Here is a 56,709-nt window from a genome sequence, read left to right as displayed (position 1 = left end):
GCTCGGCGCCGTGATCCTCCTCGACGAAGGCGAGGGTGAGGTCCAGGGCGCTGGTGACCCCGGCCGCCGTGTAGGTGTTACCGTCACGAACGAAGATCGGGGCGGGGTCGACGGCGACCTTCGGGTGACGGGCGGCGAGGGCCTTCGCCGACTGCCAGTGGGTGGTGGCGCGCCGCCCGTCGAGCAGGCCCGCGGCGGCCAGCACGGCGGCGCCCGTGCACACCGACGCGACGCGGCGGCTCTCCCGCGCCAGGCGACGGACATGAGCGAGGATCGACCGGTTGCCGGCCGCCGCCTCGTGTCCGATGCCTCCCGACACGACGAGCGTGTCGAGTGGCCCGGCGATCCGTTCGAGCGCTTCCTGGGCCTGGAGTGTCAGGCCGGTACCGCAGGTGATGGGACTTCCCCCGGGAGTGGCCAGGCGCACGCGGTAGACGGGAGCGGCACCCTGCAGGTTCGCGTTCTCCAGGGTCGTGGTCACACAGGCGATGTCGAGCAACTCCGCCGCGTCGTACCCGATGACGGCGACACGGCGTTCGACCATGAGGGGACCCTATGCCAGAACGGACAGGAGTCCCAGATTTCCGGACCTGTTCGACCGCCTTCCTTGGTGCGTGATCGGTGCGGCGACAGAGTTGGGCCATGACACAGACAGCACCGCCCGCCCGCCGATGGGGCCGCTTCGCCTGGCACTACGTTGAGATGATCATCGCGATGTTCGTCGGAATGGTCGTTCTCGGAATGCTCCTGTCCGCGGTGGGGCTCGGCTTCTCCCACGACCGGCAGCCCGAACTCGCCTACCTGTTGATGGCGTTCGACATGTCCGTCGGCATGGCCGCCTGGATGCGTTACCGGGGCCACGGCTGGGCCTCCACCCTGGAGATGTGCGCCGCCATGTTCGTCCCCGTCGTACCGCTCTTCCCGCTGCTCTGGCTGGGGCTCATCGACGGCGGGTCGCTCATGACGATCGCCCACGTGGCGATGTTCCCGCTGATGCTGGCCGTCATGTTCCGGCGCCTCGACGAGTACGCGGGTTGCGTGTCCTGAGATCTCGCGGCCGGTGTCCGAGGAGATCACCGAGGCGCGCGGTGAGGTGTCGGCACCGTCAGGACGGGGTTTCCGCGGACGTCCGGGTCCTGCGGGGTGGCCCGGCGCCGGGCTCGGCCGGGGGAAGCGGCCCGTCGCCCTCGCGTAACACGTCGTCGGCCATCTGGTCGTACTCGGCCACCCGGCTCCTGCCCGCCTCGCCGAGCTGCTCGACCACGGCGGCGACCAGCGTTTCGAGCAGCGCCACCGCCGGGGTCAGCGAGTCGAACGGCGAGGGCGAGCGGACCTGGGCGGGCAGCACGACGTCCGCCACCGCGGCGGCGGGCGACAGCCACGGGTCGGTCAGCAGCACGATCTTCACGTTGCGCGCCGCCGCGGCGCGGGCGAAGGCGATCGTCTCGCGCTGGTAGCGCCGGTAGTCGAAGAGCACCAGCACGTCGCGGCGGCCCATGTCGAGCAGGTGGGCGGCGTGGTCGGCGGTGGACCCGGTGATGTAGGTCGCGTTGGGCCGCAACTGGTGCAGGTGGGCGATGAGGTACTGGGCCAGGATGGTGCTGAACCGGCCCCCGGCCGCCGAGATGCGGCGGCCGGGGTCGGCGAGCAGTTCCGCGGCCTTGACCAGCTCCCCTTCGGGAAGCTGGTCGAAGGTCATGGCGGTGGCGTCCAGCAGCACCCGGCGGGACCGGCTCAGCACCCGGCCGGTGTCCTCCTCGGCGCTGCCGTACTGGGCCAGGGGAGAGGAGTAGCGCTGCTGGGTCTCACGCTTGAGCGCCTGCTGCAACTCCGGATAGCCCTCGAAACCCAGCCGGTAGGCCAGCCGCAGCACGGTGGCCGGACTGGTCTGGGCCTGGCTCGCGACGGTCGCCAGCGGCTCCAGGCCGGCGGTCGGGTAGCCGGCGAGCAGGGTGCGGGCGACCCGCTGCTCCGCACGGGGCAGCTTGGGCAGCACATCGCGGAGCTGGGCCGCGACGGTGCGCGGCTCAGGGGTGCCGGACATGGTGCCTCCTCCGAAACGGCCGCCGGCTCGCGCGGCACGTCGGCAGGTAGGGATCATGCCACGAACCGTGCGAAATGAGAACGTCGCCCCCGGGTCGCGCACCGACCGCCCGGGGCCGGCTACCGCTCACCGCTCACCGCTCATCCGCGAGCCCGCACCAGTCGATCGCGGTCAGCGCGTAGGTCTTCGCCGACTGCACCAACTGGGCGATCTCCACGTACTCGTTCTCCGCGTGCGCGGTGTACCCGACACCGGGGCCGTACACCAGGCCGCCGATGCCCTTGCGGTCCATCCAGGTCAGGTCGCACACGCCCATGAAGCCGGTGGTGAGCGGCGGCTGCCCGCCGGTCGCCGTGGTGTGCGCGCCGACCAGTGCCGCGCTCAGCGGGGCGTCGTCGGGCAGCGAGTACGGCGGCCAGAGCAGCTTCCACTCGAACACCGGCGGGTGCTCGCGCAGCCACGGGTCGGTGCGGCAGGCGTCCATCACCCGGGACTCGATCTCGGCCATGACCTCCTCGTTGGACCGGTCGGGGTGGTGGTAGACGCAGTACTCCACGACCAGCTCGTCGGCGAGGAAGAAGGGCACCAGGATGCCCGAGGGGTTGGCCCGCAGCACACCGGGCAGCAGGTTGAAGTAGCCGGGCGGGAAGAGCGGGTGCCGGTTGTGCCGGGCCCAGTCGTCCTCCAGGGCGCGCAACGCCTGGTAGACCACCCAGAACTTGTCGACGGTGTTGACGCCGAGCGCGTCGCCCTCCAGCGTCGGGTGCACGGTCATGCCCCGCAGCCCGGAGTGCGCGGTCTTGCCCTCCAGGGAGACGCTGAACCAGAGCAGGCCCGGCGTCACCGGCACCGACGCGGGCAGGGTGCCGGCCTGTCCGGACGGCTCGCAGACGATGGCCGCGTCCGCGCCGAACCCGGCCTCCAGCACCGCGGTGGTGCCGGCCTCGTGGTCGCCGACCTCCTCGCCGACGACGCCCTGCAGGACCAGGTCACCGGCGAGGCGCACGCCGGCCCCGCGCAGCGCGAGGGCCGCGTAGGCCGCGGCGACCAGACCGCCCTTCATGTCCGTCGCGCCGCGCCCGATCACCGCGTCGTCGGTGACCTGGGCACGGAACGGGTCGCCGCGCCACCGGTCGAGGCGGCCCGGCGGGACCACGTCGACGTGCCCGTTGAGCAGCAGCGACCGGCCGCCACCGGCGCCGGAGACGACACCGCAGGCGTTGTCGCGGCCCCGCTCCACGGTGACCTTGGTGACCTCGGCCCCGGCCTCGGCGTACAGGTCGCCGAGCAGCGCGCTCACGTCGCCCTCCGCCCCGACGATCTTGTCGTACTCCTGGCCGGGGTAGCGCGGGTTCACGCTGGGGATGGCGATCGCGTCGGCCAGGCTGGAGACCATCCGCTCGGCGAGCAGGTCGACCTGCTCCAGCACCCGGCGGGTCACGTCGTGTTCGGCGGTCATGCGGTCTCCTTCGAGGTGGTGGGAAGTGGTTCGGAAGCGGGCCTACGGGGCCGCCGGAGCGAGGCGAGGACGGAGTTCGTGATGCCGGCCAGGCCCTTGGGGGCGATCCAGAGCACCACGAGGATCAGCATGGCGATCGCCATGTCGCGCCAGGCCCCGGCGTCCTGCAGCACGTCGGAGACGAGGGTGACGACCACGGCGCCGGCGATCGGCCCGTAGACGCTGCCGCTGCCGCCCAGGAAGATCATGCTGAGCAGCAGGGTCAGGTAGCCGAAGCCGAAGACGTCGGTGCTGACCACGCCGTTGAGGAAGGCGTTGAAGCTGCCCGCCACCCCGGCCACGGCCGCGCCGACCATGAAGACGATCAGGTGCTGGCGCACCCGGGAGACGCCCCGGCTGGTGGCGAGTGCCTCGTTGTCGCGCAGTGCCAGCAGCGACATGCCCAGGGTCGAGCGGGTCAGCACCCGGACCAGCACGGTGACCGCGAACAGCAGTGCGGCGCCGAGGAAGTAGTAGCCGATCCGGCCGTCGGCCCGCAGGTTGACGTCGCCCAGGCTGAGCCGGGGGATGCCGACGATGCCGTTGGATCCACCGGTCAGACCCGCCTGCCCGAGCACCAGGTAGATGCAGAGCTGGGAGAAGACGTACGTGGCCAGGCCCACGTAGATGCCGCGCAGCCGCAGCACCGGCAGGAACGCCACCAGCGAGGCGATCAGGGCCGACACTCCCGAGATCGGCAGGGCGAGCCACGGGTCGATGCCGGTGCGGGTGGCCAGGATGCCCGTGGTGTAGGCGCCGATGCCGAAGAACCCGATCTGGGCGAAGTTGAAGATGCCGGCGAAACCGAGGGTGAGGTTCCAGCTCATGGCGAGCACGCCGTACATCGTGAAGAGGATGAGCAGCAGCCGGGAGTGCGGGTCGGTGAAGACCATCGGCAGGGCCACCAGGACCGCCGCGTAGACCGGCCAGCCGGCCCAGGAGCGCAGGTTGGTCATGGCGTTCACGCGCTCCTCACCTTGGTCCGCAGCAGTCCCTCGGGTTTGACCAGCATGATCACGATCATCGCGAGGAAGACCAGGACCGGGCTCCAGGAGAGCCCGAAGTAGTAGGTGGTGACGGCTTCGAGCAGGCCGATGGCGTACGCGCCGGCGATGGTGCCCGCCAGGCTGCCGGCCCCGCCGAAGGCGAGCACCACGAAGGCCCGCAGCAGCGGGTCGCCGCCCATGCCCGGGGAGATGAACTGCATGCTGCCGAGCAGCGCCCCGGCCACGGTGGCCAGGCCGATCGCGACCACGACCACGAAGACGTAGACCCGGCGCGGTGCGATGCCGAGCAGCTGGGCGTGCTCGCGGTTCTGTTCCAGCGCCCGTACGGTCAGCCCGATGCCGGTGCGTTTGAGCACCAGGGCGAGCAGGCCCACCAGCAGCGGGGCGAGCAGGATCGTGACGAGCTGGCTGCCCTGGGCGACCGCCCCGGCGACCTCGACGCGCGCGCCGCCGAACGGCGGGAGCTGCTTGATCTCCGGACCCCAGATCAGCTGGGCGCCGCTCTGCAGCAGCATCGTGGCCGCCAGTGTGGCGACCATCACCAGCATGTCGCCTCCTGGCCGCCGGATGAACGGGCTGACCAGCAGGAACTCGTAGGCCAGTCCGATCAGCGCCATCGCCGCCACGGCGCCGAGCAGCGCCACCGCGACCGGTAGCCCGGTCGAGTCCAGCAGCGTCCAGGTCAGGTAGGCGCCGAACATCATCAGCGCGCCGTGCCCGAAGTTGAAGACCCGCAGCGTGGACCAGATCAGCGTCAGCCCCGCCGCCATGAGCATGTAGAGGCCGCCGAGGACGAGCGTGCTCGTCACGATGACACTAATGCCGTCCATCGGCGGTCCCTCCCAGGAAGAGCGACATCATCTCGTCGCGGCTGCGGCTGCCGTCCGAGGCGCCGCTGTCCACCACGTCGCCGTGCAGGACGACGTGGTAGCGGTCGGTCAGGTCGAGCACCAGGTCCATGTCGCCGTCGATCAGGACGACCGACGAGACCTCGGCCCGGACCCGCACGATGCACTCGCTCAGTTCGTGCTTGACCTTGGGTGACAGGCCCAGCGTGGGTTCGTCGAGGATCAGCAGCGTGGGCCGGGCCATCAGGCCCATGCCGAGGCTGGCCATCTGGCGTTCCCCGCCGCTGAGCGTGCCGGTGAGTTGCCGGCGCCGTTCCTTGAGCTTGGGAAAGACGGAGAACACCCGGTCGATCCCGTCCCGCCAGGTCGAGGAGTGCCCGCTGGAGGACGCGGATAGCCGCAGCGCCTCCTCCACGGTGAGCTGCGGGAACAGCCGTGAGCCCTGCGGCACGTGGACGAGCCCGCGCCTGACCAGGCTGCCGGGGGACTCGCCCCTGGTGTCGCGTCCGGCGAAGGCGATCGTGCCGGAGGTGGCCCGGTGCAGGTTGGAGACGCAGCGCAGCAGTGTGGTCTTGCCGTGGCCGTTCGGCCCCAGCAGCCCGACCGCCTCGTTCTCCCCGACGCGCAGCGAGATGCCGCGCAACACCTTCGCCTGGCCGTAGCCGGCGGTGAGGTTCTGCACGGTCAGCAGATCGCTCATCGCGCGGCCCCCGGTCCCAGGTAGGCTTCGACGACCCTCGGGTCGGACAGCACCTCGGCGGGCCGGCCGGTCACGATGATCCGGCCGCTGTCGAGGACCGCCATCCGGTCGGCGAGCGCCTCCAGCACCGAGAGCACGTGCTCGATGATCACCATGGTGACGCCCGTGCCGCGCACACCGGCCAGCAGCCGGATCAGCGCGTCCTGGTCGGCCGGGTCGAGGCCGGCCGCGGGCTCGTCGAGCAGCAGCACCGAAGGGCCGCTGACCAGCGCGCCGGCGATCATCAGGCGCTTGCGGTCGATCAGCGAGAGTCCGTCGGCCGGGCGGTTCGGGTCGCCGCCGAGTTCCACCGCGTCCAGCGCCTCCCGGCACCGGGCGGGGGACCAGCGCCTGGCCTTGCCCGCGCCGCCGTACGCCGAACCGATGCGGACGTTCTCCAGCACGCTCAGCGACTCGAAGACGGCCTCGGTCTGGAAGGTGCGCTTGAGACCGGCCTTGGCGATCCAGCGCGGCGAGCGGTTCTGGATCTCGTGGCCGTCGAAGATCACCTTTCCGGAGTCGGGGCGGATCGGGATGCCGGTGAGCAGGTTGAACAGCGTGCTCTTGCCCGCGCCGTTGGGGCCGGCCAGGCCGAAGACCTCGTCGCGCCTCACCGACATCGAGACGCCGTCGACGGCCCGCAGGCTGCCGAACGACTTGCCGACCTCGTGCGCGGCGAGGATGACCTGAGCGTTCACGACGCGGCCCGCCCCGGTCCGCGCCAGTCACCCTGGGCGAGGAAACCGCCGTCGACCGGGAGCAGCACGCCGCTGACGAACGAGGCGTCCGGGGCGTTACCGTTCCCCGGCGGCTCCGCGGCGGTACGCGTGCCGCGTTCCACGTCGACGTCTGCGATCATGACCTGCGCCCCCTCCGCGCGCAGGCGGTGCGCGATGGCCGCGCCGATCCCGCCCGCCGCGCCTGTGACCAGGGCCCGTCGCCCGGTCAGAGTGCTCGCCATCGCGATATCTCCCTCAATCCGCTGGTAATCGTGGTGTCGGTGGGCCGGGTGGCCGGCTCGGCGGGCCTGTCTCATCCGCCGGGCAGACCCACCCCGTACGGCTTCATCCGGTCGACGCCGGGGGACCAGGCCCCGCCGCCGCGCCGCGCGATGCCGTTGGGGCGGGCGAAGTGCCAGGTGGTGGGCTCCTCGGCGACGACGAGGACGTCGAACCCGGCGGCGGAGAGGTCGGCCGAGGCCCCCGCGTCGCGCGGATCCAGCCAGACGCGGTCGCCCTCGGCGTGGATCCTCGGCGCCGAGATCGCCTCCTGGAGGTCCGCGCCGTCACGCCAGCGGGCGGCGATCTGGGCGACGGCGGAGATGATCCGCCGCCCGCCCGAGGCGCCGAACGTCGCCTCGGCGTTCCCGGGGCCGGTCAGTACGACGGGACTGACCGCGCTGAGCCCGGCCGCGCCCGGAGCGACACTGGTCACCCGGCCGGGACGGGGGTCGAAGTACATCATCCCGTCGTTCAGCACGATGCCGGTCTCCGGCTCCACCATGCGGGAGCCGAACAGGTCGAGCACCGTCTGGGTGAGCGAGACCGTCATGCCCTGGTCGTCGACCGCCGACATGTGCGAGGTGCATCCCGCCCTGGCGGAGCCGCCGGGAGGCGCGGGTGGCTGGTTCCGGCCCGCGATCCAGCGGGCCACCGTCTCGTCGGCGTACTCGGGGGAGGCGAGCCGGGCCCAGGGCGCGGGACCCTCCCAGGAGGTGGTGACCTCGCGCAGCCGGTCCTCGAACGCGTGGGACAGCACCCGTGCCCACAGCCGGGCCCCCGGATCCAGCCCGCGCCGCCGGGCGGCCTCGACCAGTTGCAGCGCCTCGATCACCGAGATCACCCCGGTGGCGTGCGGGCCGTACAGCCGTATCGGGCCGATCTCGACGGGAAGGACCTCGGACTCGTCGACGGTGTACCCGGCGAAGTCCTCCGCCGTCAGCAGCCCGCCGGCCTCGGTGACCGTCGTGGCGATCGCGTGGGCGGCCCGGCCCAGGTAGAACGCGTCGGCGCCGCCGGCGCCGATCTCACGGAGCACCCGGGCCAGCCGGGGTTGGACGAGCGGGTCGCCCGGCCCCTGGGACGGGCCGCGCAACGGCAGGCCGTCGGGCAGGAAGAGGTCGGCGGAGGAGGGGAAGGCCCGCAGCGTCCGGGCCTCGGCGCAGATCGCCGAGGAGGCGAACCAGTTGGTCTCGTGTCCGGCCTCGGCCAGTTCGATCGCCGGGGCGAGCACCTGGGGCAGCGGCAGACGGCCGAACCTGGCGTGCGCCCGGCACAGGGCGGCGACCGCTCCGGGGACGCCCACCGACAGCGGGCCGACGATGTTCGCGTCGTCGCGCACGGCCGGCCAGTTGTACAGGCCGGTGCCGGTCGCGGACGGCGCCGGCGGGAACATCCGCGGGTGCGCGAGGCCCGGGGCCCGGATCGGGCCGCACACGACGGTCGCGGCCGGGGTGTCCGGCTCGCGCACCACCAGCCACGCGCCGCCGCCGAGTCCGCTCATGTAGGGCTCGACCACTCCGGTGGCGAAGGCGGTGGCGACCGCCGCGTCCACGGCGCTGCCGCCGGCGCGCAGCATCGACGCCCCCGCGCGCGCCGCCCTCGGGTCGGGCGCGGTGACCATCCCGCCGGCTCCCCGGGCGGGTCCGGGCTCAGCCCTGCCAGGCATCGGCGATCTCGCTCAGCGTCGCGAACCAGACGTCGCCCGTCGCCAGCATCCGGTCGATCAGCGCCTCCAGGACGAGCAGGTGGTGGGCTCGGCCGATGGTCTGCGGGTGCATGGTGAGCACGTAGACCGCACCGGGCACCCGCTGGTGGGCGTAGTCGAAGATGGTGTTCCAGCGGTCTTCCATGTCACGGTGGGAACCCAGCGGGGAGACCCCGGCGACGTACTCCACCGAGGGCCAGTCGTCGAGATACCACGACACGGGGATCTCCACGATCCGGCTCTCCGGGCCGAACTCGCTGGCCGACTCGTAGTTCACCGTGACCCGCCGGGGCCGGTAGGGCTCGAACTCCCGGCCCATCAGCGAGCTGTCCCAGTCGAAGTCGAACTCCTCCAGCAGGCCCAGCGTGCTCTCGGAGAAGTCCCAGGCGGGCGAGCGGTAGCCACGGGGGCGGCGCCCGACGACCTGCTCGTGCTGGCGCAGCGCGACCTCCATGAGCCGGCGCTCCTCGTCGGGCCCCAGATCGGGCACGACCTCGTGGTAGCAGCCGTGCGCGGCGATCTCGTGCCCGGCCGCCAGGATCTGCTCGATGCGGTGCGGGAAGGTCACCAGGTCGTGGCCGGGGGTGGCCCAGGTCGCCGGCAGGTCGTTGCGGCCGAGCAGTTCCAGCAGCCGGGGCACCCCCTGCTCGGCGCCGAAGTCGCCACGCGACAGGTAGGACGGCGAGGTGCGGCCCAGGGTGCCCATCCAGGGGGAGTGGGCGTCGAAGTCGAAGGTGAGCGCCACGGCCATCCGCCTGCCCGGAGGCAGCGCCAGGGGGGCCGAGGTCACTTCTTCATCCACGGCGGGAGCCGGAAGGAGCCCGACTTGTACTTCTCCGGGGCGATCAGCGTCCGCTTCTCGTCCTGGAACTGGAAGGACTGCAGCGGCACGTAGTCGTCGCCCTGCTTGGCCAGGTGGGTGGCCTGGTCGAACGCGATCCGCCCGGAGGCCCGCTCGCTGTCGCTCTTGCCGATGGCGGCGCCGATCGCCAGTGCGTCGTCGGGGTCACCGACCTCGCGCAGCGCGTCGGCGTAGATCATGGTCTCCACGTACGTCATCACGCCCTGCGGGTCGACGTCGTCGGTCCCGTACTCGGCCTTCCAGTCCTTCTGCAACTGCGCGGCCGGCGCGTAGTCGGGTGAGGGCACCATGCCCGCGAGGTTGTTGAACAGCACACCCTCGGCCTGCTGCTTGGTCAGCTCGAAGAACTGGGGCTGGTTGGGGCCGTACTGCATGAAGAGCAGGGAGTTGGTGGGCTTCTGCAGGAACTGCTGCAGGAAGCTGGCCTCGTTGGAGACCTGGTAGTCGGTGTTGACGATGAAGTCGGGGTCGGCGGAGCGGATCTTCCCGAGGACCGTGCCCCAGTCGTTGACCGTGCCGAACGGCACCTTCTCCTGGCCGGCGATGGTCCAGCCCTTGGCCTCGAACTGCTTGACCAGGCCGTCGGCGATGCTCTCGCTGTAGGGGTTGTCGGAGCGGACGATGAACGCGGACTTGCCGCGCGGCTTCCACAGCCCCTGCTCGGCCCAGGACTCGGCCAGGTCGACCGGCTCGGTGCCGTAGGCGTCGTAGTTGGGGGTGATCGACCAGACGGTGGGGTACTTCGCCGGGTCCTTCTCGATGATCTCCTGGGTCTGCGCGGTGTTGCCGCCGATCAGGTAGACCTTCTCCGCCGCGGCGAACTCGTCGATCTCGAAGTTGGACGTGGAGGCGTAGCCGGTGACGACCGCCTTCACCGACTCGTCGTCGGTGAGGGTCTGCACGCCCTTGGTCACCGCGTCGTTGGACTGGCTCTGCACGTCCGCGACCTTGAGCTTGAACGTGTATCCGTTGACGCCGCCGGCCGCGTTGAGCTGCTTGACGGCGAGCTCGGCCCCCTGCTTCATGCCCAGGCCGTCGGATGCCAGAGCTCCGGTCAGTGGGGCGAGCAGGCCGATCTGGATCTCCTTCGTGCCGGCCTCACCGCCGTTCTCCGCCGCTGAGGTGGAGGTGGACGAGGAGCACGCGGTGAGCGCCGCCAGGGCGCCCGTCACCGCGACGGCGGTGATCGCCCGGACTGGCGTCCGGGGACGGAGGAAGGGGGAACGGGCCACGGTGAAGCCTCTCTGCGTCTGCTGGACGAGGGGACGAACGCGTGCGAGACATGCCTGCTTTGCACCGTTCTGTCAGTTTCGACGATTGAAACGTACGTTGCATACTGCGGCAAAGACTAGGGCTGTAAAAGATTTGTTACTTAAACTCGATCCGTCCCGCCGCTCTGATCTCGTAAAACGTGGATCAGCTCGGCGGCAGGGCCGTCCCGGCCGGGAAGGGGTGCGCGTGCTCGAAGGCGGCGGTCGCCGACCCGGGGTCACACGCGTCCAGGTGCGCCACCGAGGCGGGAGCGGTCTCCTGCCGGGGCGACGCGTGTGACCTGGCCGTTCTTCCGGGCTGCCGGGTAACACGCATGCTAAGTTTCATTCCGTCGCCTTGACCATACATGTGAATCGTATGTTTCACTTAGGGCGGCCGGGACGCGAGGTGCGGACCGGACTGGGAGGAGAGAGCCGATGACGACAGGGACCGCCTTCGTGGCGACCTGTGACCTCGCGGCCCAGGTGCGCGGCCGGGCGACCCCGGCGGCGCGGCTGGAGCAGACGTTGCGCACCGGGGTGGGATGGGTCCCCGCCAACCTGGCGCTGACCTGTTTCGGCCAGCTGGTCGACGACAACGTCTTCGGCTCGGTGGGCGACCTGAGGCTGCTTCCCGACCCCGCGACGGCCGTCGACCTGCCGGACGACGGCCCGGTGCCGGGCACCCGGCTCTACCTCGCCGACCAGGTCGGCCTGGACGGCAGCCCCTGGCCCGGCTGCCCGCGTGGCTTCCTCGCCCGCGCGCTGGAGGACCTGAAGGAGATCGCGGGCCTGGAGATCAACGTCTCCTTCGAGCACGAGTTCATGCTCGGCGGCCAGGCGGAGGCGCCGCCCTTCTCCTTCCAGCGCCTGCGCGGCGTCGAGCCGTTCGGCACCGACCTGGTCGCGCTGCTGGAGGAGGCCGGGCTGGAACCGGAGAGCTGGCTTCCCGAGTACGGGGACGGCCAGTTCGAGATCACCCTGCGTCCCGCCCCCGGCATGGTCGCCGCCGACCGGGCGGTCCTGCTGCGCGAACTCGTCCGCGACCTCGCCCGCAGACGCGGGCACCCGGTCACCTTCGTCCCGCTGGCCGACCCCGCGGGCGTCGGCAACGGCGTCCATGTGCACTTCTCGCTCCGCGAGGCCGGTGGCGCCCCGGTGATGTTCGACGCCGAAGCCCCCGGCAGGCTCTCCTCGACCGCGGCCAGGTTCGCGGCCGGGATCCTGCGACACGCCGGCGCGGTGGTGGCCGTCACGGCTCCCAGCGTCGGCTCCCACCTCAGGCTCACCCCGCACCGGTGGAGCGCCGGCGGGGTCTTCCTCGCCGAGCGCAACCGCGAGGCGCTGCTGCGCATCGCGCCGACCGTCGAGATCGGGAACGCCGACCCCGCGGACCAGCTCCACCTGGAGTATCGGGCCGCGGACGCCACCGCCAACCCGTGGCTGGTGCTCGGTGTCCTGATCCGCGCGGGCCTCGCGGGACTGGCCGGTGCCGAGGACGCCCGGGTGTGGCCGGAGAGCTCGGCCGAGGCCGACCTGGCGGGAGAGCCCGCGCTTCCCGGTTCCCTGCCCGAGGCGCTCGCCGCGCTGGAGGCCGACGAGGTCGCCCGCGGCTGGTTCCCCCACGAACTGCTGCACACCTTCCTCGCCGTGCGCCGGGGCGAACTGGCCCACGTCGCGGGACTGCCCGACCACGAGCTCTGCCGGAAGGTCGCCGATGTCTACTGAGAGCTCCCCGGCGGGCGCGGCCGGCGGTCTGGAGAGCGTGCTCGCCACCCTGCCCCTGGTCGACCACCATGTGCACGGAGCCTCCTCCGGAGACCTCGGCCGCGGTGAGTTCGAGACGCTGGTGACCGAGTCCGACCGGCCGATCCCGGCGTTCATGACCCAGTTCGACTCCCAGCTCGGCTTCGCGATCCGCCGCTGGTGCGCGCCGGTCCTCGGCCTGCCCGCCCACGCCGCACCGGAGGACTACCTGGCGCGCCGTACCGAACTCGGCGCCGCCGAGGTGAACCGGCGGCTGCTGGCCGCCAGCGGTATCGGACGCTTCCTGCTGGAGACCGGTTACCGGGGCGACGACGTCCTGGACCCGGCCGGGATGGCGGAGGCGTCGGGGCGGCCCGCGCACGAGGTGGTCCGCATCGAGCGGGTGCTGGAGCAGGTGGCGGCCTCGGGGGTCTCGGCCGCGGAGCTGCCGGGCCGGTTCCGCGAGGAACTCCGGCGCCGCACCGCCGACGCCGTCGGTCTCAAGAGCATCGTCGCCTACCGGCACGGCTTCGCCTTCGACCCGGCGCCGCCCGGGGAGCGGGAGGTCGCCCTCGCGGCGGACCGCTGGCTGTCCGCCGGTGAGGAGAGCGGCCACTGGCGGGTGGACGACCCGGTGCTGCTCCGCTTCGGGCTCTGGGCGGGGGTGGAGCGCGGGCTGCCGCTGCAACTACACGCCGGTTACGGGGACCCCGACGTGGAACTGCACATGTGCGACCCGCTGCTGCTCACCCGCTGGCTGAAGCTCGTCGAGCCGCACGGCGTGGACGTCCTGCTGCTGCACTGCTATCCCTACCATCGCAACGCCGGTTATCTCGCGCAGGTCTTCCCGCACGTCTACTTCGACGTCGGTCTCGGCGTCAACTACACCGGCAGCCGGTCGGACGCGCTGATCGCCGAGTCACTGGAACTCGCGCCGTTCGCCAAGATCCTGTTCTCGTCGGACGCCTGGGGCCCCGCGGAACTGCACATGCTGGGGGCCCACCTGTTCCGCCGCGGACTCGGCCGGGCACTGCGCGGGTGGGTCGACGCCGGCGAGTGGGCCGAGGAGGAGGCGGTCCGGGTGGCCACCATGATCGGTGTCGGCAACGCCCTGCGCGTCTACGGTCTGGAACCGGCCGAATGATCGAGTCTGTCGCCCGCGGCCCGGCCGCCGGTTCCGTCGCGGCCAGGCTCCGGTCGGCGCTGGAGCGGCGGCTGCCCGCCGCGACGGAGCTACGCCGCCGACTGCACGCACTCCCCGACCTGTCGGGGGAGGAGGGGCCGACCCGCGACCTGATCCTGGCCGAGCTGCCGGGACACCCGGTGGAGGCGGTGGCCGGTACGGGCGCGCTGGTGCGCGTCGGCGGTCCAGGGCCGGCGGTCGCCGTGCGGGCCGAACTCGACGCGCTCGCGGTCACCGAACGGACCGGCGTCGGCTGGGCGTCCACGAGGCCGGGCCGCATGCACGCCTGCGGGCACGACGTGCACCTCGCCGCCCTGGTGGCGCTCTGCCACGCGGTCGGTGAGACCGTCGGCACGCCCCCGCTGATCGCGATGCTCCAGCCACGCGAGGAGACCTATCCCTCCGGCGCCCACGACATCGCCCGGTCGCCGGCACTGGCGGAACACCGGATCACCGCCGTCATCGGCGCGCACGTCCAGCCCACCCTGCCGCGCGGCGAGGTCGCGGCCACCCCGGGTACGGTGAACGCCGCCGCCGACGAGTTCACGGTCGTGGTCAGGGGCCGCGGCGGGCACGCCGCCTACCCGCACCTGACCAGGGATCCGGTACTCGCGCTCGCCCACGTCGTCGTCGCCCTGCAGCAGGTGGTCAGCCGTGACGTCGACCCGACCAACTCGGCGGTCCTCGGCGTCTCCACACTGGCGGCCGGCAGCGCTGCCAACGTCGTCCCCGACGAGGCCACGGCCGGCGGTACGGTCAGGGCGCTGAGCGAGCACATCCGCGACCAGGTGCACGCCCGGCTGGAAGAGGTCGCGGACCTGGTCGCGCGGGCCCACGGCTGCGAGGCCAAGGTGAGCATCACCCGGGGCGAGCCGGTCCTGCGCAACGACCCCGGGCTCGCCACCCGCGCCGGTGCCCATCTGGACCACCTCGGCCTCACGCTCTCGCGGCCGCTGCTCTCCTTCGGCGCCGACGACTTCTCCTACCTCTCCGCCATGCTGCCCGGCCTGATGATGTTCGTCGGGGTCGGTGACGGCACGGACGTGCGCATGCACAGCGCCGGCTTCCTGCCCGGCGACGGCGCGGTGCGCGATGTCGCGCTGGCCATGCTGGCGGGATACCTCGCGGCGGCGGAGACGACGTAGTCGCGAGGGGCGCTCAGCCGCCGGTGGCGTGTTCCCAGTAGGGGTCGCGGTAGAGGGTGACCGAGGTGCCGCGAAGCAGCTCGTCGGGGGCGGAGACGAGCACGAGCTCGCCCTTCGCCTCCAGTCCGCGCAGGATGTCGCGGACCCGGGGGCCGACCGGCAGACGGCCCACCGGGAGGTGAAGGGTGTCGCGGACCAGGTCGGCCACCTGCGAGAGCCGGAACGGCTCGGTGAGACCGGAGATCAGGCCGCGGACGATCTCGACGGTGATCACACTTTCGGCCTCGAGGTGGGCGAGCTGCCAGGTCAGCTGAACCGTGCGCCGGCCGGTTCCGGCGCAGGCGGTGCACGGCTGGGAGAAGCCGGGCACGATGTCCTCGACGGTGGTGCCCAGGCAGGTGGTGCACTGGTCTGTCTCCGAGGCGTGCGACTCGGCCGCCGCCCGGTCGGGCAGCCGGGTGCCGCACACGCACAGATAGATCCGGAACCCGCCGCTCACCACGACGAGGTCGTCGGCGTCGTCGGGGACCTCTTCCCACAGGGCGGTGATCGTGTGCATTCTCATCGTCGTGCGACTCTACCCATTTCCCGGCGATCCCGGTCCCGTCACCTCAGCATGACCGGGACCAGCCTCATCGGGGCGTTCCACAGCCATTCCTCGGTGATGTAGGTGGAGGTGAGCAGCGTCATCAGGCCGAGGGTCCGCTCGGTGGCGGTGGAGGGGTGGGCGCCGCAGTCGCCGAAGCGGCACATCCACAGCTCGACCATGCTGTCGTCGGAGAGCTGCTCGTGGACCGAGGGCCGTCCCGCGGGAAACCCGTCCCGCCAGATGTCGACCGACGGGCTGGTGGACGGGAACGCCCCGGCCAGCACCCCGCCGCCCGAGGTGACCGCCCGCCCGACCTCGTCGCGAACCGGCAGGATGCCACCGGCCTGGAAGAGCACAACTCCTCCCCCCGGTGGGCTGGCCACGCGCAGGACCTCCACGGGGGAGGCCTGCTCCGCGCCCCACAGCTCACCGATCCCCATCGGTGGGCACGACTCCGGCGCGACGCCCAGGCGGCGGATGACCTCGTCCTCGGGCACCTCGCCGACGAAGGCCACGCACAGTTCCTCGTTGTAGTCCTCGTACGAGAACATCATCGCGTCGACGGTGTCCTGGAGTTCGCGGAACCGGGGGCTCACGCTGGGCGCCCCGGGCAGGTGGGCGAACAGGTCGGCCATCTCGGTGAAGAGGGCCTGGACGCCGGGGGAGCGGCCCGCGATGCACGGCCGCCAGGGGTCGGCGCCCGCGGCGAGCAGGATTCGTACGGCGTCCTCCCAGCCGTGGCGGACGGCCTCCCACAGCGGGGTGGCGCCGTCGGTGTCGACGGGGTCGACCTCCGCGCCCGACGCGAGCAGCAGCTCGATCACCTGGGTGGCGCCCTCCTGGGCGGCCTGGTGCAGGGGGGTCGTGCGCAGCCACGGCAGTCGTCGGCCGGGGTCGAACCCGTCCGCCAGCCGCTGGCGGATCTGCGCCAGGTTGGTGTCACGCCACGCGTCGACGTCCTCGGCCCATTCGTCTTCGCCCACTTTTATCCCATCTTGTTGTGCTGAGCGGATCCAACCAGGTCCGTACGACACTTCTCGGCGAGGGTCCGTCGCGAGAGGCGGTCGGCGGCGCGGGTGGTCTCGGGGAGGCGGTAGCGGGGCGTCAGGTTCAGCACGTTGTGGCAGGCGGTGTCGAGGTCGACGCGGTGACCGGTGGAGACGAAGACGGGTTTGACCCCGTCCCGGGTGCGCAGCACGCGGCCGACGACGTCGCCGTCCAGCGTCAGGTCGCTCCACGCGCCCCGCTCGGGCGCGGGTTCGGGGTAGGTGCCGACGAAGGCGGTCTTGCCGACTCCGATCGAGGGCAGTCCGGTGAGCACCCCGAGGTGGCAGGCGAGACCGAAGCGGCGCGGGTGCGCCAGGCCGTATCCGTCGCAGACGACCAGGTCGGGGGGTGCGGACAGCCGTGCGAGGGCGTCCAGCAGCGCGGGGACCTCGCGGAAGGCGAGCAGTCCGGGGACGTAGTCGAAGGTCACCTTGCCGGTGACGGCGACCTCTTCGACGATCTCCAGTGTCGTTCCGTCCAGGACGGTCACCGCCGCCGCGAGCCGGTCCCTGTCGTAGGCGACGTCCACTCCCGCGATCCTCGCGGGCCGGCGGGGTCCGGGACCGGCCAGGTCGAGCAGTGCCCTGAGCTCGTCCTGGATGGCCTCGGCCTCCGTGACAGTGCGCGGCATTTGTACCTTCATGACTCCATGATCGCTACTTTTATAGTATGACGTCATATTTCGGTACTGTTCATCGGGTTCTTCGGTGACCGGTGACGTCACCGCGGGAATTCGGGGAAGGGACTGTCCATGTCGGTGCTCGTGGCGTTCAGCGTGACCCCCATCGGGGTGGGGGAGGATGTCGGCGAACTCGTCTCCGAGGCGGTGCGCGTCGTCCGGGCCTCCGGCCTGCCCAACAGGACCGACGCCATGTTCACCACGGTCGAGGGCGAGACGTGGGACGAGGTCATGACCGTGGTGCGGGACGCCGTCGCGGCGGTCGAGGCCCGCGCCGGACGGGTCAGCCTCGTCCTCAAGGCGGACATCCGCGAGGGGCAGGGCGGCCGCCTGGAGACCAAGGTCGCCACCGTCGAACGGCATCTCGCCCCGTAACGCCCCGGCGCCCGAGGACGGTGGTCCACCTCGTGATGCCACGCGCCGGTCGGCGCGTGCCCGCTCCTCGAAGAGATCGTGACGCCTTTCGCGGCCGGAGACGTGGACGCCGTCGCGGGTGCCGTCAGGTGCTGTTTCGTGCCTCGGACGGTCTCTCCCGCCCGGGTGTTCCCGGATTCCGCGAGGGCCGGGCTCGCCCGGAGCGTAAGGGGAATGCCCGCGGAGTCGAGATCGTTCTTGAGGCACGGGCGACTTCAGGAGCGTGAAACCGCATGGCGGGCAGCAGATCGATCGGGCGTCTCCTCGCGGGCGGGCTGGCGCTGGCCGCCGCCGGGTGGGCGCTGAAGGACATCCCCGCGGAGCTCGGCGGCAGGGCCGAGGGGGAGCGGCTGGAGCGGATGCGCCGCTCGCCGCAGTTCCACGACGGCGTCTTCCGTAACTCCATGCCCGGAGGATTCGTCCCCTCCGCGCAGAGCACCCGAGAGGTCGTCCGGAACATGGTGCGCAACCGCGAGGAGCGCCGCCCGGCCGTACCGGTCCCCGTGGTGACCTCTCCGCTGGGCGGGCCGTCCCCGGCGGGGCTGAGCGTCATCTGGTACGGCCACGCCACCGCGCTGCTGGAGATCGAGGGGCGCCGCGTGCTCGTCGACCCGGTGTGGAGCAGGCGCGCCTCGCCCTCCCAGCTGGTCGGCCCACGCCGTCTGCACCCGGTGCCCGGACCGCTGGCGGGCCTTCCGCCGCTCGACGCCATCGTCATCTCGCACGACCACTACGACCACCTCGACCGCGCGACGGTCCGCGGGCTCACCGCGCTGCAGGCCGCCCCGTTCCTGGTGCCGCTGGGCATCGGCGCGCATCTGGAGCGGTGGGGCGTGCCCGCCTCACGGATCATCGAGCTCGACTGGGAGGAGGAGGCGGACGTCGCGGGTCTGCGGTTCGTCGCCACCGCCGCCCGCCACTTCTCCGGCCGCACCCTCAACCGGAACGTCACCCTGTGGGGCTCCTGGGTGATCGCGGCCGGAGAGAAGAAGGTCTTCTACGCGGGCGACTCCGGATACTTCGACGGCTACGCGAGGATCGGCGCCGCGCACGGCCCGTTCGACCTCACGCTCATGCCGATCGGCGCCTACAACGCCGCCTGGCCCGACATCCACATGGATCCCGAGGAGGCGGTCAACGCCCACCTCGACCTGGGCGGCGGGCTGCTCCTGCCGGTCCACTGGGCGACCTTCGCCCTCGCCACGCACCCGTGGGCCGAGCCGGTCGACCGCCTGTGGCGCGAGGCCAAGGCCCGCGACGTCCGCATCACCGTTCCCCGCCCGGGCGAGCGCGTCGACACCACCGAGGTGCCCATGCTGGAGAGCTGGTGGGAGGTGTCGTACGGCGCCGAGACGTCCCGCACGCCCGGCCGGGTGCCGAACTCCCCTCCCCGAGGCTCCGACCCCAGGCTCTGATCCTTCGGGAAGGAGCCACCCGGGTGAGCCCTCCGACCACAGCGGGAATCTCGGCCGGTCGGCAGGGCGGGACGACCCGTCACAGCGCGGCCTGCCTGGTGCGCGCGAGGTAGTCCTCCACGCGCCGCCGGTCGGGTTCGGCGGGCAGCACGCCACCGCCGCGAAATCTCGCCGTCAGCTCGGAGCGCCAGCGTTCGACCTCCTGCCAGGGGAGCTCTCCCCTGCGTACGGCGAGCAGCCGGTCGCGGTGGGCGTCCATCCGCACCAGCGGCTCGCCGTGGCGGGCCAGGTGCAGGCCGCTGAGCAGCAGGCGGATCATGTGCATCGCCTGCTTCCACCTGGGACGCCCGGGGTCCAGGCGGCGGAACTGGGCGTCGGCGTATCCCACGAAGGTCCGGTTGGCGCGTTCGGACAGGAAGGCGTCCCGGATGGCGAGCAGTTCCTCGCCCGCCGGGGTGATGCGCTCGACCATCGGCGACCACAGGCACTCCAGGATCGTCGGGTTGGCCTCCAGCGCGAGAGCGCAGAACCGCTCGACCTCCCACGAGAACTGCTCGGGCAGCGGTCCTTCGACGTGCGTGGGCGGCTTGGCCAGCCGCCAGAACAGCCGGGTCGGCGCCACGAAGACTCCGCGCCGGTCGATGTCCGACTCCTCGGTCTCCAGCCCGTACGCTCGCGAGCCGACCACCACCGACAAGACCAGGTGATCCGGGACGTACCCTTCATCCATCCGCACAGCCTGTCAGTGCCGCTCCCGGCTCGGGTACAGGTTTTCGCCCGCGGGACGGGGAGGAAGGCGGCCGGGCGGGACCTCACCGGGAGACGTTCGCCGACACCCTCACCGTCAGTACAGGTTCTCGCGGGCGTCGGCCTTCAGGTCGTCGTCGATCAGCTTGGCCGACCACTCCAGGTTCAGCTGGTCCTTGAGGATCCGGCCGAGTGTGGGCAGCGACTCGCGCTCCGGCCACCGCTCCGGCTGCCAGAGCGCCGAGCGCCGGAAGGCCTTGGAGCAGTGGAAGAAGCACTCGCGCACCTCGACGCTCACCGCCAGCGTGGGGAGCCTGCCCTTCACCCGCAGGCGCTCCATGTACGGGGCCTGGCTGACCACCTGTGCCCGCCCGTTGACGCGCAGGGTCTCCTCGGTGCCGGGCACCACGAACAGCAGGCCGACGTTCGGGTTGGCGACGATGTTGCGCAGGCTGTCGACCCGGCGGTTGCCGGGCCGGTCGGGGATCACCAGCGTGTGGTCGTCGAGGACGAGGACGCCGCCCGGCTCCTCGCCGCGCGGGGAGACGTCACAGGTGCCGTCGGGGGCCGAGGTCGCGAGCAGGACGAACGGCGAGGCGGCGATGAAGTCGCGGGCGTGTTCGTCGAGGTGGCCGATGTCCTTGCGCAGGACGACGTCCGTGGCCTCCCCGGTGATCCGGCGCAGCTCTTCTTCTGAGGTGACCGTGACGATCTGGCCGGTCTCGCCGGTCGCACCGGTGTCGAGGGAAGTCATGAGGTAAGGCTAGCCTTGTCGGTAATCATGGCTCAATGCTCCCTGGGGCGTCTCCGGTCCTGCCGGTGGGCGCGGGGAGCGACCTTCGATCCAGGGCTCGGCGGGACGGATCCCGCCGAAGTCCCCGGCCGCCCGGTGGCGGGCCGGATCTCGCGGTCAGGCGGCGAGGGCGGCGTGCATCTCCCAGACCAGGATCTCGGCCGGGTCGGTCGCGGTGACGCGCTGGCCGCCGGTGGCGGTGAAGCGGACGGCGTCGCCCTCGGCGAGGTGCCCGGCCCCCTCCAGGTCGACGGTGCCGCGCGGGACGAACAGGTGCAGGAACGGCGCCTCGGGCAGTTGCACGCTCTGGCCCGGCTGGAGCCTGGCCACGTGCAGCGCGGCGTACCTGTTGTTGATCCGGATGGCGCTGCGGCCCTCGTCTCTGGCCATGCCGGACGCGACCGGGACCAGGGCGCCGCCGAGCAGTTCGGAGTCGATCTCCAGCTGCTCGTACCCGGGGGCGAGTCCACCCTCGTCGGGAACCACCCACATCTGGACGAAGTGCACCGGGTCGGTGTGCTGCTCGCCCTGGAGCCGCCACGAGTCGTTCTTCTCCGAGTGGAGGATGCCCGTCCCCGCGCTCATCCGCTGGGCCAGTCCCGGATAGATCACCCCGGAGTGGCCCTCGGAGTCCTGGTGGACGAGGGATCCGCGCATCACCCAGGTGACGATCTCCATGTCCCGGTGGGGGTGGGTGTCGAAGCCGGTGCCCGGCTTGACGATGTCGTCGTTGTTGACGAGCAGCACACCGTGGTGGGTGTTGGAAAGGTCCTGGTGGCGGCCGAAGGAGAAGGAGTGCTTCGAGTCCAGCCACGGGATCTTGGTGGCGTAGCGCTCGTCGGACCTGCGGATGTCGACGTTCATGTCTGGTGGTCCTCTCATCCCGTTTGTTGAAACTTAAACTAGAGAGCCGCGTGAAATGTTCCGCACATCTCCGGGTCGGGCAGATCTTGCTTACCGATCCGAATATGATGTGTGACGATTTATCACCACGCGGGCCGCGGGTGACCCTACTTTGACGGGGAGCGGCCTACGCGATCTACCTGGGGGAACACCGTGTTTGGCCTGCTTTCGTGTCCTCCGAGGTCGCCGGATCGATGAGTGCTCCCGCGAAAACCGCCGACTACGACTACGGAAGGTTCAGCAGGCTCGCCGGGCCCGTGACCGAGCCGGAACCCGGGGTGCCCTACCGCGTGAGCTACCGCTCCCTGCTGGCCACCGAGCCGCACCGGGTGCGGGCGGTGTTGCTGATGGTCGCGGCCCTTCTCGTGGAGTTCACCCTGATGGTCTGGCTGCTGCTGCCCGACCACTGGACCGTCCGTCCCGACCCCTATGGCACGATCCCGTGGTATCTGCCGGTGGCCGACCGGATCATGCTCGTCGCGATCGCCTTCATCGAGGTCTTCCGGCTGGTCAGCGTGGTCTCCAACGTGCACGCCATGCTGGCGGCGAGGGACCCGGTCCCGGTCGCGCCGGAACCCGGCACCCGGGTGGCCTTCATCACCACCTGCGTACCCGGCAAGGAGCCGTTGGAGATGGTCAGGGAGACCCTGGCCGCCGCGCTGAAGATCCGCCACGACGGCGTGCTCGACGTCTGGCTGCTGGACGAGGGCGACGACCCCGACATCCGCGAACTCTGTGACTGGCTGGGCGCCCGCCACTTCACCCGCAAGGGCGTGCCCGAGTGGAACCAGCCCAAGGGAACGTTCCGAGCCAAGACCAAGCACGGCAACTACAACAGCTGGCTGGACGCGCACGGCGACGACTACGACTTCTTCGTCTCGGTCGACACCGACCACGTACCGCTCCCGGAGTTCTGCGAGCGCATGCTCGGCTACTTCCGTGACCCGAGGGTGGCCTTCGTCGTCGGTCCCCAGGTCTACGGCAACTACGACGCCGGGGTCACCAAGGCCGCCGAGAGCCAGCAGTTCCTGTTCCACTCGCTGATCCAGCGGGCGGGCAACCTGTACGGCGCGCCGATGTTCGTCGGCACCAACAACGCGGTGCGCATCCGCGCGCTCAAGCAGATCGGCGGCCTGTACGACTCGATCACCGAGGACATGGCCACCGGCATCGAGTTCCACCGCTCCCGTGACCCGGAGACCGGGCAGCGCTGGATGTCGGTCTACACCCCCGACGTGCTGGCCGTGGGGGAGGGGCCGTCCTCGTGGACCGACTTCTTCACCCAGCAGCTGCGCTGGAGCCGGGGAACCTACGAGACGCTGCTCACCCAGTTCTGGAAGGCCGCGCCGAAGCTCTCGCCCGGCCGGTTCTTCAACTACTCCCTGATGGTGACCTTCTATCCGATGTCCGCGCTCAACTGGCTGCTCGCCGGGCTGAGCGCCACCCTGTTCATGGCCGTCGGCGGCTCCGGCGTGACCGTGCCGATGGACATGTGGCTCATGCTGTACGGCGACGCGGCGCTGCTGCAGGTCATGCTCTACACCTGGAACCGGCGCCACAACGTCAGCCCGCACGAGCCGGAGGGCTCCTCCGGGGTGGCGGGGATGGTCATGTCGGCGCTGTCGGCGCCCATCTACGTCACCTCGCTGATCGGCGCCGCGCTGCGCAGGCCCAGCAAGTTCGTGGTCACCCCCAAGGGCGACTCGGCCAGCCCCGACCAGATCGCCACGTTCCGTATCCACCTGTGGTGGGCGGCGATCTTCGGCGGAGGGCTGCTGCTCACCGTCTTCTGGACCGGCCACATCCACCTGGTCATGACGCTGTGGGCGATCCTCGCCCTGGTCATCTGCCTGGGGCCCCTCGTGACCTGGGCCTGGAGTTCGCGGGCGGTCAAGGAGGGCCTGCGCCCGGTCGGTGACGAGTCGTGAGCCGCCTGCGCAAGCACCTGGTCGGGGTGGCGGTGGTGACCGCCGTCCTCGCGATCAACCTGCCCGCCGTCGCGGGCTTCGCCACGGAGAAGTGGCGCGACTACAGCATCAACCGCGACGACTACAAGGCGTCCCACGGCCACTGGACCTTCCTCGACGTCCCCGAGAGGTTCAAGGTCAACGCCATCCACGCCGCGCTGCTGCACACCGGCAAGGTGCTCATCGTCGCCGGATCGGGGAACAACGCCGCCAACTTCGACAAGGGCACCTTCAAGACCGTGCTGTGGGACCCGGCGAAGCCGGGCGGGCCCGACGAGTTCAAGCTGATCGACACCCCCGTCGACCTCTTCTGCGCGGGACACACGATGCTGCCCGACGGCAAGCTCCTCATCGCGGGCGGCACGGGCCGCTTCGAGGTGCTGAAGGCCAAGGTCAAGCGGGCCGCGGGCGCCCTGACCTTCAAGAACGAGAACCCCGACGCCAAGCCCAGACAGTTCCACCCCGGCACGCTGCTCACCGCCCCCGGCGGTCAGGTCTACCGCACCACCGCCCACATCAGCGTGCCGCCCGCGAAGAAGATCGAGACCGGAGTGCCGGGGAAGGTGAGGATCCGGCCCAGCGAGACCAAGGTCTTCGCCGAGGCCGTCACCGAGGGCGCGGCCGGCCTGCTCACCGCGCCGGCCGGTTCCGTCAACTACGAGATCCAGGGACTCAAGGGCCGGGAGAAGCGCGACCTGTACGCCATGGGCGGCAGCATGACGATGGAGAAGCAGGACTTCCAGGGCATCAGGGACGCCTACGAGTTCGACCCCGTCACCGAGCGCTACACCAAGGTCCAGGACATGGCCGAGGGGCGCTGGTACCCGACCATGACGAACCTGCCCGACGGCAGGGTCATGACCGTCTCCGGACTCGACGTCGTGGGGGAGGTCACCAGGGACAACGAGATCTACAACCCCAGGACCAAGACCTGGCGGCCCGGCCCCAAGAGGTTCTTCCCGACCTACCCCGCGTTGTTCCTGCTGGAGGACGACACCCTCTTCTTCACCGGTATGAGCGCCGGGTACGGCCCCGGCCAGCTCGAGTTGCGTCCCCCCGGAATCTGGGACTACCGCCGCGACACCGACCGTCTGGTGAAGACCCCGGGCGGCGTCGGAGGCATGGCGCCCGACGAGATGGAGGCGTTCACCCCCGTCCCCGGACTGCCCGAGCCCGAGCTGAACGAGACCGGCGCCTCCGTGCTGCTGCCGCCCGCGCAGGACCAGCGGATCATGGTGATGGGCGGGGGGCCGGTCGGGGAACGCCAGCCGGGCCTGCCCAACGCCACCGCCAGGACCGCCATCGTCGACCTCACCGAGGCGAGCCCGCACTACGTCAGAGGCCCCGACCTGTCCGACCCGGTGCGCTACCCGAACGCCGTGCTGCTGCCCGACGACAGCGTGCTCTCCTTCAACGGCTCCAGCGACTACCGGGGACGCGGCGCCAGTGACGTCCTGCGCGCGGAGGTCTACCGCCCGGAGAGCAACAGCTTCCACGAGGCCGCGGCGCCCGCCGTCGGCCGCAACTACCACGCCGAAGGGCTCCTGCTGCCCGACGGACGGGTGCTCGGCATGGGCTCCGACCCGCTCTTCGGCGACAAGGCGGGCTCCCTGCCCGGCACCTTCGACCAGCGCATCGAGATCTACACACCGACCTACCTGCACAACGGCGAGAAGGCGCCGGTGTTCACCGGCGGGCGCGAGAGCGTGTTCCTGGGGCGCAGGGCCGGTTTCCAGACTCCCGACGCCGCACGCATCCACCAGGTGCGGCTGATGCGCCCGAGCGCCGTCACCCACGTCACCGATGTGGAGCAACGCTCGATCAAGTTGGAGTTCACCCGGGTGCCTACCGGGATAATCGCCGAGATCCCCTCCAATCCAGCCCTGGTGCCCCCAGGGTGGTACATGCTGTTCGGAGTCACCGAACGGGGAACGCCGTCCCCGGCCCGCTGGGTCCACATCCGAGGAGAGGGCTGACATGATCCCCGCAGCCCTCCGGTGGTGTACGGCGCCCTCCCACTTCTGTTCCCCGGGGTCGGCCCGGGGTCCCCACGCCGGAGGTATTCGATGAACAGGTACGGCCTCGCGGCCGCGCTGGCTCTCGCTCTCGCGACGGGGGCCTGCACCGGCGATCCCGCGCCGCCGACCACCTCCGGGAACGCCACCTCCGGGAGCGCTCCCTCGGGGAACGCCGCCTCGGGCCCTGCGGGCGGGTTCTACGTCGACCCCGACGGCGCCGCGGCCCAGGAGGTCCGCAGGCTTGAGGGCGAGGGCAGGACCGAGGAGGCCGGGCTGATCCGTAAGATCGCCGACCGGCCCAACGCGATCTGGATCGGTGACCAGGACCCGAAGGACAGGGTCGCCGCCATCACCACCAAGGCCCGGCAGGCGGGCCGGATCCCCGTCCTGGTGGCGTACCACATCCCCAACCGCGACTGCGGCCAGTTCTCCGCGGGCGGCGCCTCCGACGCGGAGGAGTACCGCTCCTGGATCGGCCGGTTCGCCGAGGGCATCGGCGACCGGCCCGCGCTGGTCGTCGTCGAACCCGACGCGCTCGCCCACATCCTGGACAACTGTACCCAGGGCGGTCAGGCGGGCGAGCGCCTCGACCTGCTGCGCGGCGCGGTGGAGACGCTGAAGAAACAGCCCGCGGCCAAGGTCTACCTCGACGCGGGGAACGCCGGCTGGATCAAGAACCCGGGCGAGTGGGCCGAACCCATGCGCAGGGCGGGGGTGCCCCAGGCGGACGGCTTCGCCTTCAACGTCAGCAACTTCTTCACCGTCGAGGAGAGCGTCGCCGTCGCGGGACGGCTCTCGGACGCGGTCGACGGGGCCCACTACGTCATCGACACCTCCCGCAACGGCAACGGTCCCGTCCGCGACGCGCAGGGCGACGACGCGTGGTGCAACCCCAAGGGCCGCGCGCTCGGCGCGGAACCGACCACCGAGACCGGCCACGAGCGGGTGGACGCCTTCCTGTGGATCAAGCGGCCCGGCGAGTCGGACGGCGAGTGCCACCGGGGGGAACCCCGCGCCGGCGACTGGTTCCCCGAATACGCGCTGGAACTCGCGCGTAACGCGAGATAGCCGCTTATTCGTTATATCTTCGATCTTGCAGGTCAAGATTGCTTCGCAGGAGATTGACCGGAGTTGTCAGTTTTTCAGCGACCCTCTGGGAGCTTTCCTCGATGAACAGATGGAAAACGGCCATCGTCGCGCTGGCGGTCACCCTGCCAAGCGGCGTACTGCCCGCCGTGCTACCCGCCGGCGTGCTGCCCACCGACGTGTTGCCCGCCGCCGCCGCGCGATCCGCGGCCTCCCCGATCCAGGACGGCGAGACCAAGCCGGTCTACTCGCGCGCCGACGCGCTCACCGAGACCGTGTTCGTCGAGGTCGCCGGGGTCGACAGCGACGCCGACGGCCGCCCGGACCGGGTCGCCGTCGACATCATGCGCCCCAAGGAGACCGCCTCGGGGCTGAAGGTCCCGGTCATCATGGAGGCGAGCCCCTACTACGCGGGCGGCAACGACGTGCCCAACCACGTCGTCGACCTGGACGGCTCCGACCCCGCGGGCATGGAGTACCGGCGCAACAAGTTCCAGGACCTGCGCGACGAGATGTTCGGCATCGACGGCCTCGACGTGAACCGCGCGGTCGCGCCGCCCTTCCGCGGTTACTACGACAACTACTTCGTGCCGCGCGGCTACGCGATCGCGCTGGTGGAGAACCTCGGCTCGGGACGGGCGACCGGCTGCCCCACGACCGGCCTGGACAACGAGACCGCGGGCCCCAAGGCCGCGATCGACTGGCTCAACGGCCGCGCCCGGGGGTTCGACGCGGCAGGGAACGAGATCAGGGCCGACTGGTCCACCGGGAACGTCGGCATGATCGGCGTCTCCTACAACGGCACGCTGCCCAACGCCGTCGCCGCGACCGGGGTCAAGGGGCTCAAGGCGATCGTGCCGATCGCGGCCATCTCCTCCTGGTACGACTACTACCGAGCCAACGGCGGGGTGCTCGCCCCCGGCGGCTACCAGGGCGAGGACGCCGACGTGCTCGCCCGCTACGTGCTGACCCGCGAGAACGCCACGCAGGCCTGTGGCGCGCTGATGGACCGCATCGAGCAGGACCAGGACCGGGTCACCGGCGACTACTCCGGTTTCTGGGACCGGCGCAACTACCTCAACGACGTGCGCAAGGTCCGCGCCGCGGTCTTCCTGGTGCACGGACTCAACGACTGGAACGTCAAGACCAAGCAGGCCGTCCAGTGGTGGGACGCCCTCGCCAAGCGGAACGTGCCCCGCAAGATCTGGCTCCACCAGGGCGCGCACTTCAACCCGTTCTCCTTCGCCGGACGCAACGCCGAATGGCTGCGCCAGCTCCACCGCTGGTTCGACTTCCACCTGTACGGCCTGCGCAACGGCATCATGGACGAGCCGCAGGCCGACGTGGAGTCGGGCCCGGGACAGTGGGCACAGCACGCCTCGTGGCCGCTGCCCGGCACCCGCGACGTGCGGCTCCACCTCGCCGCCGGCAAGGACGGCCGTAACGGCACCCTGAGCGCCGACCGCCCCCGGGACCGCCGCACCGTCGAGACGTTCGTCGACCAGAGCGCCCGTACCGCCGAGCAGCTCGCCGAGAACGCCGAGGCCACGGACCCCAACCGGCTGGCCTACGTCTCGGGCACCCTGGCCCGCGACGCGCGCCTGTCGGGCACCCCGGAGGTCTCGGTGCGCGCCGCCTTCAAGGGCGGGCGCTCGCCGTACCTGACGGCGCTGCTCGTCGACTACGGCACCGACACCCGCGCGTACGGCGGCGTCGTCTACGGCGACACCCAGGTCTGCTACGGCCAGGGCGTGCCCGGCGACACCGGCTGCACCCGGCTGGCCGAGCACATCACGGTGACCGCCCCCTACAAGATCATCACAAGGGGCTGGCTCGACGTCCGCAACCGCCACTCCGCCTCGAAGTCCGAGCTTCTGCGCGAGGGGCACTTCTACGACTTCCGCTTCGACCTGCAGCCGAACGACTACGTCGTCAAGGCCGGCCACCGGATCGGCGTCGTGCTCCTGTCCACCGACCGTGACTTCACCCTGCGCCTGCCCCCGGGGACCGGCGTCTCGGTCGAGCCCGGATCCAGCTCGGTCGTCCTCCCGCTCGTCGGCGGGAGCGCCGCCCTCCGCTGATCCCCGGCCCGGTCAGGGAACGCGGACCCTTCGCGTGGCCTGCGGCACCCGGGCGAGGGGACGGGCATGAGGGGAAACCCCGGCTTGTCCCTGAGATCGGGGCCCAGGCCTGCCGCCGGGCCGGGCAGGGGCCTAGCGTGGGGTGCATGGGACGAATTCTTCTGATCGTGGCGGCCGTGGTGATCGGCTTCCTCCTGCTGGGCTCGGTGCTGGGCTTCCTCCTCACGCTCCTCAAGTGGGCTCTGATCATCGGACTGGTGGGGGTGGTGGTCGTGTTCGCGAGCCGGCTCTTCCACTCCTCGAACGCACGCGACTGACCGCGGCCCGTCCCCGGCCGAGGGCGGGTCGTGGCGCGGGTGCGCGTCCCCCGCCGGTCCTCACCGCGCTCGACGGCGGACCCTCCGGCCGGTCGCGAGGCGGGCGCGGGCTCACCGAGACCACCGTGACCACGCGGGCCGATGTCAGTCCCGCCGTTCGACGGCACGCGCCGTCGGCCACGCCCCGTTCTCGACCAACCGGCGCGTCACCCGGAAGACCTCGGTCGCGACGACCTCGACGGCGGCCGGTATCCGGCCGCCCCGCTGCAGAGCGAGCACAACGGTGCGGGACACCTCGGGATCGGTCAGCGGGCCGCCGCTCAGCCGTCCGGTCGCCACGTCCTCGGCGACGCCCGCGGCGGGCAGGACGCTCCAGCCGGTTCCCGACGACACCAGCTTCTTCTGCAGCAGCATCGAGTTGGTCTGGCACGCCACCGTGGGCTCGACGCCGGCGGTGCCGAGCGCCTCGTCGATGAGGGTCCGCAGTCCGTGCCCGGCCACGGGCAGTACGAGTGGCTGTCTCGTCACGTGGTCCCAGGTCAGCGAGTCGGCGTCGCCGAGAGCCGCGCCGGGCGGCGCGACCGCCCACAGCGACTCGTGCAGCAGCGGTGTGACGGAGATCGACGGTGTCGACGCGAGGTTGTACAGCAGGGTCATGTCGACGGCGCCGTCGTCCAGCCACTGCTGCAGGTGGCCGGAGAAGGCGCTGAGCAGGCGCAGATCGATGCCCGGGTGCCGCCGCGCGACCGACTCCATCAGGGGAGCCGCGAGGATCTCGACGGTGCTCTCCAGCAGCCCGATCGTGACGATCCCCTGGACCTGCCCGCGATCGGGCCGGATCTCGGCCCGTGCCCGCTCCAGTTCGAGGAGCGCCCGGCGCGCGCGCTCGGTCAGGATCTCACCCGCGGGAGTGAGCGTCATGCCCTGGCTGGTGCGCTCGAAGAGCCGGACGCCGATCTCCTCCTCCAGTGAGCGGATGTGCCGGCTGACCGCGGGCTGCACGACGCGGAGCAGGCGAGCCGCCTTGGTGACACTGCCGACGTCGCTGACGGTGACGAGCGCCGTGAGCTGCTTGAGGTCCATCGGGTCCTTTACGTGGTCATGCGCGAAACGAGTGAGGTCATCACATATCAGCATTTCACAGGATGTGACATCGCAAAATAAGATGGCCTGGCGGCCAAGCGCACCGTGTGTCCCCGTTCCTGACCATCACGCCCGGGAGGGCTTCCCATGTGCGAACTCAGCGCGGATGAAGCGGCGATCGTCGCCCTGGTGCGGGAATGGGTCGACCACGAGGTCAAACCCGTCGTGCGGGAGCTGGAGCACACCGACACCTATCCCGAGGCGCTCATCGAGCAGATGAAGCGGATGGGCATCTACGGCCTCGCGATCCCCGAGCCGTGGAACGACGCCGGCGTCTCCGCGCGCTGCTACGCCGCGGTGACCGAGGAGCTCGCGCGCGGTTGGATGAGCCTGGCCGGCGCGATGGGCGGGCACAGCGTGGTCGCGAAGCTGCTCCTCGCCTACGGAACCCGGGAGCAGAAGGACCACTACCTGCCGAAGATGGCCGTCGGCGAGATCCGGGCGACGATGGCGCTCACCGAGCCCGGCGGAGGGTCCGACCTGCAGGCCATGCGCACGGTGGCACGCAGGCAGGGCGACGAGTACGTGCTCAACGGGTCCAAGACGTGGATCACGAACGCGCGGCGGTCCCAGCTGATCGCCCTGCTGTGTCTCACCGACCCCACGGCCTCCCCCGCGCACCGCGGCATCAGCATCCTGCTGGTCGAGAAGGGGCCCGGCTTCGAGGTGTCACGCGACCTTCCGAAGCTCGGCTACAAGGGGGTCGAGAGCTGCGAGCTGTCCTTCGACGACTTCCACGTGCCCCGCTCCGCGCTGCTCGGCGACGCGGAGGGCCACGGCTTCGCGCAGATGATGCGCGGCCTGGAGATCGGGCGCATCCAGGTGGCCGCGCGAGCGGTCGGTGTCGGCGCCGCGGCGTTGGAGGACGCCCTGCGCTACAGCCAGGAGCGTGAGAGCTTCGGGCAGCCGATCTGGAGGCACCAGTCGATCGGCAACTACCTCGCGGACATGGCGACCCAGCTGACGGCCGCCCGCCAGCTCGTCCAGTACGCCGCGCGCCGCTACGACTCGGGTGAGCGAGCCGACCTGGAGGCGGGCATGGCGAAACTGTTCGCCTCGGAGACGGCGATGAAGATCGCTCTGGACGCTGTGCGCATCCACGGCGGATACGGCTACTCGACCGAGTTCGACGTCGAACGGTACTTCCGTGACGCCCCACTGATGATCATCGGTGAGGGCACCAACGAGATCCAGCGCAACGTGATCGCGCGGGAGCTGGTCCGGCGCCACCGGGTGCGGCCGTGACGGCCCCGGTCGCGGCGTCCTGGCTGTTCGTCCCCGGCAGCCGGCCGGATCGGTTCGACAAGGCCGCCCGCGCCGGTGCCGGCGAGGTCGTCGTCGACCTTGAGGACGCGGTCGCCCCCGAGGACAAGGAGTCCGCTCGCGACGAGGTCGCGGCCTGGCTGGCCGGCGGTGCGACGGCCTGGGTGCGTGTCAACGCGGCGAACACCCGGTGGCACGAGGCCGATCTCGCGGCGCTGGCCTCCTGCCGGGGGTTGCGCGGAGTGATGGTGCCCAAGACGGAAGGACCGGCCGTCCTGCGCAGGGTCGCCCGATGGCTGCCGGCCGAGGCCGGGATCGTCGCGCTGGTGGAGAGCGCGCTGGGAGTTCAGGAGGCGGGAGCCATCGCCGCCTTCCCCGCGGTGACCGCGCTGGCGTTCGGATCGATCGACTTCGCGCTCGACATCGGCGCCGAGCATACCGACGAGGCCCTGCTGTTCGCCCGTTGCGCACTCGTCGTGGCCTCCCGCGCGGCGTCCCTGCCGGCCCCGATCGACGGCGTCACCGTCGAACTCCGGGATACCGCCGCGGTCAGGACGGCCGCGGCCCGCGCCAGGGGGCTCGGCTTCGGGGGAAAGCTGTGCGTCCACCCCGCTCAGGTCGAACCCGTCAACGCGGCCTTCGCTCCCGACCACGCGGATCTGGAGTGGGCGAGGGCGGTGCTCGCCGAGGCGCCCGGGGGCGAGGTTTTCACCAGCAACGGCCAGATGGTCGACAGGCCGGTCCTGGAGCGAGCCCGCCGGATAATGGCGCGGGCCGGCCACCGGACGACGGCCGGACCGGGGGCGTGAGAGAGACGCCGCACGCGTCCGCCGCCGGCCGGGAGCCGGTGACGGGGATCGTGCTACATCCGGGCGGGCACAACGAGGGCATCCGGGCCGATCACGGCCCGCGACACGAGGAGGCCGCCGAATGACCGAGGCAGGGGACACCGAGACGGAGGGCACCGAGGCGGAGGGCACCGAGGCGGAGGTCGTCGAGGCGGAGGGCACCGAGGCGGAGGTCGTCGAGCGCACCGAGGCGCTCCAGCCGGAGCCCGCCGTCGCGCTCGCCCGGCTCCTCGGCGTCGACCTGCCGGATCTGGAGAGCGAGGGGCTGCCCCTGTTGTGGCACTGGGTCTACCTGCTGGAGCGGCCGCGTCAGGTCGACCTTGGAGCCGACGGTCATCCGGTCCGCGGTGTGATCCCCGCGCCACCCGCGCCGGGACGGCGCCGGATGGCGGCCGGCGGCCGGGTCAGGCTGTTCGGCCCGCTCGTCGTGGGGCGCGCTGCGACGCGACGCACCGAGGTCGTGTCACTGACCGAGAAGGAAGGACGCACGGGGCCGCTGACCTTCGTCGTCGTGCGCCACACCGTACGCCAGGGTGACGAGGTCAAGGTCGTCGAGGAACAGGACATCGTCTATCGCGACGTCTATCGCGACGTCTATCGCGACGTCTATCGCGACGCCGTCGCCACCGGCTCGCGTGCCGAAGCGGGCACGTTCACACCGGTGGCGGTCGAAGGGGACGAGTGGCCGCTGCCCGTGGACCCGGTGCTGCTGTTCCGGTTCTCGGCGTTGACCTACAACGCGCACCGCATCCACTACGACCGTGACTACGCCCGCGACGTCGAAGGCTACCCGGGGCTGGTGACCCACGGTCCGCTGCAGGCACTGGCCATGGCGGAGTGCGTGCGAGGAAAGGGCGTGCTCGCCACGGCGATCGACTACCGCCTGGTGGCGCCGTTGTTCGACCACCAGGGCCTGGTGGCACGGGGCGTCGTGACCGGTTCCGGCCACGAGGTCTCCGTTCGCGACCTCGGCGGCCGGATCACGGCGAAGGGACAGGTCCGCTCGTCCGCGGTCAGTCCCGGGAGACGTGCCTCAGCCTGAGGTCGTCGAGCAGGGTCTGGGTCGCGGCGGCCACCGCCTCGACGGCCCGCTCGAAGGCCTCCGCGTTGCGCGTCGACGGGGAGCGGAAGCCCGACACCTTGCGGACGTACTGGAGCGCGGCGGCTCGCACGTCGTCGTCGGTCACGTCGCTGGCGTAGGGCTCACGAAGGGTCTTGATGCTCCGGCACATGACAGGACCGTACTGCGTCTCGCGACCCTACAGATCCGGCAGGCCCCGCCGGAACCGGCCGACGGGGGGCGTCCTGACCCACCGGATCGTGCCCGAGCCGCTCGGCTCGACTCCGGATCGGCGGCCGGAACCGTGCGGTCCGAGGCCGGATCACGCCGGGGCCGGTCGCCGCGCGACGACGGTCAGCCGTCGTGGCCGTCGCGCTCGCGCTGGATCGCGTCGGCACTCTGGATGGCGCCGAGAAGCCCGGGAAAGAGCACGTCGAGGTCACGTCGGCGCAGCGCGTTCATCTTGGCCGTGCCCCGATAGACCTGGTTGATCACCCCGGCCTCGCGCAGCACCCGGAAGTGGTGGGTGGTGGTCGACTTGGTGATCGCCAGATCGATCGCCGAGCAGGGGGCCTCCCCGTCCTCGCCCAGTTGCCACAGGAAACGCACGATCTGAAGGCGCATCGGGTCGGACAGCGCGTGCAGCACGCCCTCCAGACGGATGTCCTCGCGCGCGGGGTGTTCCAGAGCCCTGACGGACGAGGTCGACACGGTGATTCCCTCCCTTGGGTGGCTCGATTGTACGAGAGCAGTCGTAGTTTGACATCTGTCGTAGTACGTAGATTATCGTATTAGCGTCAAGCCGGGGCGCCGCCCCAAAGACCCTCTCCAGAAGGAGTACGACCGTGAGCGCCCTGTTCGAGCCCCTGACCCTGAGGTCCCTCACCATTCCCAACCGGATCTGGATGGCTCCGATGTGCCAGTACTCCGCGGCGGTCGAGGGGCCGGAGCAGGGGGTGCCGACCGACTGGCACCTGTCCCACCTCGCCGCCCGCGCGGTGGGCGGTGCCGGGCTCATCCTGACCGAGGCCACCGCGGTGGCGCCGGAGGGCCGCATCAGCCCGGCCGACCTCGGACTCTGGAACGACCGCCAGCAGCAGGCGTTCACCCGTGTCGCCCGTTTCCTGCGGGAGCACGGTGCCGTGCCCGGCATCCAGCTCGCGCACGCGGGACGCAAGGCCTCCACCCGCAGCCCCTGGCAAGGCGGCGCGCCCACCGGACCCGGCGAGCACGGCTGGCAGCCGGTCGGGCCGAGCCCGATCCCCTTCGACGAACGTCACCCCACTCCCACGGAGCTGGACGCCGACGACATCGACAGGATCGTGGGCGACTTCGCCGCCGCGGCGCGCAGGGCGCTGGCCGCGGGCTTCCAGGTGGCCGAGATCCACGGCGCGCACGGCTACCTGATCGCCCAGTTCCTGTCGCCCGTCAGCAACCACCGCACCGACGCGTACGGCGGCTCGTACGAGAACCGCACCCGCTTCGCGCTCCGGGTCGTCGACGCGGTGCGCGAGGTCTGGCCCGACGAGCTCCCCCTCTTCTTCCGCGTCTCGGCCACCGACTGGCTGGCGGAGAACCCCGCGGACGACCGCGAGGGCTGGGGCGCCGACGACACCGTCCGCTTCGCCAAGGACCTGCTGGCCCACGGCGTCGACCTGCTCGACACCTCGACCGGCGGCAACGTCGCCGGGGTGCGCATCCCCACCGGGCCCGGCTACCAGGTCCCGTACGCGGCCAGGGTGAAGGCCGAGACCGACCTGCGGGTGGGCGCGGTCGGTGAGATCACCAGGCCCCGGCAGGCCGAGGAGATCATCGCCTCCGGTCAGGCCGACGCGGTCCTGCTCGGCAGGGAACTGCTCCGCACCCCGTACTGGCCGAACCTCGCCGCCCGCGAGCTCGGCTCCGCCGCCCGCTGGCCCGACCAGTATCACCGCGCGGTCTGACTCCGCCGCGGCCGTCACCCGGCGCGTCCCCCCACCGGACGGGGAGGTGACCCGTCCGGTGAGGGGACGCGCTGGGGGGAAGACGGAGCGGCCCGCCAGGGGGGCGCGGGCCGGTCCGTCTGTCAGGGGGAGTGGCGATGAACGGACCGGCCCGCCAGGGGGCGAACCCCCGGGGGTCGAGCGGGCCGGTCCGGGATCATGGGGTGGTGCGGCGCAGGGCGACCGCGTCCCGGTGGACCGCGGCGGGAGCGTGACCGTCGAGGAGCAGGCGGCGCATCAGGACCGCGACCTCACCCATCGTCTCCGGGCGGAAGCCGCGGCGGGTCACCTCCTGGGTGCCGATCCGCAGGCCCCGCGCGGGCTCACCGGAAGACTGCCCCGGCAGGCGGACGCCGCTGAGATAGACGCCGCCCTCGGCCAGCAGCCTGGCGGCCTCGTCCCCGCCGCCGAACGCGGCGGCGTCCACCGCCACGTGGTGCGAGACGGTCCAGCCCCGATGGGCGGCGGCCACGGTGAAGCCCTCGCCGTCCAGTGCCGCGGCCAGTGCCCCGGCGTTGGCGAGGCAGCGGTCGGCGTACGCGGAACCGCCCGCGGCGTGCTCGGCGGAGGCGAGGACCAGCGGTGCCAGGCGTGAGGCGTCGTAGTTGGCGGTCAGGCCGGGATAGGCGGCCGCCGACACCTGGCGGGCGAGATCCTCGTCGCGGGTCACCACGGCCGCGCCCGGCGGGCCGCCGAAGGACATGTAGGTGGACATGGTCACCAGGTGCGCGCCCTCGTCCAGCGGACGCTGGAACCGGCCGCCCGCGATGAGCCCCGCCACGTGCGAGGCGTCGTAGACCAGCAGGGCCCCCACCTCGTCGCAGGCCGCCCGTAACCTCGCGACGTCGTACGGGAACAGCATCAGGTTCGCGCCGACCACCACCAGCGCGGGCCGGTGCGCGCGCAGGAACGCCGGCAGGGCCACGTGGTCGACGTCGAGCCGTTCGGCGTCGTAGGGCAGGTCGGCGACCCGCAGGCCCCGGATTCCGGCGGCGCCCTGGGCGTGGTGGCTGGCGTGACCCCCGGCGGTCTCCGGGAGCACCGCGATCGTGTCGCCGGGGCCGGCGAACGCGCTGTAGCAGGCGAGGTTGGCCAGCGTGGCGCTCTGCAGGCGCACCTCGGCGAACTCACCGCCCATCAACGCCGCGACCTGGAGCGGGGCGAGGACCTCCAGCACGTCCAGCTCCTCCAGGCCGGTCTGGAACTTCTCGCCCGGCCAGCCCATCGAAGGGCGGCACCCCAGGGAGATCTCGTGCGCGGCCCTGGCGCGCTCGCTCATCGTGTTGGTGCCCGCGTACAGCACCACGCCGTCCTCGTCGAGGCGGCCGCGGTGCTCGGCCAGTACCGCGTCGACCAGCCGGGACACCGCGTCGAACCCCAGTCCGCCCACCTCGGCCTCAAGCTCGGCCAGGCGCAACTGTGCCCGTGGCGGCGCCCACGGGGCGACGCGGCTGCGCTCCTCCACGAGGTTCCTTTCACCGGGCGATCGAACGACTCTCACGAGGCGGGTTCCCCGGCTCCCACGAGGCGGGTCCCCCGAAATGAGTAAGTGCGACGCTACGGCCCACGCCAGGTCGAGTCATCGTTCCGGCGCCGGAGATACTTCCTACATCTGTAGGATTGGACCGTGATAGCGGATGATGTTCAGGATCTGCTGGAGTCGCTCGCCGTGGCCGTGGGCCGGGGGATGTCCGTGGACGACCTGGAGGGCCGGGTCGTCGCGCACAGTGCCCATCACGGGGAGGTCGATCCGGTCAGGGCACAGGCCATCCTCTCGCGCTCGGTTCCCGCCGAGGTGGGGGCCTGGCAGGAGGCGCACGGGGTGACCACGACCCGCGAGCCGGTACGGATCCCGAAAAATCCTGACTTGGGGATGGCGGCGAGGCTCTGTGTCCCTCTGCTCCACCAGGACCGCCGCGTCGGCTACCTGTGGATCATCGAGGGCCCCGGCCCGCTCAACCCGCAGGAGCGCGAAAGGGCCGTGCGCGACGCCGCCGCGATCGCCGCCCTGCTCGACGACGGCGGCAGCTCCCACATCCTGAGCCAGCTGCTCACCGGTGAGATCGGCGTGCGGCGTGCGGCCGGTGTGCTCGGTGAGGGGCCGCTGCGCGTCCTGGCGCTGCGGGGCGACCCGGACGGCCTGCGCGAGGCGGTCGGCGCGGAGCTCGCCAGGGTGCGCCGCCCGCCGGCCTTCACGATCCTGGACCGCCACGCCGTACTGCTGCTGAACCGCGGCGAGGACGCGGTGGCACTGGGGGAGCGGCTCGCCACCAGGACCCGCGCGGGCGCCGGGCTCAGCGCACCGCACCCCGGGCTGGAATCGGCCGTACGGGCGCACGAGGAGGCGCTCACCGCGGCCAGGGCCGCCGCGGCCGAACCCGCGCTGCGGCCGGTCGCCCGCTGGCCGGACCTGGGCGTCTACCGGCTGCTCGCCGACCCGGTCGCGGGCCCGCACGGGTCGGCCGGCGGCCCGCTCGACGCGCTGCGCGAGCACCCGGCGCTCCTCACCACCCTGGAGACCTATCTGGACAGCGGAGGAGACGCCCAGGAGACCGCGAGGCTGCTCCACCTGCACCGCACCAGCCTCTATTACCGCCTCACCAGAATCGAGCACCTGGCCGACCGCAACCTCAAGAACGGAACCCACAGGTTAGAACTTCATCTCGCGCTGAAGCTCGGTCGCTGGAATGCGGTGTAGCGGCCGGGTAATCCGGGCACAGCTTTCCGGTGTTGCAGTTGATCAGCGAGATCATGGCCATCGTCGTCGTGCTCGTGCTCATTCCGCTGTCGTTAATTCTCGTGTCCGTTGTGGTCCTCCTCGCGCTGGCCGCGTTGGCTCTGGCGACTTCACGGGAGCAGGATGGGAGAACGACATCCCGGCGGAGGTAAGACGGTGCGGCAGCTCAGCGCGGTGGATACGCAGTTCCTGAATTTCGAGACCTCGACGAACGTCGCGAACATCGGGGGACTCGCGATCCTGTCGGGAGGCCTGACCCGCGGTGACCTGGTGTCGCTGCTGGCCCGCCGGCTCCACCTGGCCGCGCCCTTCCGCATGCGGCTCGCCTTCGTCCCGTTCGGCCTGGACCACCCCTACTGGACCGAGGACTCCAGAATCGACCTCGACTACCACGTGCGCGAGATCGCGCTGCCCAAACCGGGCAGTGACATGCAACTGGGCGAGCAGGTGGCCAGGCTGCACGCCCGGCGCCTGGATCGGCGTCGCCCGCTGTGGGAGATGTATCTCATCCACGGCCTGCACGGGGACCGTACGGCCCTCTACATGAAGGTCCACCATTCGGCGGTCGACGGCGTCACCGGCGCCGACGTGCTGGCCGGGCTGCTGGACACCTCACCCGAGCCCGCGGAGGTCGAGCTGGCGCCCCCGGGCGAGCCCGAGGAGGAGATCGACAGGGGGGAGATGGTCGTCAGGGGTCTGGCCAAGGTCGCCGTCAACCCGGCCAACGCGATACGGTTCCTGGTCAACGCCGTCCCGCACCTCGACGAGATCCCGCTGATCTCCCAGGCCCCCGGGGCGGGACTGGTCTCGCGGATCACCAGAGATCTCGCCAACCGTCTGTCCGGGGCCGGGGCCGCCGAGGTGCCTGCCATGCCCCGTATGACCGTTCCCCGCACCCCTTTCAGCGGCAGGATCAGCGCGCATCGGCGGTTCGCCTACACCACCCTGCCGCTGGAGGACGTCAAACTGGTCAAGAACGCCTTCGGTGTCACGGTGAACGACGTGGTGATGGCCCTGTGCGCCGGGGCGCTGCGCCAGTGGCTGCTCAAGCACGACGCGCTGCCCGAGCAGCCCCTGGTCGCGGGGGTGCCGTTCTCGCTCCGCCTGCCCGGTGACCAGAGCGCGGGAAACCAGGTCAGCATCATGATCACCACCTTGGCGACACAGGTCGCCGACCCGGTCGAACGGCTGCTGGCGGTGCGTGACGCGATGCGGCTGATCAAGGACCGCTCGTCGCTCGCCCCGGCGCGCTGGCTTCAGGAACTCAGCGACATGATGCCCTCCGCGCTGACCGGGCTCGCCTCCCGCGCCGCCTTCAACCTGTTCGCCGGCAGCGCGGGCCCCATCAACGTGGTGATCTCCAACGTGCCCGGCCCGCAGATCCCCCTCTACGTGAGCGGCGCCAGGCTTCTGGCGTACCATCCCGTCTCCGTCGTGACCGACGCCAGCGGCGGCATCAACATCACGGTCTTCTCCTACGACGGCTCACTTGACGTCGGCGTGATCGCCTGCCGGGAGATGGTTCCCGACGTGTGGACCGTTACCGACTATCTCAGGGACACCCTGCTGGAGCTCAAGTTCCTCGTTGAGGAGCAGTGACAGCCCGGGAGCGTCCTCGGTGAAGCGCAGAATCTTCTCCAGGCAGACGATCGAGCCCCGCTCCTGCCTCTTGACGAACCGGATGTCATCGGCGAGGGCCTGCATGATCAGCAGCCCGCGGCCGTGCTCGGAGGTGGGGGCGGGGGAGGAGGTCTCGGAGAAGTCGAAGCCGTTGCCGGCGTCCACCACCTTGATCACGCACCGGCCCCTGGTCAGCTCGGTGCTGACCATGTAGTCGTCGCTGGGGATGGCGTGCTGGATGACGTTGGAGCACGCCTCGGAGAGCATGAGCTGGATGTCCTCGCGAATCTGGGTCACCACCCCCAGGGCCTGCAGCGAGGAGTCGAGAAGCTGTCTGATCACGGGAACACTCGCAGCGTCACGCGGTAGACGCAGCGCGATGGTGGCCTCCACGGTCCCCCCCTTCTCATCGCCGATTCACAGCCGACGTAGAAGCCTTGCCCTGGGGAAACCGTCCTAATCGGGGATGGGTGATCGTGTCCCTGGGATGCGGCAGAAAACGGCAAAACATTTCTTCCGTGGCATGTAACCGGGGAGATTCCCTCCGGTTCGGGGTTCGCGACGACGCGGTCCGGAGCCGGGCGTGGAACGCCCGCGGGGCGGGGGTCGCCGACCCCCGCCCCGCGCTTCGATGATCGAAGGACGCTATCCGGAGAAGGCGTCCGTCGCGGCCTGGCAGAAGGCCTTGAGGTCGTCGGGCTTGCGGCTGGTGATCAGCGTGTTCGGACCCGAGGAGCAGATCACGACCTCGTTGTCCTCCCAGGTCGCCCCGGCGTTGCGCAGGTCGGTCCGCAGGCTCGGCCAGGACGTGACCTTGCGGTCACGTACCACGTCGGCCTCGATCAGCGTCCAGGGCGCGTGGCAGATGGCCGCGACGGGCTTGCCCGCGTCGAAGAAGCCCTTCACGAAGCCCACGGCCGCGGGTACGGTCCGCAGGAGATCGGGGTTGGCGACGCCGCCCGGAAGCAGCAGGCCGTCGAAGTCGGTGACGGAGACCTGCTCCACCGTGGCGTCCACCGGGAACGTGTCGGCCTTGTCGAGGTGGTTGAACGCCTGGACCCGACCCTGCTCGGTGGAGATCAGCTTGGGCGTGCCCCCCGCCTGCTTGACGGCCTTCCACGGCTCGGTGAGTTCGACCTGCTCGATCCCCTCGGGAGCCACGAGAAACGCGATCGTTTTGCCGTTCAGCATGTCGTTCCCTTCGTTGACGTGCGGATATGCCATCAAGGGGATGCCATGCCCGCACTGCCGGGATCTATGCGAGAAGCGTCGATCCCGGGGCGGACCCTGCGCCGGCGCAGACCGGCGGCGGTGAGACGGGTGACGAGCTCACGGGAGGAGACGGCCTCGGCGCCCAGCGCGAGGGCCCGCTCGTAGACGGTCTCGGGAACGTCGTAGTGGTCGCGGTCGAACGCCCGGCGCGGCACGCCGAGAAGTTCCGCGAAGGCGTGCAGCTCCCCGGTGGAGCTGTCGCTGACCAGATGTGACCAGAGCAGGCCGCGCGGACCCGGCCAGCTGGGCGGGTCGATGAGAACGCTCACCGCCTGGCGAGGTCGAGCGCGACCTCCAGGGCGGCCGCCTGGCGCTCCTCGTCGGTGATCGACTCGTCCCTGAGCGCGAACCACGAGGCGTGCAGCGCGAACAGGGACATCGAGTGCTTCAGCCGGGTGGACAGTGGGTCCTCCGGATCGACGAGGAAGGTGAGCAGCTCGAACATCCCCTCGCGGGTCTTCTCCATCGTCGGGTGTTTTTTGAGTGAGGTCTGGTTGCGCTCGAAGAACCGCATGATCTCGTGGTGCCTGCCCCGTCGCAGGTCGTGGGCGTAGCGGCGGATCAGTTCCTCGCGCGTCTCGTCGGTGCGCGGCTGGGTGCGGGCCCAGGCGATCAGCTCCTCGACCGCCCGCACCCGGTCCTCCGCCAGGCTGGCGATGATGTCGTCCTTGGTCTTGAAGTGGTAGTAAAGTGCCGCTTTGGTCACGCCGAGGGCCTCCGCGATCTCGCGGAGCGAGGTGGCCTCGTAGCCCTGCTCGGTGAAGAGCTTCAGGGCGATCTCCTGAATGCGCGTCCGTGTGTCGGCGTTTTCCCTCATGGTTCCCTTACCGAGAAATTAACTTGACGGCCGGCAAGTAAGCGGCCTACATTCCAGCATAGCCGACGCTAGCCGGTCGGCAAGTAAGCAAGATCACAAAACTGGGGGCACAGAAGTGAAGGAGACCGCGGCCGTGCCGGCGCGGCGTCGCGAGGTCATGGTAGTGCTGCCGGGCTTGATGCTCGCGATGGTCCTGGCCATGCTCGACAACATGATCGTCGGCACCGCGATGCCCCGCATCGTCGGGGAACTCGGCGGACTGACGCACCTGTCCTGGGTGGTGACCGCCTACGTGCTCGGCACCACCGTCTCGACCCCCATCTGGGGCAAGATCGGTGACCTGTACGGCAGGAAGAACATCTTCCTCGCCTCCATCGTCATCTTCATGATCGGCTCCGTGCTCTGCGGCATGGCCGGATCCGAGATGCTCGGCGGGCCGTCCGACGGCATGACGCAGCTCATCGCCTTTCGCGCCCTCCAGGGCCTGGGAGCCGGGGGCCTGATGGTCAACGCCATGGCGATCATCGGCGACCTCGTCCCGCCCCGCGAGCGCGGCCAGTACCAGGGCATCATGGCCGCCGTGATGTCACTCGCGATGATCGCGGGTCCGCTCGTCGGCGGGTTCATCACCGACCACCTCGACTGGCGCTGGGCCTTCTACGTGAACCTGCCCATCGGGTTCGTCGCCCTCGCCCTGCTCGCGGTCAAACTGCAACTGCCCAAGCTCCGCACCGAGCACCGCATCGACTGGCTGGGCGCGGCCCTGCTCTCGGTCGGCATCACCGCGCTCGTCCTCATCACCACCTGGGGCGGCAACGACTACGCGTGGGGATCGTGGCAGATCCTCGGCCTGGCGGGGCTCGCCGTGATCACGCTGGCGGTGTTCGTCCTGGTGGAGCGCCGCGTCGCCGAGCCCATCATGCCGCTCAACGTCTTCCGCGACCGCAACTTCAGCCTGATCTCGGGAGTGGGCTTCCTGCTCGGGTTCGCCATGTTCGGCGCGATCAACTTCCTGCCGCTGTTCCAGCAGACCGTCCAGGGGGCGAGCGCCACCAACTCCGGCCTGCTGCTGCTCCCGATGATGGGCGCCGCCATGGTGGTCTCGCTCTTCGTCGGCCGCGCCATCACCAGGACCGGCAAGTACAAGGTGTATCCGATCCTCGGTGGCGTGGGCATGGCGGTCGCGATGTGGCTGCTCTCCCTGATGGACGTCAACACCCCCGCCTGGCAGACCGGGGTGTTCATCGCGGTGCTCGGCCTCGGTATGGGCTTCCTGATGCAGACCACCATGCTGATCGCCCAGAACAGCGTCGAGCAGAAGGACCTCGGCGTCGCCAGCAGCGCCTCGACCTTCTTCCGCTCCATCGGCGGCTCGTTCGGCGTCTCGCTGTTCGGCGCGATCTTCAACAACCGGCTCACCTCCAGCCTGGAGAGCAAGCTGGGCGCAGCGGGCGAGCGGATCGCCTCCGGAGGCGCCCAGTTCGACCCGGCCGCGCTGCACGAGCTTCCCGCCAACGTGCGGGTCGGCTTCCTGGAGTCGCTGGCCGAGTCGATCTCCGGCGTCTTCTGGTGGGCGATCCTGTTCGCGGTCCTGGTGCCGCTGCTGGCGGCCTTCATCAAGGAGATCCCGCTGCGCGGCGCGCCCGAGGCCTCCGAGGACACCCAGGCACCGGTCCCGGCACTCGACTGACGGTCTCTCGCTCCCGTCGCCTGACGAACCACGTGAGCATCCGGCTCATCGGCCGGTCGGCCGATGAGCCGGGAGCCAAGTGCCGACCCAGTGATCCCCAAGCCGCCCTCGCGACGATGGGGTCATGAAGACAACGATCCCCGCCACCGGGTACGTCACCCGGCGGCCACTGGCCGAGGACGCCCACGAGATCCACGAGCTGATCTCGCTCTGCGACACCCAGGTGATCGGCAAGGCCGACATGACGCTCGACGACGTCGCCGACCACCTGAACGACTCCGCCTTCGCCGGGGAGTCCGACGGCTGGCTCGTCCACGACGAGGGCGGGCGCCTGGTGGCGTGGGCCTGGGCCTGCCGCAAGGGGAGCAGCGACAACGTCGACGTCGACGTCGTCGTGCACCCCGCCGCACCGGACCTGACCGGCCCGCTCTGGGACACCGTGACCGAGCGGGCCAGGCAGATCACGGCCGAACTCGGCCACGACCGGGCCGTGGTGGACATCGGCCTCTACCGCGAGGACAGCGGCAAGCGCGCCATCGCCGCGTCCCGCGGCTTCGCCGCCGCCACCAGCTTCATCCGGCTCCGCGCCGACCACGAGGGGACGGTCCCCGGGCCCGAACTCCCGGCCGGGGTGACGGTGCACGACGGGCTCACCGAGGAGGTACGCCGTCAGGGGCACGCCGTGCAGCAGGCCGGCTTCGCCGAGCACTTCGGGTTCGCCCCGAAGGACTACGACGAGTGGTACGAGGAGCTGGACTCCTCGGTCACCACCGACTGGGCACAACTGACGGTCGCCCGCCTCGACGGCGAGCCCGCGGCGATGCTGCTGGGGACCAACGCCTTCCTGGGGGACGAGAACTGCGGGTACGTGCGCCAGTTGGCCGTGCTCCCCGCCTTCAGGGGCCGAGGTCTGGGAAAGGTCATGCTGCGCGGGGCGTTCGCCGCCGACGCCCGCCGAGGGCGGGTCGGCACCTACCTCCACGTCGACGCCAACAACAGCACGCCCGCCCTCGACCTCTACCTCTCGGTGGGCATGCGTCAGGTGCTGGCGATCGACGTCTGGCGGCGCACGATCTGACCTCCCCCGTACGGCCCTCGCCGCACGGGGCCGTGGGGATCATCGCAGAGATCACTGTGGAGATCACTGCGGGGCGGCGGTGCGCACTCCGGCACGGCGCGTCCGGGTCATCGGTCCGGGGTCACCCGGTGTTTGGAGAGGTGGGCCAGCACCGCCTGGTTGGCCTCCCAGCCGTCGGGGAACTTCACCGGCACGCCGAGCTGGACCGGCTCGGACGACGGGTGGGCGTCCAGGAGTTCGGGAATGCCCGCCCTGGCGACCACGACGCAGGCGTGGCGGTGCCGGGAGGTGAGCACGCACAGCCGCCCGGACTCCAGATGGAACGCGGTGGCGTCGCGGCGCCCGGACAGCGGGTGAAGCACGATCGTCACGTCGTACTCCCGGCCCTGCAGACGGTTGGCGGTGTCCACCGTGATCTCCGGCGGCACCCCGGCGGCCCTGATCGCGGCGACCTGGTCGCGGTGCGCGGCGCCGATGGCGATCCTGTCGGCGGTGACGGGATGGCTGCCGCGCTCGGAGTGCGCGACCGGGCCCCGCTGGAGCAGCCGCATCGCCAGCATCGCGGTCGCCGCGACGGCTTCGGCGTCGGTGCGCACCGTGTGACGGCTCGGCAGCTCGTACAGCGCCCAGCCGGAGACGGCCGCCTCCTCCAGCGCCAGGTCGTGGGAGGTGCGCATGCCGTTCACGGTGAACTCCAGCGACCTGTCGTCCGGACCCGTCCCCGCGCGGAACCCGGTGAACGGGTAGAACGCCTCGGAGACCACCGGCGCCGCCGAGGCGGGCAGTCGCCAGGAGACCGGCAGCCGGTGCACCGGCAGGTCGGGGTTGTGCCGCAGCAGCACCGAGACAGCGCTCTGCACCGGATCCCACGACAGGCCCGCCCACCGGTCGCCGTCCACGATGGAGAACGGGTCGAGCTGGCCGGGATCGCCTACGAACAGCGATCGCTCGAACAGCGAGGCGATGCGCAGCAACTTGTCCGAGCGCATCTGGTACGCCTCGTCGACGATGGCCCAGGGCCAGGTGCGGTCGCCGATCCAGGCCCACTTGTCGGCGGTGGCGATCACCACGGCCGGATCCCCCAGGTCGGGCAGCTTGCCCGCGACCGAGACGTTGGGGTGGGCGAGGACGCGGCCGGGGGTCACGTAGCCGCTCGCCGACAGGCGGCCGATCGGCAGGTTGGGGTGCTCGACCGCGAGCCGCTCCACCAGGTCGTCGACCTGCTCGTTGGTCTGGGCGACGATCATCAGCGGCTCGCCGGTCTCCGCGATGTGCCCCGCCGCCCTCACCACCAGCGTGGACTTGCCCGCGCCCGGCGGCGAGTCCACGACCACGCCGCGATGGCGGGGCAGGTCGGCCAGCACGGCCTCCACCACGGCGGCGGCCTCCCGCTGCGGGGTCGTCATGTCGTGCTCCCGTCGAGGCCCCCGTCGAGGCCCCCGTCGAGGTCTCCGTAAAGGCCCCGGTCACGGCCCGTCCCGCACGCGGTGGGACGAGGCGTCGCCCGGCGGCCCGGGATCCGGTGAACGCTCAAAGCCATTCCTCCTGCGCGTCGTCGTCGCCGGGTTCGTACTCCTGCGGAGGGCCGCCGTGGGTCCACGGCGTCTGCTCCGGATCGGGCAGTGCCGCCGACGACTGGAAGTCGTCCGTCAGTGAGGTGTACGAGACCTGCTCGCCCGGCTCCGGCACGGAACCGGGGGCCGGTGTCCTGCCCCGTCCCATCCCCTTGGTGACCTTGAGGGTGATCTCCCCGTCCGCGATCTCGACGATCTCGGCGGCGTGGCCACGCCGGTCGGGGCAGCCGACCGTGGTCCCCGGGAAGAGCCGCACCGGGTCGTCGGTCCGCACCGTGATCAGGGGTCTGAGCTTGCGCGAGCGGCCCTCGCCCTCGGTGTGCTCAAGGTCGGCGGACGTCACCGTCCCGGCGAAGGCCTCACCGCTCAGCCGGTACTCGGCCATGAGCAACGGGTCGTCATGGGCGCGCTGCACGTCGTAGCTCGCCCGTGCCCGTTCCAGCCCCGCCAGCCGCGCGGCGGCGCCGACCGCCCCGTCCCTGCGCGCCTGAGGCGGCCCGCCCTCGGCGATCCGCTCGACGAACCGGGTGAACGACCCGCGGTCGATCTCCCAGCGGTCCTTCACCCGCGCCCCCTCGGGCAGCGAGCGCAGCAGCTCCACGCTGCGCCACATCAGCCGCCAGGTGGGTTCGAGCTGGGTGCGCAGCGCCTGGCCGATCCGGTCGACGGCGCGATCGGTCGGCGCCTCCTCGTAGGCGCGGATCGCGGGGCCGAGCACCTCGTTGTCGAAGCCGGGGTCGGTGGTGGGGCCGGCGGGAGGCCAGAGCAGCGGGTCCTCTGCCTCCTCGGCCGCCTGCCGCCCGGACATTCCTCGCGGCGGATCGATCCATCCCAGCAGCGCCGCCAGGTTGGCGTCCTCCAGGTTGCTCTGCCCGGTCGCCCAGTGCAGGCTCAGCGCCTCGGTGGCGGCGAGCAGCATCGAGGAGCCCGGCTGCAGCGACCGGTCGGCGAGATAGGTCAGCCACCGGCCGAGCAGCGGCACCGACGGATGCACCGGGTAGGGGCCCGCCGCCTTGCGGAAGCGGGTGGAGCGGCCGAGCAGCGCGGCGAACGAGGCCGCGGGCCGGTTCGGCACCAGGATCTGCGGCGCGTCCAGGCATCGCTCGTACGGCTCGCCGCTCTTTCGCTCGACCGTCTCGGTGCTCTTCTGGAACCCCTCGATGTACGGCAGCAGCACCTCGGCCAGCCCGGCGGTGAAGGCGAACCGCAGGTCCCGGTTGCGGGGCTGGGGAACGACGAGCAGCCGGGGGTGACCGGGATCGGTGCCGACCATGGCGGCGAGCGGCGCGGCGGCCTCGCCCGCGAGCTTGAGCGGGATGAACACCAGCGGCTGGGCGGAGACGTGGCAGTGCCGGACCGTGGTGATCCGCTGCGCGACGCCGTCCCTGGCGGCCCGCAGCCGCGCCAGCGCCGTCAGTGTGCTCACCGCAGCGACTCCTCGCGCAGCCGGTGCGCCAGCCGGAGCAGGTGGGCGATCTCCTCCTGGCCCTCGGCCACCTCACGGGTGCCCTCGGCCAGGCCGAGGGCCTCGTCCATGCCGGAGACGCCGCCCAGCTGGTCGCGTACCTGGCGCCCGAGCAGGTCGGTGGACCCGCAGGAGCGGGCCTCGTGACGGCAGAACATGCACATGTCGCAGGTGGACAGGCAGTCGGGCGCGTAGCGGGCGGGCACCTGGAGCAGTGCCTGGGCCAGTTCCTCGGCCGAGCGGGTCGGCACACCGTCCTCGCCGGGGGCCAGATCGAAGGTGAGGCCGCCGGGCAGGTCCTCAAGCAGGCGCTCGACCCTGGTCATCCGGGCGAGCTGGCGGTTGAGCACGGAGAGATGCTTGCGTACGTCGACCAGCGCCGCCGTGGGGCGGTTGGCGAAGTTCTCCGGGCAGACGAGGACCACGTCGTGGGAGACGCGTTCCGGGTCGTGCCCGAGGTCGGCCATGAGCGTGCGCAGCGCCATGACGTAGACCGCCGCCTGTCGTGCCGCCGCCGCGACCTTTTCCGGCTCGGCCTGGCCGTCGATCACGCTGAACGACTTGATCTCGACGATGTGGAAGCGCCTCCCGATCTGGAAGGCCACGACGTCGGGTTCCAGGTAGGAGGTGTGCCCGGCGATCTCCAGACTGAGCAGCGGGTGGTCGTAGAACACCGCGGTCCCGTCGTCCTCGCGCGCCGCGCGGTCGATCAGCGCCCGGGTGTGCGAGTGCCGCAGATGGGAGCCGATGCTCTCCACGTCCTGGTAGCCGACCTGGGCGACCTCCAGGCCGAGCAGCTCGCGCAGGAGGCGCAGCAGCTCCGCGCACCCGTTCTCCTTCACCAGCGACTCGAACACGTTCCCGCGGGTGATCGCGAACTGGGACTGGCCGAACGGGGCGGGGAAGCCGACGTGCCTGGCCGTGAGGTCCTTGTCGACCCCCGCGGCGTCCATCACCGCCCGGCGGACGCAGCCGGGGTTGGCGGCGAGCGCCGCGATGGCCCGCGCGTCGTGCGGGCGGGAGGGCATCGGCCCGCGCAGCTCGTCAAGCCTGTTCAGGAAGGCCCTCTCCCCGAGCTTGTTCATGAACCGGTCTCCCCGTCCAGCCTGGTCTTCAACAGGCCCCCCTCAAGGTGTTCATCGCGGTGGCGCCGAACAGGCGCTCCACGTCCGGTAGTTGCCTCATCGCCCGTGCCGCCACCTCGGCCCGCTGCGCGGAGTCGGTGGTGAGGTGTACCTCCAGCTCGGCCCGTGCCGCGCGGATCGCGGTCGCCGGGTCGGCCGGGGCGAACCCCTCGACGGCGCCCGGGATGTTCTGCGCCATCCGCGACAGCAGCCGCACCGCCCCCGCGGGAGGTTCCGCCAGCCGCGTCAGGTGCTCGGCGACGCGCATGGCCGAGACGAGGAAGTCGACACGCGGGCTCAGCGGCCCCAGCACCCGTGACTCGGGTGGCCACGTGCTGTCGGCGAACAGCCCGCGGGCGGGGGAGAGGCGGTCGGTCAGTGCGGCGCACAGGTAGTACGGCCTGGCGTAGGGGTCACCGCGGAACGAGCGCTCCTCGTCGCGCCGCAGGCTGGTGAGCTGGGAGCCGCGCAACTCGCGGGAGAAGAAGGCGTCGTTCACCGCCACGATCAGTTTGGCCGCCGTCGGCACGCCCAGCATGGCCAGCGCCTGGTGCACCTGCTCCCTGATGGGCACCAGCGAGGTCTCGGGTTCGTGCGGCGGCTCGGGGGTCTCGGAGGTGATCGCCGCGTCCCACGCCTGCTCCGCCCTGCGCAGGTCGCCGCGCAGCGATCGGGCGAGCGAGTTCTCCTTCGCCTTGACCGCCCGTCGCACCTCGGCGCGGAGCTCGGCTATTCGCCGCTCCAACGCGTCCAGTGAATCACTCACGGCCCGGAGCGTAACAGGAGTTCCACCAGCCTCCCTTGAATTCCAGCGAATTCCAGCATTAAGCGCGGCTCGTGTAATGGTAATAGGGGCACGAAAAGGGCATTTCAGGAGAAAACCATGGGGTGGAAGGCGAGGTCAGCCGACGCGGCCGCCTCTCACCTCGGACGGTGACCCGAACGATGCCCCAGACGGTGGCCCAGACGGTGACTCGGATGGTGACTCGGATGGGAACCAGGCGGGGAGCGGGAGGGTGTGCAGCACGTCCAGCCGCGACACCGCGCGGGTCAGCGCGACGTAGAGCACGTTGGGACCCCGCTCTCCCGTGCCCGCGATCACCGCGGGTTCGGCCACCACCACATGGTCGTACTCCAGGCCCTTCGCCGTCGACGCGGGGACGGCGGTGACGCGGGCACCGCCCTCGATACCCTCGACGGCCGTGACGTGGGTCCCGTCGCCCTCGACCTCCTCGCCCAGGATGGTGATCTCGATCCTCGCCGCCCTCATCGCCGCCACCAGTGCGCCGAGGGTCGCGTCCGCGGCGATCACCGCGATCGACCCCTCATGGCCGAGCGCGTCGCGTACCGCGGCGACCGTGGCCGCGCAGAGATCGGGTGTCCGGTGGATCCGCAGGCGGCCGTCCGCGCGGAACGAGCGGGTCCTGGGCACCTCCACGGCCAGCTCCTCCAGCAGGCGGTTGGCGAGCGCGACGACGGCGGCCGGCACCCGGAAACCCGTGGTCAGGGCGAGCAGCTCCGCGTCCGGTTTCCCCAGGTGAGCCAGGTGGTCCCGCCAGCTGCGGGCCGCCCACGCGGTGGTGCCCTGCGCCAGGTCGCCGAGCACGGTGATCGAGCCGTGCTCGCTCCTGCGGGCGACGGCGCGGCACTGCATCGGCGAGAGATCCTGCGCCTCGTCGACGATGACATGGCCGTATCCCCTCGGACGCTCCAGCAGCCCCGCGACCTCGTCGAGAAGCACGAGGTCGGCCGCCGACCACCGGGCGCTTTTGAACGAGCGCGGCGGCCTGGCCCACAGGATCGCCGAGCGCTCCCCGGCGGTGAGGATCCCCTCCGAGGCGGTGGCGAGCGCGGCGGGGTCGCCGAGCAACTCCGCCACCACCTCTTCCGGGCGGACGGCGGGCCACACCGCGTCCACGTACCCGGTGACCGCCCTGGCCATCCGGCGCGTCCAGGCGGCGTTCGTCACCTGGCCGCGCGCCTCCGCCCGCCGCAGCAGAACGGCCACAATACGCGACAGCACGCGTTCACGGCCCACACCGTACGGGGTCGCCTCCCGCAGGGCGCCGTCCACGATGTCGTGGAACTCCTCCTGTCCCACCCGTCGGCGGTAGGAGCCGTCGGGAACGACGATCGGCTCCGTGGGAGCCGTCACCCGCCCGTACAGTGCCCGGCGCAGCACCTCCGCCATACGGACGTCGTGTTTGACGGCCGGGGCATCCTCGCCGTCGGCGCCACGGAGCGGCCCGCGCTCCAGCAGATCCTCCACGGTCGTCTGCTCGACGTCGACCTCGCCCAGTGCCGGAAGCACGGCCGAGACATAGCCCAGGAACGCCCGGTTGGGGCCGAGGATGAGCACGCCCGCCCGCGCGAGCCGCTGCCGGTGGGTGTAGAGCAGGTAGGCGGCCCGGTGCAGTCCCACGGCGGTCTTGCCCGTGCCGGGCGCCCCCTGCACACAGATCGACTCGTCGAGCCCGGCGCGGACCAGCTCGTCCTGCTCGGGCTGGATGGTGGCCACGATGTCGCGCATCGGTCCGACGCGAGGGCGCTCGATCTCGGCGGCCACGATCCGGCTCGCCGTACCCAGGTCCTGGCCGAGGTCGAGGCGCTCGTCCTCGAAGCCGGTCAACGTGATCGGCTCCCGCGACCAGCCGAAGCGGCGTCGCATGGACACCCCTCGCGGATCCCCGGCACTGGAGCGGTAGAACGCCGTGGAGACGGGGGCGCGCCAGTCGATCACCATGGGCTGACGGCCGGGACCGCCGGAGATATGGCGTCTGCCGATGTAGTACCGCTGCCCGCGGTGTTCGCCGGAACCGGGGCCGAAGTCGAGACGACCGAAGAACGGTGGGCCGTCCGGTTGCTCCTCCAGCTCCTTCGCGAGGCTCTTGAGGTGATACCCCAGCCTCTCCGCGCTGTAGCGGTCACCCGCCACCCCCTCGCCGACGACGACGTTCAGCCGCGCGCCCTCGATCATCCGGCGCATGGCCGCCTCACACTCCGCCAGATAGGCCCGTTCGTCGTCGAGTCCCGTGTCGGTCATCGCGCACCGCCCTCCTAAAAGCTTAACTCGGTCAAGATATTAACTGAGTTGCGCCTCTGTTAGGTTGGAACGCGTGACAGGACTGCGTGAACGCAAGAGGCGGCAGGTCCACGAGGCGATCTCGGCGGCGGCGATCGCGCTCTTCCTGGAGCGCGGATTCGACGAGGTACCGGTCGCGGAGGTGGCGGCGGCGGCGGGGGTCTCCAAGCCGACCCTGTTCAAGTACTTTCCGACGAAGGAGGACCTCGTCCTCCACCGCATCTCCGACCATCAGGGAGAGGCCGCCCGGATCGTCCGCGAACGCGGACCGGGTGAGGCGCCGCTGGAGGCGCTGCATCGGCACTTCCTGGCCGGGCTGGAGCGGCGCGATCCCGTGACAGGGCTCAACGATCATCCCGAGGTGCTCGACTACCACCGGATGGTCTTCTCCACACCGGGTCTCGCGGCTCGGCTGCTGCACCACATGGCCCTCGACGAGGAGGCTCTCGCCGCCGCGCTCGCCGAGGTCACCGACGAGCTCACCGCACTGCTCGTCGCCGGTCAGGTCCTCGCCGCGCAGCGGGTGCTGGCCCGGCGCAACTGGCTGACTCTGGTCGGAGGCGCGACGGCCGAGGAGACCCACCCCTCGGCCGTCGCCGCCGCCGACCGCGCGTTCGCGCTGCTCCCCGAACTCCCCTGATCGCTTGAGGTAGGGGAGGCGGTCGGCTTTGCCTCGCCCCGTGTGTGCCGCCCTGTCGCGGGTCGGCGGCCGTATCCGATTCCGGTGCGGCAGACGGTCACCCCGGGGCGAGGAGGGGTGACGTGTGGGGTGAGAGCTAGCCCTTGACCTCCGTGCGGTCGGCCGACCACAGGGTGTGGAAGGAGCCCTCAAGGTCGATCCGCTCGTAGGTGTGAGCGCCGAAGAAGTCACGCTGGCCCTGGATCAGGGCCGCGGGCAGGCGCTCGGCGCGCAGCCCGTCGTAGTAGGCGAGCGCGGTCGAGAAGCCGGGCGCCGGGATGCCCAGCTCGGCGGCCTTCGCCACCACCCGCCGCCACGAGTCCTGCGCCAGGGTGAGCGCCTCGGCGAAGTAGGGGGCGGCGAGCAGGGTGACCGGCTTGTCCTCCGCCGCGTACGCCTCGCGGATGCGGTCGAGGAAGACGGCGCGGATGATGCAGCCACCCCGCCAGATCGTGGCCAGCGTGCCGAGGTCGAGATCCCAGCCGTACTCCGTGCTGGCGACCCTGAGCTGGTCGAACCCCTGGGCGTAAGCGACGATCTTCGAGGCGTACAGCGCCCGGCGCACGTCCTCGGCGAAGTCCTCGCCCACGGCCCCCGCGGGCACTCCCGACGGGCCGGGCAGACCCCGTGCGGCCTTCCGCAGGTCCGCGTGACCGGACAGGGAGCGCGCGAAGACCGCCTCGGCGATTCCGCTCACCGGAACGCCCAGGTCCAGCGCGATCTGCACCGTCCAGCGGCCGGTGCCCTTCTGCTCCGCCCGGTCGGCGATCACGTCGACGAGCGGCTTGCCCGTCGCGGCGTCGACCTGGCGCAGCACCTCGGCGGTGATCTCGATCAGGTACGAGGACAGCTCACCCTCGTTCCACTCCGCGAAGATGTCCGCGAGCTCCGCCGGGGTCCGGCCGAGTCCTTGCCTGACCAGGTCGTATGCCTCGGCGATGAGCTGCATGTCGGCGTACTCGATGCCGTTGTGCACCATCTTCACGAAGTGCCCGGCACCGTCGGGGCCGATGTGCGCGCAGCAGGGCACACCGTCCACCTTCGCCGCGATGTCCTCCAGCAGCGGACCCAGCGCCTGGTACGACTCCTTCGAACCGCCGGGCATGATGCTCGGCCCGAGCAGCGCGCCCTCCTCCCCGCCGGAAACCCCCGCGCCGACGAAGTGGATGCCGCGCTCGCGCAGCGCGGCCTCACGCCTGCGTGTGTCCAGAAAGTGCGCGTTCCCGCCGTCCACGAGCATGTCGCCCGGCTCGAGCAGGGGAGCGAACTCCTCGATCACCGCGTCGGTCGGCGCACCCGCCTTGACCATGATCAGAATGCGCCGGGGCCGCTCCAGCGCCGCGACGAACTCCTCGGGGGTCTCGCAGGGGACAAAGGTTCCCTCGTGACCGTGCTCCTCGATCAGCGCCTTGGTCCTGTGCTGGGACCTGTTGTGCACCGCTACCGAGTGCCCGTGCCTGGCCAGGTTGCGGGCGAGGTTCGCCCCCATCACGGCCAGTCCTGTCACACCGATCTGTGCCTGAGACATCAAAAACCTCCAGCTCGAAAACCCGGTCTTCGCGACCGGAAGGAGAACGCGGCAGGATACCGTTGGCCGATTTCTCGAAAACCTGAGCGACATCGTGGTGAATGCCGCCACCTTTGGTGACCTACTTTGTGACCTACGCGGATCGGGAGGCGGACGTTCACGTTCCGCCTCCGTCCAACCGCGTCCAATTTTTCACGTCCGGGAAGGCAAGTCTGCACCCACCCCGATCGAACGTGCGAAGAAGGTCCCGGTACCGTGCCGATCGGTGGACGACCTGCTTTTCCGACGGTTCCGACACCCAGCGGGGACGAGCCCGCGCCGAGAAGACTCAGCGGCCGAAACTGATGACGCCCGGAAGCTCACGTCCGATGAGGCCGCCCAGGCACCGGTAGGTCCGCGCCCCGCCCTGGAACTGCTCCCGCGAGGGCGGCAGGATCGTCTTGTGCCACCTTGTCCGCCGGTCATTGCGCTCGTCGAACATGGAGGCGAACATCACCTCGTCCGAGCAGACCTTCTTCACCGTCGGATCCTTCTCCAGGACGGCCGGATCGTAGATGAGAGAGCCCTGGGGCAGCGGGGCGATCGCGAACGTCTCCCACACGTGGGGCTCCTGGCAGCTGATCCGCTTCGCCGTGGTGTCGCCCGCGATCGCGACGAGGCCGCCCCAGCACTCGTTCTTCGCCACGCACGCGGCCCCCGCGCCCGCCACCGCCGCCGCAGGGCAGGGGGTCGTGACCGTGGCGACCTCGAAAACCTCGCGAGCCGCGGACGTGCCCGTCTTCGGGGTCGCACTCTGGTCCTCGCCAGGGCTCTGGGGGGCCTGTGCGCCGGGCCCCTGCCCGGTGGACGGTGTCTGGTCGCGGTTCTCGATGTACATGAGCCCTACGCCGGCCATCAGCAGGATCGCGAAGGCCACGGCCACCGCGACGAAGACCCGCGCGTTCGACGTGGCCGGATGCTCCGGGGCCACCGCGGGCGGCTGGGTACCGGAGAGCCCCTTCACGCCCGGTGACGTCAGATGCGACCGCACAGGCTCCCCGCGCTGCCCCGGCGGTGTGCCGTACGGTGACGCGTGCGGCGGCATGGGCACCGGGGTCTTCTCCGGTGTCGAAACCGGCGGTGGAGCGGGCCTCGGGGCCCGATGGGGGACGGCGGGGCGCGGAGCGTGGGACCGGGCAGGGGTGCCTCCCTCCAGGCGCAGGTCCGTGAGGGCGTCGCGCAGCGCGGCCACCGAGGGGGTGCGGCGCGCGGGGTCGGTCGCCATGGCCTCCCTGAGCACGGCGGTCAGCTCCGGCGGCACCTCCGGGATCTCGGGAACCGGCAGGCGGTGCAGGGCCATGATGACCGCGATGTTGACCACGCCGCTCTCGGGGAAGCGCGGCGGGCGCCCCGAGAGCAGCGCGTACAGCGTGGCGGCCAGAGAGTAGACGTCACCGGCGGCGGCGGGCTCGGTCAGCTCGAACGCCTCGGGCGGGGCGTAGGCGGGAGTGAGGGACTCCCGGGTCACCGACACCTCGCTGCCCGAGGACGGCATGGTGGCGAGGCCGAAGTCGGAGAGCACCACATTGCCGTACCGGTTGATCAGGATGTTGGCGGGCTTGATGTCGCGGTGCAGCACCCCGGCGGCGTGCGCGGCCGACAGCGCGTCGGCGATCCGGATGCCGATGTCGGCGACCTCGGCCGACGGCAACCGCTTCTCGGCCCGCATCCGGTCCAGCAGAGACCCGCCGGGACACAGTTCCAGGACCATGTACGGCCGTCCGTCGGGCAGAACCCCCGCGTCGTAGACATGGGCGACGTGCGGGTGACCGGAGAGGGCGCCGGCCGAGGTCACCTCGCGCATGAAGCGGCGCCGGTCCCGCTCGGAGACCAGCACCCGGTTGTCCACCTTGAGCGCGACCTCACGATCCACCGCCAGCTGTCTGGCCCGGTAGACGATCCCGAAACCGCCCTGGCCGAGCACCCCGGACACCTCGTAGCCCGGTACCGCAAAGGCGCCAGCTCCGGCCACCTGCCACCTCCTGAAGACGAGCGGCAGATTACCGGAGTTTCCAACGCGAACCACGGGTGTATTCCCTTCCTTCCGCTACCGGGGTGCGCCGCGCCCGCCTCGCGTTGAGGGCTCACAGCCGGGACACCACATGGCCGGTCCGTCTCCGGCGTGCCCGGCATCCTCCGTTTTGTCGGAGCGGCTTTCCCTGAAGCGCGCACGCCACAACGCGCCTTGCTTCCATGCGAGGCGCGGTTGATTTGACGATGCGGGTCGGGGTTCATAAAGTTCACCAGACCCGAGGGAGACGGCGATGGCGCCGGGGCCTCGGAACCCTCTTTGATGATCTCTGCCTTGATGGGGCCTTTGTCCCTTAAAGAGGTCTGATTCGACATGAATCAGACCATCGAGTACGTTAGAAGGGTCCTCCTGAGAAGGGGGAGCTGTAAATTCTGAAACAGGTAAGCCGGATCGGGTCGGTTTGACACGAAAAAGCGGGCCTGAAAGAATAAAGGCACAACGAAAGAACAGAATAAAACGAACGCCCCGGAGTTCTGCCGGACCGGTTGGTCGGGTCAGGGTGATGGTGTACGCGTCCGTTTCTTGAGAACTCAACAGTGTGTTAAAAGCCAGTGCATGAAGCACAACCCCGTCCTACCCGCTTCGGTGGGGG

54 protein-coding genes (1 of these 54 only partly in view) are annotated in these 56,709 nt (G+C 71.0%); 21 read left to right on the top strand and 33 right to left on the bottom strand.

All coding sequences use genetic code 11. The features are described 5' to 3' along the window. On the bottom strand, positions 1-544 hold the 5' portion of the coding sequence (locus AB0B90_RS13170; RefSeq protein ID WP_350948402.1) for a DJ-1/PfpI family protein. 428 nt of this gene lie to the left of the window's left edge; 544 of the gene's 972 nt are visible here — the first part of the coding sequence; its start codon is at positions 542-544; its stop codon lies beyond the left edge, outside the window. 98 nt (positions 545-642) lie between these two features. Between AB0B90_RS13170 and AB0B90_RS13165 the strand changes: the two genes are divergently transcribed. After that, complete coding sequence (locus AB0B90_RS13165; protein WP_350948403.1) at positions 643-1,047, top strand: hypothetical protein; 405 nt, start codon at positions 643-645, stop codon at positions 1,045-1,047. Positions 1,048-1,105: 58 nt separating this feature from the next. Here the strand turns inward: AB0B90_RS13165 and AB0B90_RS13160 are convergent, their stop codons facing one another. The 11 genes from AB0B90_RS13160 to AB0B90_RS13110 form a co-directional block, all read right to left on the bottom strand. Further along, a complete protein-coding gene (locus AB0B90_RS13160) occupies positions 1,106-2,044 on the bottom strand; it encodes a MurR/RpiR family transcriptional regulator (RefSeq protein ID WP_350948404.1) in 939 nt (312 codons plus the stop codon). 133 nt (positions 2,045-2,177) lie between these two features. Beyond that, complete coding sequence (locus AB0B90_RS13155; protein ID WP_350948405.1) at positions 2,178-3,503, bottom strand: ArgE/DapE family deacylase; 1,326 nt, start codon at positions 3,501-3,503, stop codon at positions 2,178-2,180. Next, positions 3,500-4,498: a branched-chain amino acid ABC transporter permease gene (locus AB0B90_RS13150; RefSeq protein WP_362922841.1), complete on the bottom strand. Its 999-nt coding sequence runs from the start codon at positions 4,496-4,498 to the stop codon at positions 3,500-3,502. The genes AB0B90_RS13155 and AB0B90_RS13150 overlap by 4 nt, the downstream gene beginning before the upstream one ends. Positions 4,499-4,503: 5 nt before the next feature. Beyond that, positions 4,504-5,379, bottom strand: a complete 876-nt coding sequence (locus AB0B90_RS13145; RefSeq protein ID WP_350948406.1) for a branched-chain amino acid ABC transporter permease — start codon at positions 5,377-5,379, stop codon at positions 4,504-4,506. Continuing rightward, positions 5,366-6,097, bottom strand: a complete 732-nt coding sequence (locus AB0B90_RS13140) for an ABC transporter ATP-binding protein (protein WP_362922586.1) — start codon at positions 6,095-6,097, stop codon at positions 5,366-5,368. Before AB0B90_RS13140 ends, AB0B90_RS13145 begins: the two co-directional genes overlap by 14 nt. Next, positions 6,094-6,834 carry an ABC transporter ATP-binding protein gene (locus tag AB0B90_RS13135; protein ID WP_362906512.1) on the bottom strand — a complete coding sequence of 247 codons (741 nt, stop codon included), beginning with the start codon at positions 6,832-6,834 and terminating at the stop codon, positions 6,094-6,096. The genes AB0B90_RS13140 and AB0B90_RS13135 overlap by 4 nt, the downstream gene beginning before the upstream one ends. After that, the gene (locus AB0B90_RS13130) at positions 6,831-7,097 is read right to left on the bottom strand and encodes an SDR family NAD(P)-dependent oxidoreductase (RefSeq protein WP_350948409.1); all 267 of its coding nucleotides are present in this window, start codon (positions 7,095-7,097) and stop codon (positions 6,831-6,833) included. Before AB0B90_RS13130 ends, AB0B90_RS13135 begins: the two co-directional genes overlap by 4 nt. Before the next feature lie 71 nt (positions 7,098-7,168). Next, a complete protein-coding gene (locus AB0B90_RS13125; protein ID WP_362922583.1) occupies positions 7,169-8,758 on the bottom strand; it encodes a gamma-glutamyltransferase in 1,590 nt (529 codons plus the stop codon). Positions 8,759-8,786: 28 nt separating this feature from the next. Continuing rightward, the gene (locus tag AB0B90_RS13120; RefSeq protein WP_362922581.1) at positions 8,787-9,632 is read right to left on the bottom strand and encodes a polysaccharide deacetylase; all 846 of its coding nucleotides are present in this window, start codon (positions 9,630-9,632) and stop codon (positions 8,787-8,789) included. Further along, positions 9,629-10,876 carry an ABC transporter substrate-binding protein gene (locus AB0B90_RS13115; protein ID WP_362922579.1) on the bottom strand — a complete coding sequence of 416 codons (1,248 nt, stop codon included), beginning with the start codon at positions 10,874-10,876 and terminating at the stop codon, positions 9,629-9,631. Before AB0B90_RS13115 ends, AB0B90_RS13120 begins: the two co-directional genes overlap by 4 nt. 244 nt (positions 10,877-11,120) lie before the next feature. After that, the gene (locus AB0B90_RS13110) at positions 11,121-11,291 is read right to left on the bottom strand and encodes a hypothetical protein (protein WP_362922577.1); all 171 of its coding nucleotides are present in this window, start codon (positions 11,289-11,291) and stop codon (positions 11,121-11,123) included. A gap of 101 nt (positions 11,292-11,392) precedes the next feature. Between AB0B90_RS13110 and AB0B90_RS13105 the strand changes: the two genes are divergently transcribed. Genes AB0B90_RS13105 through AB0B90_RS13095 form a run of 3 tightly spaced genes read left to right on the top strand, consistent with a single transcriptional unit; the run spans position 11,393 to position 15,028 of the window. Continuing rightward, positions 11,393-12,682 (top strand): glutamine synthetase family protein, encoded by a 1,290-nt coding sequence (locus tag AB0B90_RS13105; protein WP_350948414.1) that lies wholly within the window; start codon positions 11,393-11,395, stop codon positions 12,680-12,682. Next, on the top strand, positions 12,672-13,844 hold the full coding sequence (locus AB0B90_RS13100) for an amidohydrolase family protein (RefSeq protein ID WP_362922574.1): 1,173 nt from the start codon (positions 12,672-12,674) through the stop codon (positions 13,842-13,844). Before AB0B90_RS13105 ends, AB0B90_RS13100 begins: the two co-directional genes overlap by 11 nt. After that, positions 13,841-15,028, top strand: coding sequence for a M20 family metallopeptidase (locus tag AB0B90_RS13095; RefSeq protein WP_362922572.1), 1,188 nt, complete (start codon positions 13,841-13,843; stop codon positions 15,026-15,028). The genes AB0B90_RS13100 and AB0B90_RS13095 overlap by 4 nt, the downstream gene beginning before the upstream one ends. A gap of 13 nt (positions 15,029-15,041) precedes the next feature. On the opposite strand, the gene AB0B90_RS13090 is transcribed toward AB0B90_RS13095, so the two are convergent. The 3 genes from AB0B90_RS13090 to AB0B90_RS13080 are packed head-to-tail and all read right to left on the bottom strand — an operon-like array spanning position 15,042 to position 17,307. After that, a complete protein-coding gene (locus AB0B90_RS13090) occupies positions 15,042-15,587 on the bottom strand; it encodes a hypothetical protein (protein WP_362922570.1) in 546 nt (181 codons plus the stop codon). A gap of 47 nt (positions 15,588-15,634) precedes the next feature. Continuing rightward, positions 15,635-16,600 (bottom strand): ankyrin repeat domain-containing protein, encoded by a 966-nt coding sequence (locus AB0B90_RS13085; RefSeq protein WP_362922568.1) that lies wholly within the window; start codon positions 16,598-16,600, stop codon positions 15,635-15,637. Positions 16,601-16,602: 2 nt separating this feature from the next. Continuing rightward, a complete protein-coding gene (locus AB0B90_RS13080) occupies positions 16,603-17,307 on the bottom strand; it encodes an endonuclease V (RefSeq protein WP_350948419.1) in 705 nt (234 codons plus the stop codon). 114 nt (positions 17,308-17,421) lie between these two features. Between AB0B90_RS13080 and AB0B90_RS13075 the strand changes: the two genes are divergently transcribed. Then, a complete protein-coding gene (locus AB0B90_RS13075) occupies positions 17,422-17,718 on the top strand; it encodes a thiamine-binding protein (RefSeq protein ID WP_350948460.1) in 297 nt (98 codons plus the stop codon). Between the two features lie 272 nt (positions 17,719-17,990). Next, entirely contained in the window at positions 17,991-19,172 is a 1,182-nt protein-coding gene (locus AB0B90_RS13070; RefSeq protein WP_350948420.1) for an MBL fold metallo-hydrolase, read from the top strand. Between the two features lie 79 nt (positions 19,173-19,251). Here AB0B90_RS13070 and AB0B90_RS13065 read toward each other — a convergent pair whose 3' ends face one another. The 3 genes from AB0B90_RS13065 to AB0B90_RS13055 form a co-directional block, all read right to left on the bottom strand. Further along, positions 19,252-19,902 (bottom strand): nucleotidyltransferase domain-containing protein, encoded by a 651-nt coding sequence (locus tag AB0B90_RS13065; protein WP_362922565.1) that lies wholly within the window; start codon positions 19,900-19,902, stop codon positions 19,252-19,254. A gap of 114 nt (positions 19,903-20,016) precedes the next feature. Further along, a complete protein-coding gene (locus AB0B90_RS13060; RefSeq protein WP_350948422.1) occupies positions 20,017-20,673 on the bottom strand; it encodes a pyridoxamine 5'-phosphate oxidase family protein in 657 nt (218 codons plus the stop codon). 156 nt (positions 20,674-20,829) lie between these two features. Beyond that, positions 20,830-21,576 (bottom strand): pirin family protein, encoded by a 747-nt coding sequence (locus tag AB0B90_RS13055; RefSeq protein WP_362906482.1) that lies wholly within the window; start codon positions 21,574-21,576, stop codon positions 20,830-20,832. A gap of 233 nt (positions 21,577-21,809) precedes the next feature. Here AB0B90_RS13055 and AB0B90_RS13050 point away from each other — a divergent pair, with 233 nt between their 5' ends. The 5 genes from AB0B90_RS13050 to AB0B90_RS13030 all read left to right on the top strand — a co-directional run bounded on the left by AB0B90_RS13050 (position 21,810) and on the right by AB0B90_RS13030 (position 29,084). Further along, a complete protein-coding gene (locus AB0B90_RS13050) occupies positions 21,810-23,543 on the top strand; it encodes a cellulose synthase catalytic subunit (RefSeq protein ID WP_362922562.1) in 1,734 nt (577 codons plus the stop codon). Next, a complete protein-coding gene (locus tag AB0B90_RS13045; RefSeq protein WP_362922560.1) occupies positions 23,540-25,558 on the top strand; it encodes a galactose oxidase-like domain-containing protein in 2,019 nt (672 codons plus the stop codon). The genes AB0B90_RS13050 and AB0B90_RS13045 overlap by 4 nt, the downstream gene beginning before the upstream one ends. 90 nt (positions 25,559-25,648) lie before the next feature. After that, on the top strand, positions 25,649-26,668 hold the full coding sequence (locus tag AB0B90_RS13040; RefSeq protein ID WP_362922558.1) for a glycoside hydrolase family 6 protein: 1,020 nt from the start codon (positions 25,649-25,651) through the stop codon (positions 26,666-26,668). A gap of 101 nt (positions 26,669-26,769) precedes the next feature. After that, on the top strand, positions 26,770-28,767 hold the full coding sequence (locus AB0B90_RS13035; RefSeq protein WP_362922556.1) for a Xaa-Pro dipeptidyl-peptidase: 1,998 nt from the start codon (positions 26,770-26,772) through the stop codon (positions 28,765-28,767). Between the two features lie 146 nt (positions 28,768-28,913). Further along, on the top strand, positions 28,914-29,084 hold the full coding sequence (locus AB0B90_RS13030; RefSeq protein ID WP_362922554.1) for a hypothetical protein: 171 nt from the start codon (positions 28,914-28,916) through the stop codon (positions 29,082-29,084). Between the two features lie 144 nt (positions 29,085-29,228). Here AB0B90_RS13030 and AB0B90_RS13025 read toward each other — a convergent pair whose 3' ends face one another. Then, positions 29,229-30,167 (bottom strand): LysR family transcriptional regulator, encoded by a 939-nt coding sequence (locus tag AB0B90_RS13025; RefSeq protein WP_362922552.1) that lies wholly within the window; start codon positions 30,165-30,167, stop codon positions 29,229-29,231. A gap of 147 nt (positions 30,168-30,314) precedes the next feature. Here AB0B90_RS13025 and AB0B90_RS13020 point away from each other — a divergent pair, with 147 nt between their 5' ends. From AB0B90_RS13020 to AB0B90_RS13010, 3 genes are all read left to right on the top strand, one after another. Beyond that, complete coding sequence (locus AB0B90_RS13020; RefSeq protein ID WP_350948431.1) at positions 30,315-31,472, top strand: acyl-CoA dehydrogenase family protein; 1,158 nt, start codon at positions 30,315-30,317, stop codon at positions 31,470-31,472. Further along, a complete protein-coding gene (locus AB0B90_RS13015) occupies positions 31,469-32,299 on the top strand; it encodes a CoA ester lyase (protein WP_362922549.1) in 831 nt (276 codons plus the stop codon). The genes AB0B90_RS13020 and AB0B90_RS13015 overlap by 4 nt, the downstream gene beginning before the upstream one ends. A 121-nt stretch (positions 32,300-32,420) precedes the next feature. Next, entirely contained in the window at positions 32,421-33,380 is a 960-nt protein-coding gene (locus AB0B90_RS13010) for a MaoC family dehydratase N-terminal domain-containing protein (protein WP_362922547.1), read from the top strand. On the opposite strand, the gene AB0B90_RS13005 is transcribed toward AB0B90_RS13010, so the two are convergent. Together AB0B90_RS13005 and AB0B90_RS13000 are read right to left on the bottom strand one after the other, a co-directional pair. Continuing rightward, positions 33,352-33,570, bottom strand: coding sequence for a DUF2277 domain-containing protein (locus AB0B90_RS13005; RefSeq protein ID WP_350948434.1), 219 nt, complete (start codon positions 33,568-33,570; stop codon positions 33,352-33,354). The two genes, AB0B90_RS13010 and AB0B90_RS13005, sit on opposite strands and share 29 nt — an antisense overlap. Before the next feature lie 182 nt (positions 33,571-33,752). Then, on the bottom strand, positions 33,753-34,109 hold the full coding sequence (locus AB0B90_RS13000) for a helix-turn-helix transcriptional regulator (protein WP_350948435.1): 357 nt from the start codon (positions 34,107-34,109) through the stop codon (positions 33,753-33,755). 134 nt (positions 34,110-34,243) lie between these two features. Between AB0B90_RS13000 and AB0B90_RS12995 the strand changes: the two genes are divergently transcribed. Next, complete coding sequence (locus tag AB0B90_RS12995) at positions 34,244-35,341, top strand: NADH:flavin oxidoreductase/NADH oxidase (protein WP_362922545.1); 1,098 nt, start codon at positions 34,244-34,246, stop codon at positions 35,339-35,341. A gap of 196 nt (positions 35,342-35,537) precedes the next feature. Here the strand turns inward: AB0B90_RS12995 and AB0B90_RS12990 are convergent, their stop codons facing one another. After that, entirely contained in the window at positions 35,538-36,845 is a 1,308-nt protein-coding gene (locus tag AB0B90_RS12990) for a glycine hydroxymethyltransferase (RefSeq protein WP_362922543.1), read from the bottom strand. A gap of 162 nt (positions 36,846-37,007) precedes the next feature. On the opposite strand from AB0B90_RS12990, the gene AB0B90_RS12985 reads away from it, so the two are divergent. Genes AB0B90_RS12985 through AB0B90_RS12975 form a run of 3 tightly spaced genes read left to right on the top strand, consistent with a single transcriptional unit; the run spans position 37,008 to position 39,716 of the window. Continuing rightward, a complete protein-coding gene (locus AB0B90_RS12985; protein WP_350948438.1) occupies positions 37,008-38,078 on the top strand; it encodes a helix-turn-helix domain-containing protein in 1,071 nt (356 codons plus the stop codon). Between the two features lie 29 nt (positions 38,079-38,107). Continuing rightward, positions 38,108-38,269 (top strand): hypothetical protein, encoded by a 162-nt coding sequence (locus tag AB0B90_RS12980; RefSeq protein WP_350948439.1) that lies wholly within the window; start codon positions 38,108-38,110, stop codon positions 38,267-38,269. 4 nt (positions 38,270-38,273) lie between these two features. Then, positions 38,274-39,716 (top strand): wax ester/triacylglycerol synthase family O-acyltransferase, encoded by a 1,443-nt coding sequence (locus AB0B90_RS12975; RefSeq protein ID WP_362922540.1) that lies wholly within the window; start codon positions 38,274-38,276, stop codon positions 39,714-39,716. Here AB0B90_RS12975 and AB0B90_RS12970 read toward each other — a convergent pair. The 4 genes from AB0B90_RS12970 to AB0B90_RS12955 form a co-directional block, all read right to left on the bottom strand. Beyond that, the gene (locus AB0B90_RS12970; RefSeq protein WP_350948441.1) at positions 39,603-40,130 is read right to left on the bottom strand and encodes an ATP-binding protein; all 528 of its coding nucleotides are present in this window, start codon (positions 40,128-40,130) and stop codon (positions 39,603-39,605) included. The genes AB0B90_RS12975 and AB0B90_RS12970 overlap by 114 nt on opposite strands. 252 nt (positions 40,131-40,382) lie before the next feature. Continuing rightward, on the bottom strand, positions 40,383-40,961 hold the full coding sequence (locus tag AB0B90_RS12965; protein WP_350948442.1) for a type 1 glutamine amidotransferase domain-containing protein: 579 nt from the start codon (positions 40,959-40,961) through the stop codon (positions 40,383-40,385). Further along, complete coding sequence (locus tag AB0B90_RS12960) at positions 40,961-41,278, bottom strand: DUF4031 domain-containing protein (protein ID WP_362922538.1); 318 nt, start codon at positions 41,276-41,278, stop codon at positions 40,961-40,963. The genes AB0B90_RS12965 and AB0B90_RS12960 overlap by 1 nt, the downstream gene beginning before the upstream one ends. Next, complete coding sequence (locus tag AB0B90_RS12955; protein WP_350948444.1) at positions 41,275-41,826, bottom strand: helix-turn-helix domain-containing protein; 552 nt, start codon at positions 41,824-41,826, stop codon at positions 41,275-41,277. Before AB0B90_RS12955 ends, AB0B90_RS12960 begins: the two co-directional genes overlap by 4 nt. A 133-nt stretch (positions 41,827-41,959) precedes the next feature. On the opposite strand from AB0B90_RS12955, the gene AB0B90_RS12950 reads away from it, so the two are divergent. Together AB0B90_RS12950 and AB0B90_RS12945 are read left to right on the top strand one after the other, a co-directional pair. Continuing rightward, complete coding sequence (locus tag AB0B90_RS12950; RefSeq protein WP_350948445.1) at positions 41,960-43,516, top strand: MDR family MFS transporter; 1,557 nt, start codon at positions 41,960-41,962, stop codon at positions 43,514-43,516. Positions 43,517-43,640: 124 nt separating this feature from the next. Continuing rightward, the gene (locus AB0B90_RS12945) at positions 43,641-44,594 is read left to right on the top strand and encodes a GNAT family N-acetyltransferase (RefSeq protein ID WP_350948446.1); all 954 of its coding nucleotides are present in this window, start codon (positions 43,641-43,643) and stop codon (positions 44,592-44,594) included. A 107-nt stretch (positions 44,595-44,701) separates the two neighbouring features. Here the strand turns inward: AB0B90_RS12945 and AB0B90_RS12940 are convergent, their stop codons facing one another. From AB0B90_RS12940 to AB0B90_RS12920, 5 genes are all read right to left on the bottom strand, one after another. Next, complete coding sequence (locus AB0B90_RS12940; RefSeq protein ID WP_362922535.1) at positions 44,702-46,000, bottom strand: AAA family ATPase; 1,299 nt, start codon at positions 45,998-46,000, stop codon at positions 44,702-44,704. 124 nt (positions 46,001-46,124) lie between these two features. Beyond that, the gene (locus AB0B90_RS12935; RefSeq protein WP_362922533.1) at positions 46,125-47,594 is read right to left on the bottom strand and encodes a hypothetical protein; all 1,470 of its coding nucleotides are present in this window, start codon (positions 47,592-47,594) and stop codon (positions 46,125-46,127) included. After that, the gene (locus AB0B90_RS12930) at positions 47,591-48,718 is read right to left on the bottom strand and encodes a hypothetical protein (RefSeq protein ID WP_350948449.1); all 1,128 of its coding nucleotides are present in this window, start codon (positions 48,716-48,718) and stop codon (positions 47,591-47,593) included. Before AB0B90_RS12930 ends, AB0B90_RS12935 begins: the two co-directional genes overlap by 4 nt. A 28-nt stretch (positions 48,719-48,746) precedes the next feature. Further along, entirely contained in the window at positions 48,747-49,523 is a 777-nt protein-coding gene (locus AB0B90_RS12925) for a hypothetical protein (protein ID WP_362922530.1), read from the bottom strand. A gap of 135 nt (positions 49,524-49,658) precedes the next feature. Continuing rightward, entirely contained in the window at positions 49,659-51,800 is a 2,142-nt protein-coding gene (locus tag AB0B90_RS12920) for an AAA family ATPase (RefSeq protein WP_362922528.1), read from the bottom strand. Between the two features lie 73 nt (positions 51,801-51,873). On the opposite strand from AB0B90_RS12920, the gene AB0B90_RS12915 reads away from it, so the two are divergent. After that, complete coding sequence (locus AB0B90_RS12915; RefSeq protein WP_362922526.1) at positions 51,874-52,479, top strand: TetR family transcriptional regulator; 606 nt, start codon at positions 51,874-51,876, stop codon at positions 52,477-52,479. A 136-nt stretch (positions 52,480-52,615) separates the two neighbouring features. Here AB0B90_RS12915 and gndA read toward each other — a convergent pair whose 3' ends face one another. After that, on the bottom strand, positions 52,616-54,046 hold the full coding sequence (gene gndA, locus AB0B90_RS12910; protein ID WP_362906431.1) for an NADP-dependent phosphogluconate dehydrogenase: 1,431 nt from the start codon (positions 54,044-54,046) through the stop codon (positions 52,616-52,618). A 328-nt stretch (positions 54,047-54,374) separates the two neighbouring features. Continuing rightward, entirely contained in the window at positions 54,375-56,057 is a 1,683-nt protein-coding gene (locus tag AB0B90_RS12905) for a serine/threonine-protein kinase (RefSeq protein WP_362922524.1), read from the bottom strand. Positions 56,058-56,709 lie beyond the last annotated feature (652 nt).

It is taken from the genome of Streptosporangium sp. NPDC049078, from assembly GCF_040648855.1.
Lineage (GTDB): Bacteria > Actinomycetota > Actinomycetes > Streptosporangiales > Streptosporangiaceae > Streptosporangium.
The sequence above is the reverse complement of the archived record's forward strand: the minus strand, read 5'-3'. Positions and strand labels throughout refer to the sequence as shown.

Coding starts and splice junctions, on each gene's coding strand:
- AB0B90_RS13165 (WP_350948403.1), top strand. CDS start 643: ATGACACAGACAGCACCGCCCGCCCGCCGATGGGGCCGCTTCGCCTGG.
- AB0B90_RS13160 (WP_350948404.1), bottom strand. CDS start 2,044: ATGTCCGGCACCCCTGAGCCGCGCACCGTCGCGGCCCAGCTCCGCGAT.
- AB0B90_RS13155 (WP_350948405.1), bottom strand. CDS start 3,503: ATGACCGCCGAACACGACGTGACCCGCCGGGTGCTGGAGCAGGTCGAC.
- AB0B90_RS13150 (WP_362922841.1), bottom strand. CDS start 4,498: ATGACCAACCTGCGCTCCTGGGCCGGCTGGCCGGTCTACGCGGCGGTC.
- AB0B90_RS13145 (WP_350948406.1), bottom strand. CDS start 5,379: ATGGACGGCATTAGTGTCATCGTGACGAGCACGCTCGTCCTCGGCGGC.
- AB0B90_RS13140 (WP_362922586.1), bottom strand. CDS start 6,097: ATGAGCGATCTGCTGACCGTGCAGAACCTCACCGCCGGCTACGGCCAG.
- AB0B90_RS13130 (WP_350948409.1), bottom strand. CDS start 7,097: ATGGCGAGCACTCTGACCGGGCGACGGGCCCTGGTCACAGGCGCGGCG.
- AB0B90_RS13125 (WP_362922583.1), bottom strand. CDS start 8,758: ATGGTCACCGCGCCCGACCCGAGGGCGGCGCGCGCGGGGGCGTCGATG.
- AB0B90_RS13110 (WP_362922577.1), bottom strand. CDS start 11,291: ATGCGTGTTACCCGGCAGCCCGGAAGAACGGCCAGGTCACACGCGTCG.
- AB0B90_RS13105 (WP_350948414.1), top strand. CDS start 11,393: ATGACGACAGGGACCGCCTTCGTGGCGACCTGTGACCTCGCGGCCCAG.
- AB0B90_RS13100 (WP_362922574.1), top strand. CDS start 12,672: ATGTCTACTGAGAGCTCCCCGGCGGGCGCGGCCGGCGGTCTGGAGAGC.
- AB0B90_RS13095 (WP_362922572.1), top strand. CDS start 13,841: ATGATCGAGTCTGTCGCCCGCGGCCCGGCCGCCGGTTCCGTCGCGGCC.
- AB0B90_RS13090 (WP_362922570.1), bottom strand. CDS start 15,587: ATGCACACGATCACCGCCCTGTGGGAAGAGGTCCCCGACGACGCCGAC.
- AB0B90_RS13080 (WP_350948419.1), bottom strand. CDS start 17,307: ATGAAGGTACAAATGCCGCGCACTGTCACGGAGGCCGAGGCCATCCAG.
- AB0B90_RS13070 (WP_350948420.1), top strand. CDS start 17,991: ATGGCGGGCAGCAGATCGATCGGGCGTCTCCTCGCGGGCGGGCTGGCG.
- AB0B90_RS13065 (WP_362922565.1), bottom strand. CDS start 19,902: ATGGATGAAGGGTACGTCCCGGATCACCTGGTCTTGTCGGTGGTGGTC.
- AB0B90_RS13060 (WP_350948422.1), bottom strand. CDS start 20,673: ATGACTTCCCTCGACACCGGTGCGACCGGCGAGACCGGCCAGATCGTC.
- AB0B90_RS13055 (WP_362906482.1), bottom strand. CDS start 21,576: ATGAACGTCGACATCCGCAGGTCCGACGAGCGCTACGCCACCAAGATC.
- AB0B90_RS13050 (WP_362922562.1), top strand. CDS start 21,810: ATGAGTGCTCCCGCGAAAACCGCCGACTACGACTACGGAAGGTTCAGC.
- AB0B90_RS13040 (WP_362922558.1), top strand. CDS start 25,649: ATGAACAGGTACGGCCTCGCGGCCGCGCTGGCTCTCGCTCTCGCGACG.
- AB0B90_RS13035 (WP_362922556.1), top strand. CDS start 26,770: ATGAACAGATGGAAAACGGCCATCGTCGCGCTGGCGGTCACCCTGCCA.
- AB0B90_RS13030 (WP_362922554.1), top strand. CDS start 28,914: ATGGGACGAATTCTTCTGATCGTGGCGGCCGTGGTGATCGGCTTCCTC.
- AB0B90_RS13025 (WP_362922552.1), bottom strand. CDS start 30,167: ATGGACCTCAAGCAGCTCACGGCGCTCGTCACCGTCAGCGACGTCGGC.
- AB0B90_RS13020 (WP_350948431.1), top strand. CDS start 30,315: ATGTGCGAACTCAGCGCGGATGAAGCGGCGATCGTCGCCCTGGTGCGG.
- AB0B90_RS13010 (WP_362922547.1), top strand. CDS start 32,421: ATGACCGAGGCAGGGGACACCGAGACGGAGGGCACCGAGGCGGAGGGC.
- AB0B90_RS13005 (WP_350948434.1), bottom strand. CDS start 33,570: ATGTGCCGGAGCATCAAGACCCTTCGTGAGCCCTACGCCAGCGACGTG.
- AB0B90_RS12965 (WP_350948442.1), bottom strand. CDS start 40,961: ATGGCATATCCGCACGTCAACGAAGGGAACGACATGCTGAACGGCAAA.
- AB0B90_RS12955 (WP_350948444.1), bottom strand. CDS start 41,826: ATGAGGGAAAACGCCGACACACGGACGCGCATTCAGGAGATCGCCCTG.
- AB0B90_RS12945 (WP_350948446.1), top strand. CDS start 43,641: ATGAAGACAACGATCCCCGCCACCGGGTACGTCACCCGGCGGCCACTG.
- AB0B90_RS12940 (WP_362922535.1), bottom strand. CDS start 46,000: ATGACGACCCCGCAGCGGGAGGCCGCCGCCGTGGTGGAGGCCGTGCTG.
- AB0B90_RS12930 (WP_350948449.1), bottom strand. CDS start 48,718: ATGAACAAGCTCGGGGAGAGGGCCTTCCTGAACAGGCTTGACGAGCTG.
- AB0B90_RS12920 (WP_362922528.1), bottom strand. CDS start 51,800: ATGACCGACACGGGACTCGACGACGAACGGGCCTATCTGGCGGAGTGT.
- gndA (WP_362906431.1), bottom strand. CDS start 54,046: ATGTCTCAGGCACAGATCGGTGTGACAGGACTGGCCGTGATGGGGGCG.